Source organism: Niabella hirudinis (genome assembly GCF_051201075.1).
Lineage (GTDB): Bacteria > Bacteroidota > Bacteroidia > Chitinophagales > Chitinophagaceae > Niabella > Niabella hirudinis.
In genome coordinates this window covers 1-57,671 of sequence record NZ_JBPEHJ010000013.1, presented here as the reverse complement: position 1 = coordinate 57,671, position 57,671 = coordinate 1, and the positions used below count along the sequence as shown (strand labels likewise).

Genomic DNA, 57,671 nt, shown 5'->3' with positions numbered 1-57,671 from the left:
ATTTGTAAACCAGCACTCTCCCTGGGCATTGTGCAAAGCCGAGCCATCATTTACACGCGGGCTGCTGTTATCCGTTATCTGAACATTGACAGCTGTTACGGATGACCGATCAGTATTAAACATTGCGGCACCATACTGGGCCCTATTTTCCGTTATTAGTGTATTGCTAAAGGAAGGCGCAGCATTGCTATTACCTACCCCTCCGCCAAATCCGCCATTGTTATTTTTTATAACCAGGTTCCTATAGACAGGAGACACATTACGGTTGTATATTCCGCCTGCACTACTACTATGATAGCCGTTTGTTATGGTGAAGCCATCTAATATGGAAGCCGTTGTTAAACCATTATCATCGTTCCAGATAACGGGGCTCGAATTTCGCCCATCTAAAACAGACCCGTCAACAGAAGCCGATGGGAGAATGCGGTTATCCTCCAGTCTTTCGATCCCATTATTTGGATCAAACCCGCCATAAACCGCAACCTGGTTTCGCATCACAAAGCTATTGGCTCCAACGGGATAAGACCCAATAGCCACAAACACGTTTTTTACGTTGTTGCAATTGATAGCCGCCTGTAAATCGTTGGTTGCGTTGTCCCAACTGCTGCCATCAGCAGCACCGGAAGTTGCTGGCTTTACATACACCACACCATTGATGTCTGGCACCGGGTTAAACTCATACGCACCAATATCGATGGCCATACCTGTAAGCCGGGGATTGCCGGCTAAATCCTTACTCCGGGAATTTAGCCCGTTGTATAATGTGCCGTTGCCCGCATTAACGGCGGTTGACGTGAACTTTAGTGTATAAATTCCGTTGACGGGGTTGGTGAACACATCTGCCGGGGCCGGGCTATCCGTTCTGATCAACGATGCGTTTACTGCAAAATTCGCAAAATTACCACTCAGCGGCCCGCAAACCAGGGAATTATTTACCGTGACACCACCCGAAACCAGGGCGATTGCATTTGTATTACCTGCAATGGTTATATTGATGAGTACCGCGGTTCCTCCATTTTGAACAATGCCCACCGCATTGTTATTGGTAATACCAACATTGGTGAGCACCGGCGAAGCATTGGAATTGTAAATGCCACTGGTATTATTACACGTAATCAGTAAGTTGCTGAGCGTGGGCGAGGTGCCGGCATTGTAAATACTACCTTGGTTATTCCCGGCCGCATTGGTTATCGTAAAACCATCTAATATGGCCGATGCTGTTACGTCATTATTAACATTCCAAATTACAGGGCGGGTGTTTCCTCCATTTAACACAGAACCCAGATTACCTCCGACACCAGGCATAATGCGGTTATCCGTCAAATCGTCTATATAATTTTGGGGGTCAAAACCTCCGTAAATCGCTACATTGTTTTTCATCATATAGCTGTCATCTTTCACCGTGTAGACGCCTTTGGCCACAAATACCATTTTGGAGCCCAATGCATTAATAGCTCCCTGAAGATCGGCAGTGGCATCATTCCAACTACTTCCGTCACCGGATCCGGTGGCTGCCTCCTTTACATAAACAATATGGTTGCCGTCCGGCGTTTGGGCCTGCAGCAGGGTGACTGCCAATAACAGGAACGGAAGGATAATTTTTTTATACATCTTTTTAGTTAATCATTAATCGGTCATCTCTTCTGCAATCGCAGGCACTGCAGCAAACCGTAAGCTTACTCCTGCACCGCCCGGATCACTTTTGAAATCCGTTCCGTGCCGTTTTTATCTACCTGCACAATGCGTACGAACAGCTTTCCGTTGTCCATGTTTTTAAATACATCCCTTTTGCTGCAGGAGTAGGACAAGACGCACAGTACCCCCAGCGCCATTGCAAGGTTATACTGGCGGCGGCCGGCCATTACACTCAGCAAGAGCAAGCCGGCGCCCAGGCTTAATGCGGTAAGCGGTACAGTGCTATCATACTCCAATGCCCTATCGCTGTTGCCATAGGCCGCCTTGCTCTGTACCATCTGCACTGTTTTCCAGCTCCAGCCATCGGTGGAAAGCTGTACTAAAAAATGATCGTTATTCGTTTCCGTTTCGGTAGTCCAGCTTACCAGCAGCTGGCCGTCCTTTACCACAGCGCTAAAGGCGCCAAATGTCACCGGTAAGACGCTCCCCCCGAACTCGTAAGCGCCCATATCAATAGCCGAACCCATCACCCGGGAATTGCCGGCAAGGTCTTTGGTATCCTGGTCCAGGGGTCCAAATAAAGCATCGCTACCTTTATTAATAACCGGGGCAGTGGAAAGCAGGGTATAATCGCCCAGACCAGGAGCGTTAAACAATTGTGCCTGTCCAATGCCTCCCGGGTCTATATTACCGTTATCGGTATTGCTGCTGCCTTCTATGAACGAATTTTTGGCGGTATAAATACTTTTACCGTTAAATGCACCAAAAACAATTGAGTTAATAAAGTTTATATTGCCGTCTACAGAATAAAAAGACGTTTCCCCAAAAACCGTGTAATTACGTGCGATAGTGCAATTGATAAACGTGGGCGCATTGCTTCCTGATGCAATGATGCCCTGTGTATTGTCTGCTACAAGCGTATTGATAAAGGTGGTAGACGAGTTGATATTTTCAATACCTCCGCCGGCATTAGCAGCGATATTTTTTGTAATCACCAGGTTGGTAAATTTTTGCGAAACAGTGGCATAGTTGGTGATGCCCGCGCCATTATGTGCCGAATAGTTGTGGGTGATCAGCGCACCATTCATTGTGGTGGCTGCCGAGGAATAATTGAGGATTCCCCCACCCTGGTGCGTGGCCGAATCTTTTACAAAGGCCGTATTCGTGAGCACCGGCCCTGAAAAGAGATGATTCAGCATACCACCGCCGTTGTAAGCCGCATTGGCCCTGAAAACCACGTTGTTGATGGTTGGTGAAGCATGCTCATTGCGCATGCCACCGCCACCGTCATAAAGTCCCACAATGCCATTATAACCGCCTGTGATCGTAAAACCATCCAGCACTGCCGTACCGTTCATTGCAGTAGCAGCCGTAAACACATTCCAGATCACGGGTCGTTCATGCTTGCCATTTAATATGGAGCCCGTAACACCTGAAGTGTCCATCATGATCCTGTTATCCGCCAGTGTTCTGATATTGTGATCGGGATCAAACCCGCCGTAAACAGCCACGCCGTTTTTCATGATAAAACTTTTGGGAGAAGGCACATTGTAGTTACCAACCGCCACAAATACTTTTTGTGTACCCGCGGCATCGATGGCACCCTGTAAATCGCTGGTGGCATCATCCCAGCTGGTACCATCACCATTACCGGTGGCAACCGGTTTTACATATACAATAGCTGCCGCCCCAGGAGTATAGGCACTCTCGTACGAGCCCATATCGATGATGCCGGCGCTGGCATAGTGGTACACCCTTGCATTACCGGCAAGGTCTTTTGACCCCGCATTTAAACCGGCATACAAATCGTTATTGCCTTTATTGATGGCGGGAGAAGCGCTTAACAGCCGATAGTCTCCATTGGCCGGATTGGAAAACAACGGATCGGAACCCACTAAATTCGCAGGGTCTGCCGAATTATAAACCTGCGCAATACTATTCTTTAGCACCGCAGAGCCTCCATATATATCGGCGCCAGGCGTAGTTGCACTGCCGCCTGTGGTGTTGGCCCATATAATGCTGTTATTAATTTTTACAGAACCGGCCAATATATATACGCCCCCACCAGAAGCAGCCGCATTGTTACCAATGGTTACATTGGTCAGCAACGGCACAGCCGCACCGTAATTGGCTGTGTAAATACCACCGCCCCGACCCGATGCGGCGGTGGCGCTGTTGTTTACAATTAATGCATTCCTAAGCTGCACACTTGTGGTTGCCGATGGGCCGCTGCCGATGGTTATGCCGCCGCCAAAATAACTTTCGGCGCTGTTATTGCGAACGATGATCTCACTCATTTCGGAAGCTGCATTATAGGCGTACAGACCGCCGCCTTGCGAGGCGTTATTTCCTTCTATGATCACCCGGCTGATTTTTGGAGCGCCGTCGGATATATACAAACCGCCGCCCTCATACCGGCCTACTGCACTTCCGTTCACTATAATGACGCCGCCGGAGATGACATTCGCATTTCCACCGGTAACCGTAAATCCATCCAGCGCCGCCGTGCCCATATCCCCCACGGCCATCACAACATGGTAAGCATTATTGCCAATCGTGTTGTCGCCATCCACATCACCGTTTAATGTCGTAATGGCGGTAGCGGGGCTGGATGTTGTAGCTCCCCCGACCACATCGGGGTCAAAGCCCCCATAAACTTTTACATTTTTCACCAGTACAAACGCACTATACCTGTTGTCGGCCGCGGTTGTCCCGCTCAGGTCATCGGCCCGGTACAGCGGCTTGTAATTACCTTTGGCCACCCATATTTCCTTAATATTGGTATTGGTTTTAGCGGCTTTTAACGCATCGGCCAGTTCTGAGGTGGCAGACGACCAGCTGCTTCCGTTGCCTCCGGCATTCTTTTTTACGTACACGATACCATTGGCATCGGGGGTTTGTGCTGCTGCAGAAAAATGGGACAGGATAATTAACGCAATTAAGCATTTGCGAAAAATAAAAGTTCTGTTCATTTGAGGGGGTGCTGTTTTGTTGCCCTTCAAAGTAAATCAGTGCAGCCCATTAACAGTCCAAACGAAGCGTCACAAAAACGTCACAACAGAAAACAGTACTGATAACTAATAAGTTACGACAATCTCATTAAATAGTTGATGCAGGGGTTCTAAATTGTTGCCACCAGTTCTTCCGAATTAAAGGTTTCTGGAAGGTTCAGTTTTTTTCGGATACGGTACCAGTTGGTACGGATACTTTGGGTAGAAACCCCCAGGGCAGCCGCCATTTCCCGGGTTGAAAAGCGGAGTTTTGCCAGCGTAAGATAGCGGATCTCGGCGGGCGATATTTCGGGGTATTTTTCCCGCAGCCGGTGCAGGAAGCCGGAATGCACTTGCTCAAAAAGCATTTTGAACTGTACCCAGTCGCTATCGGTTAAAATAGTTGCCTGCTGCAATTGCTGTAGCAAACTGTTATCGGTTCCCGGATTTTTTTCGAGCTGCTCCTTTAAATCGGCAACCAGCTTCGATTTTTCCTGTACCTGCGCGGCAAAGTCGTTGAGCTTTAGCTCAGACAATTTCAGATGATGGGCTGCCCGCTCCAGCCGGGCACGCAGCAACACCTGCCGGTTCCGGAAGATAAGCGCCGACAGCAGGAAGAGCACCACCAGCGAAAGAATGATCATGTTGCGCATCCGCCGCTGTTGCTCATGCGCCAACTCCTTTTTTTGAAGCATCATCTTTGACTGCAGCAATGCCAGCTGACCCGATGCCATTTCTACCTGGAGTGTATTGTATTTCTGATCCCTGATCTTTTCGGCGTGGTGCAGGCTGTCGGCATACAATAATGACGTTCTATAATCGTTACGGGCAAGGTAATACCGGTAGCCTACTTCGTAATAATTTAGCCGGGCCAGTTCCAGCAATTGCTGGTTCCCAAAGGTGCTGGTCTTTGTCCGTGGCAACAGCTGCCGGGTAAGCTGCAGGTAATAAAACGCATTGTCCAGGGACCCCAGCCTGATATAGTTTTTTGAAAGATTCAAAGCAGCATTCTGCTGCAGATCCGGAAAATCGCTGTTACTGTTGATCCGGTAGTCTTCTAAAAAGTAACCAAGCGCTTTTTGATATTTGCCTTTCAGGTATAACACCTCCCCTATATTCCCGGCGCTCAGCCCCATCCACAGGCTGTCCCTGTACCCACCTGCTTTTTTATAGGCCATATCCAGGTACCGGTGCGCGCTGTCCAGCTCATTTAGCTTGAGGTACGACATTCCCAGTGTATTATAACGCTGTATATCCAGGTTATCGTTGTACTTAGGCAGCTTTATCGACTCCTTCATATACAGGATCGCCTTTTCATATTCCCGGAAAAAGAAATAATCCAGTGCAAAATCATGCAGGTACTTTCCTATTTTGGGCACCTGTGCATATCCTAACTTTTTAAAAATTTCCGCAGCGGCCAGCAGGTTTTCAAAAGCGGGTGCATATTGTTCACTGGCAAACTGGATCTGACCCATCGCCACCAGGCAATCTCCCACGTGAAGCAGGTCATTCTTCCGCTGGTAGGTCTCCTGCGATTTTTTAATCAGCTCTATTTTAGTATAGCTGTTCTGTTCTTTAAAAATGGGGATACCGTTTATTAAATATTCCGCTTCGCTGAGCAATAAAGCGTCCTTTTCTTTCTCGGCAAAGAATTTAACCTGGCGGAGGAAGGGTTCGAACCGGGGCGTATTTACGATATTTTTCAGTTCTATATACCCGCATACAAAGCGGACACGCCCGGGTGGAGAAAGAGGTGTCAGCAACGTTTCAAGATCCTGCGCCCGGCAGCACGCAAAAAGGAACAGGTGAAAGAAGAGGAAAGAAAAGAGGAACTTAAAAGTTATTGTTGGTTGCACGCGGGTGAAGATACATATTTATTATTGTGCATTACATCAATTACCTTGTACCGCTATACTGCTATCCCTCATCCTGATTTTGCGAAAAAATATACTGCGATAATGATCAAAACAGCAATAACAACAGCGGTGGCTATTTTTGATACTGATAAAGGCCTGGTACCACTGATTGCACCGGTTTGGCCGTTGATGATAAATTGGTAGGTTTTTCCCTTAAACAGGTACTGGCAAAGCCAAACCGGCAGCACAACCTGTTTAAACGTTTCTCCCGAATAATCGGTCTGTACCCGCAGATCACGATAAGTATCTTCGGCGAGCCGCGAAATGGCTTCCTGTTCTATTTTCCGGTCCATGATTGTTCGCGCCAGCCGGTAAGTTTCAGACAGGTCCTTATCATAAGCCCGGGCATTCCAGCCCAGCAGGTACTCCTCATCAAATACGATCACATCATCTAACCGGTAGGGGTATATATCATTGATCCGGTCCTGGGGAATGGCATTATTGCCACACACCAGCACATCATCAAACAAAAGCTCAAAAGTGCCGGTGCGCCAGGTCCAGTTGGTATGCCGCACCTGCTCCGTAACCTCTTCCCCATTGGCATTCCGTCTTCGCACGGTTTCATAATAATACCGGCCGGAGTAACCGCTCCAGTCATTACCGGTTTGGCAATCGAAGGTCCAGAAGGGTACATAATGTCCTTCCAGCTTGTCGGTCAGCGAAAGCTTTTTCAGATCACCATCGTTCCAGAAGCCTTTACCAATCCATTGCGCAAACCGGTCCAGCGCATCCTGTTTTGATATCTTAAACGGGATGATGCCCGCGGGGCTAATGCTACGGGTGGTGTAGGCCGTGGGGTTCACCACATTGTTACCACAATTGCGGCATTCAAAAAAAGCCACATCGCCGGGTTCCTGTGTTTCCTGCCCGCATTTGCTGCACCGGTATACTACCACCTGTACCGGTTCTATGGGGATTGTTTCCGCATCCTTAAAAATGCTGATATTGCGTTCTTCGATCACCTCCGTGCTTTTCTGGATGGCGAATACCGCACCGCAGTGCAGACATTTTAAACTGCTTTTTGCCGCATCATAATTCAGCTCTGATCCGCAGTTAGGACAGGGATATTCTTCAAACGCCTGCATAAAATAGTTTGATTACAGCCGGGCCAGGATTTCTTTTTTCTTTTCGGCAAACTCTTCTTCGGTGATGATCCCCTGTGTTTTCAGCTCTCCAAGCTGCTTTAAAACATCCATCAGGTTTGTTTTATTTTCAGCGGCAGGTTGTTGCGGCTGCGTTGCCTGGCTCATCAGGTTGGTGAGCACCACGCCAGCGCCCACGCCGCCCATATTACCGGCTGCGTCGTTATTGGAAAGATTTTCCAACGCAATCCCTCCCTGCATCTGGTTAAACTCGTTCAGGTTACCTTTCAGGATGTTGAGTTCGGTTTTCTTATCGAGGATCTTCTCTACTTCCTCCGGCAAGGAAATATTCTCAATAAAAAACTTCTCCAGTGAAAGGCCATAGCTATCAAGCTCTTTCTGAAACTCCGGCTTCAACTGCTCGCCCAGTGCCTGGTAATTGGCCGCCAGCTCCAGTATAGAGATCTTTGCCTTGGCCAATACTTCTGCAAAGCGGCTGGAAAGGATCCCCTGCAAAACCTCTTCCACTCCTTCTGCACGCACGAAAGGGTTGGTGCCGGCAAATTCGGTAATGAATTTCTTTGCATCCGCAATACGGATGGCAAAATTACCAAATGCCTTCAGGCGTACCTGCCCCAGCTCCGCATCACGGATCAGCACAGGGCCGGAAGTGCCCCATTTCAGATCTGCAAACTGGCGGGTATTAACAAAATAAATATCAACTTTGAACGGCGATTCAAACCCATACTTCCAGGATTTTAAGGTGGTGGTAATGGGCATGTTGCTGGTAGAGAGCGTATGCAGACCAGGCTGATACAGATCGCCAAACTCCCCTTCATTCATTAACACGACCAGCTGGCTTTCCCTGACGGTTAATTTTGCCCCATTCTTTATATTGTTTCCCTTATCCTGGAATTTCCAGATCAGGGTGTTATTGGAGGTGTCTACCCATTCAATAACTTCAATGAATTCATTTTTAATAAAGTCAAATAGTCCCATGAGGTTTGTGTTTTTATACATTGAAATTAAGGGAAAATGATGACAGAAATGCCGAACTTTTATTGGGGATACCATTTAAATTAAGGAGGTAAAGCTTTATAAGCCCGCCCCCCTACCGTTTTTGTTTGAACAGCCATGCCGGCAATGCATCATCGGAAAGAAAAGGACCGGAAATACCGTTGCCTTAGCGATTTTATGATTGCCACAGATGCACTGATTGCGCCTGCGGCGCCCGCCCTCTGCGCTATTTTGGGTATCTGTTAAAGCTGCCAGACCTGTGCATGTACGGCTTTAAGGAAGCGACTTTGATTTACAAATACCCTGTCAGGAGTTCTTCTTTTTTCTGCAGTAACGCCCCAAACATTGTGTCGGCCTTCAGTTCATACCCTTTCAGCACCTGCTGTTCTTTTACCTGCCATCCCTGCTGCTGCAGCCATGTTACCTGGTCTTCATTTTCGGCACGGAATACCGAGCAGGTTATATAAAGTAAAAAGCCACCGGGCTTTACCGACCTTGTTACATGGGTCAGGATCCTGCGCTGCAATGCCGCATAGGTTTTTATTTCATCCACATTAAAATAATGCAGCCGTTCCGGTGTACGGCTCCAGGTGCCGCTTCCCGAACAGGGCAGGTCTGCTATTACCAGATCAAAGCGTTCGCGGGAAAGCTGTCCATCCGGTTTTGCAGCATCCGCAACCAGGGCCCGGAAGTTTTTTATCCCGGCCTCATGAAACCGTTTTTTTAAATTGGCAATCATGGAGGGCCGTATATCGGAAACGGTTAGCGTTATGGTGCCCAGTACATCGGCCGCCAGGATCGATTTTCCACCGCTGGCCGCACAACAATCCCAAACCCTACTCACCGGTTGTAAGTCTCTTGCGGTCTTCAGTATTTTAAAGAGGCTGCTTATTTTTTGGGAACTCAGGTCCTGGATCACTACTTCCGAATTGACAGAAAGCGCCTCGCTGACCTTTGCAGTATTGGGCAGCCTCAATGCATCGCCCTCTTTTTCAAAAGGAAGAGCCGCCAGCGCCAGCTTTTTAACTACCTGCTCTTCATTCCCCGGGCGGATGCGCAGGAACAGGTCCGGCTGCACCCAAAAAGAATGTTCAAAAGCGACCGGATCCATCTGCAGGCTGAGCTGGTCTTTCCAGGGGAAAACGGTTCCGGAAAAGGTTTCCGGTACCTTGTAAATGGTAAACAAGGCATACCATGGAGCGGCAATCTCGTTTGAAGAAAGGCGCAATCCCAGTAAAACCCGTTGTTCAAAAGAGAGGTCTGCAAAATCCTTTCCCAGCCGGTAATAAGCATAGCATAGCTGCGCCACCTGCTTACGATCCTTGCCACCATATTTTTTCTCCCGCGAAAAATAATTTTTAAGAAAATGCGCCAGGGGCTCATTGCCTTTATAATCGCCAATGATCTTTACAGCGCTATTCAGGTAAGAGTAGAAGCGGCCGGGCACTTTTTCCGTACTACCAGGTATAGATGATTCTGCCGTCAATGCAACTGTTTAAAACCGGAGCGGCCTGTCTACATATCCGTAAACAGGCCGCTCCCGTATGGTGATGGATTATAATTCCAGTAAAGTTTTTATCGGATCCTGCTGTATCAGCAGCAGCGTTGGATTCTCCAGCAATTCTTTTACCCGTACCAGGAAGCTTACGGACTCCCGCCCATCCACGATCCGGTGGTCATAGCTTAAGGCGATGTACATCATAGGGCGGATCACTACCTGTCCGTTTTCGGCAATGGGGCGTTCCACGATATTGTGCATGCCGAGGATGGCGCTCTGCGGCAGGTTGATGATAGGGGTACTGATCAGTGAACCAAACACACCGCCGTTGGTAATGGTAAACGTGCCACCGGTCAGGTCTTCTGCGGTTAACTTGCTGTCGCGCGCTTTCTTGGCAAGGTCCAGCACAGCCTTTTCTACCCCGGCCATACTCAGGCTCTCTACGTTGCGGATCACCGGAACGGTGAGCCCGCGCGGTGTACTTACCGCAATGCTGATGTCGGCATAATCATGAAAAAGGATCTGATCGCCATCAATATAGGCATTTACAGACGGCCATTCTGCAAGTGCTACGGCGCAAGCCTTGGCAAAAAAGCTCATAAAGCCCAGCCCAACGCCATGTGCTTCTTTGAACTTGTCTTTGTATTTGGCGCGGATATCCATAACCGGCTTCATGTTCACTTCGTTAAATGTGGTGAGCATGGCCGTGGTATTCTTTGCTTCCACCAGGCGGCGGCTGATGGTTTTACGCAGACTCGTCATTTTTTGCGCCCGCTCATTGCGGCTATACAATTCCCCACCGGCCACAAAGGCCTTCCTGCCCGGGTTTGCGAGGGCCGCCAGCACATCTTCTTTTACGATTTTTCCGGAAAAGCCGGAAGGTGTTACATCTTTCGGATTTACACCTTTATCAGCAATAATAGCGGAAGCCACCGGGGTTGCTTTGACCGATGGATCTGCAACTGCGGCCGGTTTTGTCTTTTCAGGGTCCGGCGCCGGTTTTTTTGCCTCATCGGGCACTTTATCGGCAGGCGCCTGCTCCGGGGCTGCTTCCGGTTTAGCGGCGGTGTCATCGATGGAGGCAATCGTATCCCCGATGTTGAGGGTATCGCCTTCGGCTGCATTTGTGGTGAGCAGCCCTGCTTTTTCCGCGTTCACTTCAAATGTGGCTTTTTCACTCTCCAGCTCTGCAATCACCTCATCGCGTTCTACATATTCCCCGGTATTCTTTACCCATTTTAAAAGGGTTACTTCACTAATCGACTCGCCTACAGTGGGAACTTTTATATCAATTGCCATAAAAAAAATGCTTTTTAAAAAGGTACGGCAAAGTACGGTAAAAAAACGTAAACTTCTACGTTCTGACCAGAGATTTGAGATTTGAGCTCCTGGCTTTGGGCTGAAGGCGCAATGCTGAATGCTGAACGCCGGTCGCAAAAAAATCACACAAATTGGCTATAGGCAACGGTTTTTAATACCTTAATTTTATAATATGAATACGACAACGATACGTGTGGCTGTTTTTGATGATAATGCGTACCGGAGAGATAGTTTAAGTATGTTGATCAACGCATCGCCCCAGATGACCTGCACGGGAACTTTTTTTGATTGCAGCAATGTAATCACCGATGTACGAAAGGCCGATCCTGATGTGGTATTAATGGACATCGATATGCCCAATGTAAACGGGATTGAGGGCGTAAAGATTATCAAGGTCAACTTTCCGAATATCCAGGTACTGATGCAGACCGTTTATGAGGACGACAATAAGATCTTTGCCTCCATTTGCGCCGGCGCTTCTGGTTATATTCTAAAAAAATCGCCGCCCGTCCAGCTCCTGCAGGCTATTGAAGATGTATATAACGGAGATGCCGCCATGACGGCTTCGATTGCCAAAAAAGTGCTGACCGCTTTTCAGAAAAATGTCTTCTTTGAAGATAATGAAGAGCTGCAGCTAACGGCAAGGGAAAAGGAGATCCTTAACCTGCTGGTAAAAGGCTATACCCGCAAAATGGTGGCTTCTGCCTGCAACCTGAGCATCCATACCGTTAATACCCACATTAAAAATGTGTACGAAAAACTGCAGGTCAATTCCGTTTCAGAGGCGGTGGTAAAGGCCCTGAATCAGAAGCTCCTATAATCGCTCATGTTTAGTTTTGAATAGATAAAAAAGGGCGGAATTTCTATTTCGCCCGCTATTTCTGCTACATCGAAAATGCCGTGTTAATAATTTCTTCCTGTTCTGCTTTATGTACTTTCATAAACCCTGAAGCCGGCGCTGCGCTGGGCTTGCGGCCAATGATACCATAATTAATATCTTTCAGGTTCATTTGAAGGAATGAGGCGGCTCCCATGTTGAGCGGCTCTTCCTGAACCCAGTACCAAACGGCATTTTTATATTTTGCATACAGGGCATCCAATTGCTTTTTAGGAAGGGGGTACAATTGCTCCATCCGTACAACCGCCACATTCTTACGGTTGTCTTTCTGTTGTTTTTCCGCCAGGTCAAAATAGATTTTCCCGGAACAGAACAGTACGGTTTTCACGGCCACCGGGTCATCGGAATAAGTATCATCGATCAGTTCCCGGAACTTTCCGTTGGTAAATTCTTCTTTTAAAGAATAGCTGCCAGTATGCCGCAGGTTGGCCTTGGGTGCAAAATTCACCAGCGGTTTACGGAACGGCCATTTTAGTTGCCGGCGCAATGCATGAAAATAGTTGGCCGATGTGGTAATATTGGTCACTACAATATTCATCTCTGCGCAGGATTGTAAAAAGCGCTCAATCCGCGCACTGCTATGCTCAGGACCTTGTCCCTCAAAACCGTGAGGCAACAGCATTACCAGCCCGTTCATCCGGTTCCATTTCTGTTCTGCGCTGGTGATGAACTGGTCGATCATCGTTTGGGCGCCGTTTACAAAATCACCAAACTGTGCTTCCCAAAGCACCAGCACGTTGGGCGAGGCCAGGCCAAAGCCATATTCAAAGCCCAATACCGCATATTCGCTCAGCAGGGAGTTAAAGATGCGGAATTTTTTATCGGTGGGCAGGTCGCTCAACCGGTTGTATGCGGCATCTGTAACCTCATCTCTTAGTATTGCGTGGCGGGAGCTGAAGGTGCCGCGGCCTACATCCTGGCCGGTCATGCGCACATCAAACCCATCCATAAGCAGGCTTCCAAAGGCCATCAGTTCCCCGGTAGCCCAATCTACTTTTTGCTCCGTTTCGAGTAATTTCACTTTATCCTGCAGCAACTTGGCTACTTTTCTCAAGGGAGTAAATCCTCCGGGAATCGTCATCAGTCCATCAAATACGGTTTTAAACAATTCGGGGTTGATGGCGGTATCGGGGCTTTCATCAAAATCTGCAACGGTAGCCTTACGCAGACTTTTCCATTGCAGCTCAGGCTCCTGGTACTTATAGGGCAGGGGTTTTTGCTTCACTTCATCCAGGCGATCCTGGAGATCGGCCCAGAACTGTTTTTCCATATCCTTGGCCAGTTCCTTTGCATCTTCCTCGCCGTTATCCAGCAAATATTTTACATATACTTCACGGGGATTGGCATGCTTATCGATCAGCGCATACATAGCGGGCTGGGTAAATTTGGGGTCATCGCCTTCATTATGCCCATGGCGGCGGTAACACACCATATCAATAAATACATCGGCGTGAAACTCGTTGCGGTACCGGGTCGCAATCTCCGCACATTTTACCACGGCTTCGGGATCATCGCCATTTACATGCAATACCGGCGACTGCACCATCGCAGCAAGGGAGGTGCAATAATCGGCGCTGCGCGCATCGGAAAAATCGGTAGTAAACCCGATCTGGTTATTGATCACAAAATGGATAGTACCACCGGTATAAAAGCCATTCAGCTTCGACATCTGCAACAACTCGTATACCACGCCCTGTCCTGCCAGCGCCGCATCGCCATGTATTAGTATCGGCAGCACACTTTCATAACGTTCATCATGCAGTATATTGGCGCTGCTTCTTGCAAAGCCCAGTACCACCGGGTCCACTGCCTCCAGGTGCGAGGGATTGGGCATTAATTTCAGATGTACGGTTTCGCCATTGGTAGCCTGGATCACACTTCCAAAACCAAGGTGGTATTTTACATCCCCGCTTCCCATGGTCTGGGTAATTTCACCCGTACCTTCAAATTCGCTGAAAATCTGCTCGTAGGTCTTGCCCAGAATATTAGCCAGGATATTCAGGCGGCCGCGGTGCGCCATGCCGATCACTACTTCTTTTACTTCGAGAGTTGCCGCTTTATTGATGATGGCATCCAGCGCTGCAATAGTGGTTTCGCCCCCTTCGAGCGAAAAGCGTTTCTGCCCTACATATTTGGTATGCAGGAATTTTTCAAACATGACCCCTTCATTCAGTTTTTGGAGAATGCGTTTCTTTTGCTCCAATGGCAGGGGACTGGTAAACTTCTTTTCCATTTCATTGGTCAGCCAGTCTACCTTTTTCTGATCGCTGATATATTTAAATTCGATGCCTACATGGCTGGCGTAGCACTTTTTGAGGTGCGACAGGATGTTTTTGAGGGTGGTGGTACCCAGCCCGATCAGGTTGCCGGCCTCATACTCTGTATCCAGGTCCGCCTCCGACAGGCCAAAAAAAGGAAGGTCCAGGTTGGCTCCCCGGTCTTTCCGCTGTTTGATCGGGTTGGTATCGGCCAGCAGGTGACCTTTATTCCGGTACCCGAGGATGAGCCGGTATACGGCAATCTCCTTTCTCCAGTCGGACCCTCCGGACCCCGCAACTGCGGCCGGCGCGCCATTTTTTTGCGCTAACCCATTTCCCACTGCAAAATCAAAACCCTCAAAAAATTTCTTCAATTCTGTATCTACGCTATCAGGGTTGGTTACAAACTCCCGGTACATGTTTTCAATAAATTCGGGCGAGGAGCTTGTAATGTACGAAAAATCCTTCATTGTGAATGAACCGTTAATATATTATAAAAAATTCAATTTTAAATGCATTTAAAAATTGCAAATCAATGATTGCAACTTTCTTTTGCGAAAGTAACACTTAATTTGAATCCCGCCCAACAAGGAAGCCAGAGAAAGGTTAAAATAGTTAATAAGCTGTGATCCCGGGTTTGGGAAACGGGCTTTAGCGAAAGCAGCGCGCGCCTCAGGCAAGGTTACAATAGTTAATAGGCTGCGGTACCGGATTTGGAAGCCCATATAGCCGCAACGGGAAGAGACGGTTTTATCCTGCGAAAAATCATCCTGTTGGATGAATAATGCGCCTCCCATTGCTCCTCCTTGTTAATGGTCAGCGTGGCAATCCGGCTAAGCAAGTCTATAGTAGTGGCGCTGCCTTCCCGGGTGCTCAACCCTTCCAGCACAAAAGTTTTGGTGCCGGACCGGGTGTGCCAGGAGGCCGTTCCGGTTTGTGGCAAGCCTGCGTTGTTTTCAATAATAACTTTACCGTCATTGGTAAAGGCAAGGTACAGCTTCCCGTCTTTATTATAATGCCGGCCTTCTTCCAGTTCCAGGATATCAATATTCCAGATGCCGTAAAACTCACCGCCAGTCAGCAGGTATGCGGGAATATCTTTGACCGCGCTATATGGAACTTCGTTTTTTTCTTTGGTACAGCCCGGCGCCATCGCAAAAAGGAACAACAAAACCGTTATTCGTAATAAGTAACCTCTTTTTATAAATGTTGATTCCGAAATAAGCTTTTTCATAATAGTTGGTTTTCAGTGTTTCAGAAATTATACCGGTCAAATATATAAAAAGTTTTATGCAACATCTATACCCCGTTAATAATAGAGAAAGTCTTGGCGGAACGGGCACGCCCCGGGTTTAAAAACGGAGCGCATTCAAAAAAACTTGTTCATTAAAAAATAAACTGTTACTTTTGCCGTCCAAAAAAAGAGATCAATGGCGAATCATAAAGCTACAAAGAAACATGCACGTCAGGCCTTAAAGCGTCGCGACAGAAACCGGTATTATGGTAAAACAACCCGTAACGCCATTAAAACCCTGAGAGCGGCCGAAGGTAGCGCAGCAAAGGAACAATTATCCTCTGTTGAGAGCATGATCGACAAATTGGCTAAGAAAGGCGTTATTCACCGTAATAAAGCAGCCAATCTGAAAAGCAAGCTGGCTAAAAAAGTAAACGCGGCCGCAGCAGCAGCCTAATTAAGATATTTTCCGTTACCAGGGGAATAATAAAGGAAGAGCATCCACTCTTCCTTTTGTTGTTATTGCAATATTTTCCGTTTTATTCCTGCCTGGGTTTTTAAAGGGCGCTTAATGTGCCTGGTTATAGGCCATTACAGCACTCTTTACGCTTTTGTTATCCAGCAACAGTTGTTTTGCCCGTTCATAATCCTGCAAGCCTGTTTTTTCCATCACCATTTTAGTGCCGCGGTCTACCAGCTTATCGTTGGTCAGTTGCATATTCACCATCCGGTTGCCCTCTACCCTTCCCAACTGAATCATTACGGTTGTTGAAATCATGTTCAACACCAGTTTTTGTGCGGTACCGCTTTTCATGCGGGTACTTCCGGTAACGAACTCCGGCCCCACAATTACCTCCACCGGGTAATCCGCAACAGCGCTTACCAGTGCGTTGGGGTTGGAGCTGATGCTGCCGGTAATAATGCCTCTTTTCTGGCACTCGCGCAAAGCGCCAATCACATAGGGCGTTGAGCCGCTGGCAGCAACTCCTACCACTACGTCTTTTTCGTTGACCCCGTGTGTCTCCAGGTCTTTCCAGCCCTGCGCTTCATCGTCTTCCGCATTTTCAACCGGTGTTGTTATGGCTTTCCAGCCGCCGGCAATAATGCCAATAACCACGCCTTCCGGCAACCCGTAAGTGGGTGGTATTTCACTGGCGTCTAAAATACCCAAACGCCCGCTGGTGCCGGCCCCGATGTAAAACAGGCGCCCGCCGGCAATCATATTTTCCACAATGGCCTCCACCAGTTTTTCTATATTGGGAATAACCTTCTGAACGGCCAGAGGCACCGCCTGATCTTCTCTGTTCATAGACGTCAGTAGCTCCTGTACCGACATTTTTTCGAGGTGATCATATCTGCTGGTCTGCTCCGTAATCTTTTCTCCTGCCATAAAGCCGATTCATTTCTTTTTAAATAGTTCCCGAATGATACGCGATCAATCCTTTCATAGGCTTCTGCAATACCTTGCCCAGTTCAAAACTGTAGCTGCTGCAAAGGTCCTTTAATACATCCTTAAAACCAAATGCAATACTGCCCACAAAGCTGATTGGGTGTTTCCAGGCTTCCTGGAATTTGCAAAGGTGCGTAAAAAAGAAATCATTTAAGCCATCTTCAATAATATTCTCAACCATATAATGTCCCCGGTTATCTGCCAGAAACTTTGCAAACCCGGCCAGGTAGCGGTTGGGCAACGGCTGCTTGTACACCCGCTCCAGTATTTCAGTGGCATTGGTTACATAGGCCGCATCAAAGCGGGCACGCAGATCTTCATCAAAGGTATTGTAAAGAAAATACTGGATCACCTTGCGGCCCAGGTAGGCCCCGCTGCCTTCATCGCCCAACACATAGCCCAGACCAGGGCTGTTCTTCTGAATTTTGCGTCCATCATAATAGCAGGCGCTGGCGCCGGTGCCCAGGATGCAGGCAATGCCTTTGGTGCGGCCGCAAAGCCCGCGGGCCGCTCCTTCCACATCATGCGTTACCTGTATTTTGGCTTCCCTGAACAATCGGCGCAAACTTTTTTGCACCATCTTCCGGTTATCAGGATTCAGGCAGCCGGTTCCATAATAAAAAACTTCGTCCACGGCTGCGTTTTTCAGCTTTGGCAGCAACTCCGCTTCCAGCAACCCTACAATCTGGTCGCCATTTAAGAAATAGGGGCTCACCCCGCTGGTTAAAACTGTTTTTGTTTTTCCTTCGTTTAGAAGACACCATTCCACTTTTGTAGATCCCGCGTCTGCGATCAATTGCACTTTTGACATTTGGACAGGAGTTGATTACCGATAGATACACCCGATACAAGTATCAAAATTAGCTTATTTATAAAATAATCAGAAAATGATTTGATTTCTAAAATAAACAGCAAAGATTGGCTATTTTGCACACCTGGTATAAATCACACGAATGAAAAAGAAATTTGAGGTCTGGCTGCCCTTACTGTTTTCCCTGGTCATGATTATTGGAATGTTTATCGGTTATAAACTTCGGGGCGCACAACCTAATGGGGGATTTGCAAAAACCGGCCGCAGCACGGCACTGGAAGAGGCGCTTGAAATCATCCGGCAGAAATATGTGGATTCTGTAAAGATCGATACGCTGGAGACCAATGCCATCCGGGAAATGATGAACGAGCTGGATCCGCACTCCATATACCTCCCGCCCATTGATCTGAAGGAAGCCAACGAAGAACTTTCCGGGAAATTTGAAGGCATTGGGGTCGAGTACAACCAGATCCGCGATACAGTGAATATCACTTACGTATTAAAGGACGGCCCCAGCGAAAAGGCCGGGCTCAGAATAGGCGACCAGATCATCCGGGTAAACGACTCGCTGCTTGCGGGTAAAAAAACAACCAGCGCCACAGTCCGCAATCTGATCCGGGGCGAAAAAGGCACAACCGTAAATCTCCAGATCCTACGCAATAAAGCCCTGCTTACCGTTCGGGTGGTCCGCAACAATATTCCCACACCTACGCTGGTTGCCTCCTATATGATTGACCCAAAAGCGGGCTACATAAAACTGGATAAATTTGGCTCCAATACCTACCGTGAGTTTATGGAAGCGATGGAGCAGTTGAAAAAGCAGGGACTTACAGAGCTGGTGCTGGACCTGCGGGGCAATGGCGGCGGCTATATGGACCAGGCCATTCAGGTGGCAGATGAATTCCTGAGCGGTGATAAACTGGTGGTCTTTACCCAAGGCACCAACAGCCCCAAAAAAGAATACCGCTGCAAAAGGCCGGGTATTTTTGAAACCGGCAAACTGACGGTACTTGTAGACGAACTGTCGGCAAGCGCCAGTGAAATCCTTACCGGTGCGCTGCAGGATTGGGACCGCGCCACCATCATCGGGCGCAGAACCTTTGGTAAAGGACTGGTGCAGGAGATCTTTCCGCTGAGCGATGGCGCTGCATTAAAGCTGACCGTATCCCGCTATTATACCCCTCTGGGCCGAAGCATTCAGCGCCCTTATAACAAAGGGAAAAAAGTGTATATGGATGATATCTGGGAGCGGTATGCCAACGGGCAGGCCTACTTTGCAGACAGCAATAAGGTGAACAATGGCAAACAATACAAAACCCCGTCAGGACGTATTCTTTATGGTGGCGGAGGCATTATGCCCGATATTTTTGTAGGGCTCGACACGTCCAAAACCTCAAAGGAAATCAACCGCCTGTTTTTTAATGGTGCTATTACCGATTTTGTTTTTCACTACTACCTCGAGCATCAAAAAGTGATGGATCCCTATGCATCGCCCCGCTCTTTTTCCCAGGACTTTGACCCCGAAAAAACCATGTGGCCGCTGTTTGTAACCCGGGCTCAAAAAGATACCGTAAATTTAACCCATATTCCCGAGGCCGAGAAGCTGCGGGTATCCAACCGGATGGAAGCGTATCTTGCCCGTTTTAAATGGAGGGATTCCGGGTATTACCAGATCCTCAACCTGACCGACTCCGTGGTGCTGAAAGCCGTTGATCATTTAAAAACAAACGAAGATGGAGATCAAAAATAATATACTGGAAACCATTGGCAATACGCCTTTGATCCGCCTGAACCGGATCACCAGCGCACTACCGTGCACGGTGGTGGCCAAAGTAGATTATTTTAACCCCGGCAATAGCATCAAGGACCGTATGGCTATTAAGATGATCGAAGTGGCCGAAGCAGAAGGTCATTTAAAACCCGGTGGTACCATTATTGAGGGCACCAGCGGCAATACGGGAATGGGACTGGCCCTGGGCGCCATCGTAAAAGGGTACAAATGCATTTTTGTTACCACCGACAAGCAATCCAAAGAAAAGGCCGATGTGCTGAAAGCCATGGGTGCCGAAGTGATTGTGTGCCCCACCAATGTGGAACCGGAAGATCCCCAAAGTTATTATAGTGTGGCGGCCCGGCTGGCAAAGGAAACCCCTAATGCCTATCATATGAACCAGTATGATAACCTGGCCAACCGCCTGGCGCATTATGAAACCACAGGCCCTGAAATATGGCGGCAGACAGATGGCAAAATAACCCACCTCGTATGTACGGCAGGCACCGGCGGCACCATAACCGGCACGGCAAAATACCTGAAGGAGCAAAACCCCAACATTAAGGTATGGGCCGTGGATGCCTACGGATCGCTCCTCACCAAATACTTCAATACCGGGGAAGAGGATATGAATGAAGTGTATCCCTACTTCAGCGAAGGGTTTGGCGAAGACTTTGTACCGAAGAACTATGACATGAGCGTTATTGACGCCTTTACACAGGTTTCCGATAAAGAGGGTGCTGTAATGGCCCGCAAACTGGCTAAAGAAGAGGGATTATTTTGCGGGTACAGCGCCGGAAGCTGTGTTAAAGGATTGCTGCAGTTAAAAGACAGTTTGACCCCCAACGATCTTGTGGTTTGCATCTTCCACGATCATGGCAGCCGGTACGTGGCCAAGATCTATAACGACCAATGGATGATGGAGCGCGGCTTCCTGGAAGTAAAAACATTTAAAGACATTATCAGCAGCCGCAAAAACCGGCCGCTGGTTACCATACCTTCAAACGCGCCCGTATCAGAAGCCGTTGAGCTGATGCGCAAATATGATATTGAGCATATACCTGTTATGGACAACGGCGCTATTGTGGGCGCAGTAAGCGAAGGCGGCCTGTTTCAGCAAATCTTTTCGGACCCGAACATAAAAAACGAAAACCTGAGGAATATCCTGGAGCCCTCTTACCCTATCGTAGCATTTGATACTCCGGTAGAACGCATCGGGTCGCTCATCAGCAAGGCCAACGGGGCCGTGCTGGCGCAGGACGAAGCGGGGAATTATCATATTGTGACCAAGTACGACATTGTGCAGAGCGTAGCCAAATAAAAGTTGTATCTCTCCCAGATAGTATATGCAAAAAACAGGGGGCCATTATACCTATGATGACTGGGTGCACTGGGAAGGCCGGTGGGAGCTGATCGATGGTATTCCTATTGCCATGAGCCCGATGCCGCAGCCAAAGCACCAGCGGGTAGCTGCTAACTTAATCGTAGAAACGGAAATTGCCTTAAGGAAAAGTAATTGCCGCAAATGCAAGGTATATCAGCCCCTTGATTACAAAATCTCTCCGGATATTATCCTGGTTCCGGATGTGCTGGTCGTTTGTGGCGAAATATCTAAACGTTATCTGGATTTTACACCGGCACTGGTGGCAGAAGTATTATCCCCATCTACTGCATTGCGCGACCGTAATACCAAGTACGAGCTATATGAACAGCAAGGCGTGCGCTATTACCTGATTGCGGACCCGGACAAAAATACCCTCGAAATTTACCGGCTGATCAATGGCCGGTACGAACAGCAACCGGACCACGATACCGTTTCCTTTGATTTCGAAGATGATTGCAGCATTGATGTGAATTTTACTGAAATCCGGAGCTAACCGGCAGGAGATTTGAGCTATCAAACTAAAACAGGCTTTTAGCTTCTAACATCGGTCATCACGTAGTCAACAGGATCTGAAGTGAAACTTTATCCCGATTCCCGGGAAAACCTGGAACCCCCGAAAAACCCTACCTTTGGCATCAAAATTAAAAATCGCATTATATGATAATTGCCAATCCTACAGGAAAAACGCTGGAAGTGCTGCTTGACCACCTCCTACCCTATTATCCCAATGCTAAAATCAAAAAAGCGGTCTTTAACCTTTTTGGCCCGCAAAGCCTGGTTCTCCCATCCGGTAGCATGAAGCACATTGTACGCCCGGTAAAAAACAATACCCTGATCATCACCGATTTCATTCCTCCGGTTCTGATTACCATTGCAGCCCTTGTGGCAAGCATTCTTATTATTTCATTAATCTTTGCAATTCTGGGAGTGCCGGTAATAGGGGGTGTTGGAGGACTGGGATTTATCCTGATGTTCCTGCTGATAAAGGCCCTTTATAAATCGGTCAATAAACAAAAGTTTGAAAAATTCCATACCAATCTGAACCTGGCCATGGCCGGTTCCAGTCAGCCGGGGTCTGTCTTTTAACCCGCATCAGCGGTATCCCGAAAGTATATAATCCCTGGCTGCGTAAGGCTCCAGCGCTTTCAGCCTCCGGGCAATAAGCGCATTCCATTGTTCCTGCTTTTTTTTATTGCGGCCATTATTGGTGTCGGCATCATATTTTTTTTGAAAAGCATGAAGCTCCGCAAACAGCCGCTTTGCTTCCCTGGTAATGTGTTCCATTGTTGTACTGCCCCGTGGCTGTGTTTGCAAAAAGCGCGATAATTCCCGGGCATAGATCTCCGAAATATCAAAGTGCTTTTGTTCATGATTCAGCAGGTAAGCAAGATCCACCGCCGGGCCTTTTGCCACTTTTTCCAGGATATAGGAATGTGCAGGATCCATCTGCGCATAAACGCGGATCAATACCTTCCCTTTTTGGGCGCCGGAAGCAATGGAGCTCAGCGAGTAAATAAATCCCGTACGGGTTACCGCCATATTGGCCCCAAGACTGGCCGGGGTTGTTTGTCCTCTTTTTACTACCCTGAAATCTGTTGTGCGAAGCGCACGTGAAGGCAACCAACGGACTACGGTTGATTGCCCCATCAACGCCTGTGCCAGCATCAACCCGGCAACCAGCAAAACAATCTTCATAAAGTTAAAACACAAAATCGCGCCTTGCCATATTCCAGCGCAACCCAACGGCAAGCCATTTGGTGGTTTGGTCCGGCACGGTGGCTACCTGGTATTTGCGGTACATTCCGGTTACGTCAAAAAACAGGTTTTGAATAATCTCGTAAGAAACCATCAGCGAGCCGATCATGGCCTTATTGCTGACGCCGCCGCCAATATAATATCCATCTTCCCGCTCACGGCCATCAACATAGTTCCGGAAGAGGTCGCCTCCGTAACTCGGGGAGGCCCAGGCCGTATTATAATTGGTGGTATCGAGTCCTTTATTATACATAACAAGCATGGCTTTTAAATAAAGGCGCGGCAGCGGCTGGTAGTTGGCAATACCCACAAACTCCTTAAAATTGGCGCCCAGCGGGTGTGCCAGCGGCTGGTTGTAGTGGATGAAATTATTTTGCGCCCATTTATCAGTATAGGTAAACGGACGTACAAAATTGCCTTCTACCTGCAGATCCAGATTCCTGATGGTAAAGGCATCGGCATATTTAGCACCGATCTGGTACCCAAATTTATTGACCCAGGGGCCGCCTGATTTAAAAGCTTTACTTACCACAAATTCATTGATGAGCCATTGCCCGTATGCCTGGAAATGTTTGGCAAAATTAGCTTTTACATCCAGCCCGATGCTGGACTTGGCGCTGTTGCCGGTATAGGACGAATAGGCCCGGTTAAACATCGATGGATTGAAGTAGCCCACCTGCAATCCTCCGTTCTTTTTGCTGTTGTAGGTAGTGCTTTCAAAAAAACCCAGCTTCAGCCAGTTGGTTGGCTGCCAGGTGAGGTAATGAAACATCATATAGTTGCGCGGACGGGTAGAATCTTTTCCAAAATATACGTTCTCAAAGGGGGCAATGGTTTGGGCAGCCACGGATGTCAGCTGGAACTTTCCTGCCTGGACCCCCAATTTTAAGAAGGGGTAGGGTGCGCTGAAATCACTGATATAAAGCGTGCGGTAGCCATCCCCAATAAAAAATTTATCGTGCCCAATCTGGAAATCGATATACTTCCCGGCATGGAAAGTAACGCCACCGCGTACATCCCAATAATCGAACCCATCTCCTTTAAATCCTTTGTAGTAGCCGATCCCCGGTACACTTACATGTGCCTTGTTATAATCCTGCACATATAGCGGATCCCGTTCCTGGTTCTCGGAAAAATACAGGTAATACCCTACCCGTTGATCAATTTGCCCGCGAAAGCGGACCCCGCGCGTATTCACAAAGGTTTTGGTGCCTGTAGCTTTTCCCAGTTCAAAATTGATTACCGGATCAATGATCAGGCTGTACTGATCGCGCTTATCAACCGAGTATAAATGCGCCGGGTTCTTGAAAAAAGCCCCCAGGATGGGTTTCCGCTGAAAAGAATCGGCGTAGTTAGTTGTCCAGTCCGAATTATTCATCATCATGCTCCGGATATTATACCGGTCGATGGGAGTCAATACGCCTTCCAGCGCCCCGGCCTTATCCAGCGAATCGATCCGCTCTACCCGCTCGGTAGCCCGTTTGCGGCCGTAGGGTTTTACCGTAGTGAACTGCAACACAGAGTCGCCCCGGAGTTTGATATCCAGCCGGTCTATCAGCCGGTTTTGTTTATCGCTCAACTCAATATTATCGGTTTGTGCATTGCCATAAAAAGGCAGCAGGATCAACGCAAGCTTCAGGACATTTTTGATTTGCATAAAAATCAGATAATGGTTTAATGATTTTTTTCCGGCCTCATCGTAACAAAGATAAGACCATCCATAAGTTTATTATAACAGGATTGCCACCAAATGATTAATTTCGAAAAATTTTAGGCGGGATTTGCCCACTATATTGTTGCACTCAATTACAAAAACCATGCAAACATTCCTGATCCGGAACATAAACATCGTAAATGAAGGTAAAACAGCAACCGCGGATGTGCTGATCCGGGATGAAAAAATAGAAAAGATCGGCGGCACAATTGCTGTAGGCGGTAGCGTAACCGAAATAAACGGGGAAGGAAAATACCTGTTGCCGGGAGCGATCGATGACCAGGTCCACTTTCGTGAACCGGGGCTTACGCATAAAGCCACCATCTATACCGAAAGCAAGGCCGCGGTGGCCGGAGGCGTTACCAGCTTTATGGAAATGCCCAATACCGTTCCCCCCGCCTTTACCCTGGAGCTGCTGGAAGAAAAATATGAAACAGCACGTAAGACCTCACTGGCTAATTATTCTTTTTTCATTGGTACCAATAATCAGAATGCGGCCGATGCCCTGACCGCTAACGCCCATAAAGACCGCATTTGCGGTATTAAAGCTTTTATGGGATCCAGCACCGGCAACCTGCTGGTAGATAACCCACTGGTGTTGGAAAAACTGTTTGCCGAAAGTGAGATGCTGATTGCCACGCATTGTGAAGACGAGCGCATCATCAAAGCCAACATGCAGGCGGCTTTAGAATCCGGCAGGGCGCTTACCACTGCCGACCACCCGGTGATCCGGAATGAGGAGGCCTGCTTCGAGTCGTCTTTCTATGCCGTGCAGCTGGCCAAAAAACATGGGTCCCGGCTTCATATCCTGCACATCAGCACTGAAAAAGAGCTGCAGCTGTTTACCAATATGCTTCCGCTTAAAGACAAGCGGATCACCGCCGAAGTATGTGTGCATCACCTGCACTTTACGGCAGATGACTACCCCGTGCAGGGCAACCTGATTAAATGCAACCCCGCCATTAAGGCCTCCCATAACCGGGAAGCGCTCTGGAAAGCCTTGCTGGACGACCGGCTCGATGTAATAGCCACCGATCATGCGCCACATACCCTTGCGGAAAAACAGGAGTCCTACCTAAAGGCCCATGCCGGTGTACCCCTGGTACAGCACTCCCTGTCACTGATGCTTTACTATGTAAAACAAGGCAAGATCAGCCTGGAAAAAGTAGTAGAAAAAATGAGCCATGCCGTAGCCGACTGCTTCCAGGTTAAAAACCGCGGTTATATCCGTGAAGGCTATCAGGCCGACCTGGTGATTGCCGATATGAACGCCCCTTTTGCAGTAACAAAGGAAAATATTTTATACAAATGCGGCTGGAGCCCTTTTGAAAATGTGGATGGCCAGGGCACCCCTTTTGAATTTCCGGCAAGCATTACCCATACTTTCATAAACGGGAATTTAGTTTATGGAAACGGACAATGGAATGAGTCTTTAAAAGGACAACGATTATTATTTGACCGGTAACGGGCGAAGCCTGTGGGTTCAAGGTTTAATGTTTAAGGTTTGACGTTAAGCTTTTGAACATTGAACATTAAACTTTAAACGGGATCTATGCAGATCGATGATATCTCTTTTAACGACATCGCTATCTTTCACCCGGAGGAGGATTACTCCATCTTTCACAAACTTAATTTTACCCGCACTTTTGGCGGAAAGGAATGGCTCCGGCATTTTTTTTCTCATCCCTTTGCCGATATTGATAAGATCCGGGGGACTCAAACCATTCTCCGGAAGCTGATCCGCCATGTAGACGAATGGCCCGAAGACATTACCAATGGAACGATACTGGTGATGGACCGTTTCCTGGATTATGCCCTGGACCGCGTAGGCAATAGCCCCAATGTGGTGGATGCCGCCATTTACCGGGTATTGCACCATGCCGATTACTCCATGGTGCGGTTCTCCATCAATCATTTTGCCGATTTTTTCAGGAGCATCCGGCAGATCGCCCTGCTATTGAAGGAAGTGGAGCTTCCGGCTGGCTTTGCCATTTATGTGGACCGGATAGAGCAGCTGCTGCGTATTGAAGCATTTGATCAGCTATCCGAAATAGTAAAAGACCAGCCCATCTCCATGAGCAAGAACCTGTATTTTGCAGGTCAGCTACGCGAAATGCACAAGCATGCCGTACAGGAGCTGATCGATATTTACAGCCGGCTGGATGCCTGGTATTCGATGGCCATGGCGGTTAAGCATTACAACCTGGCGTTCCCTGAGTTTACCGAAGGAGCTACACCGGTTATAGAAGCCAATGGCCTTTACCATATTTTATTGCAAAAGCCCGTCCCCTACGATCTCCGGATCAACCAGGAAAACAATTTCCTATTCCTCACCGGGGCCAATATGGCCGGCAAAAGTACGCTCATCAAGTCCGTAGGGGCCGCCGTGTTCCTGGCACATATCGGCATGGGCGTACCGGCTGCCTCCATGAAGCTGACGCTGTTTGACGGTCTGATCAGCAATATTAACGTGATGGACAATATCGTAAGAGGCGAAAGCTTTTTCTTTAACGAAGTACAGCGTATCCGGAACACGGTAGAAAAAGTAAGCAACGGTCAAAAATGGCTGGTACTGATCGATGAACTGTTCAAGGGCACCAATGTACAGGATGCCATGCGTTGTTCGCTGGCCGTAATTAAAGGATTGCTAAAAGTAAAGTCTTCGCTCTTTGTTCTGTCCACCCACCTCTATGAAATAGGTGAAGATCTTGCCGGTGAAAAAAGCATCGCCTTTAAACATTTTGAAACAACCGTTAACGGCGAAACGCTTTCCTTTAGCTACCAGCTAAAAGAGGGCATCAGCAGGGATCGTCTTGGGTATTTTATTTTGAAGAAGGAAAAGGTGATCGATTTGCTGGATCGGTTGTAGCCGGCCCCGCTGTTTATACTGAGTAAAGACGAAATAGAGGAAGCTTCGATATCCCCGGGTTTATAATTTCCGGACAACCCCGATGCCGATCCTCACATTACGGTTGGTGATAGCAGGCGATGATCCGCCTGTTAAAAAGTGCTTTTGCGAAAGCCGCCCTCAACACCTGCGTCCGCAAAGGGTTGTGTTTTCCGCATCCTGTTCACCAAAAAACGGGCGAACACCGGCACTTTTATATAATAAGCATTTTCTGTTCTGCGGGTGGAATACCCTCCATTTTTTTCCGATGCCCCTTCCTTATTAAAAGCCACACCGGCTCCCAATCCTACAGGACCTCCTCCCATTTTTACCAGATTGACACCTCCTCTGTTGCCATTTCCGACCGACAGATCGGGGAACCACAAGAAGTGTAGCGCTTCTTAATACAATCTGTATTGATGACAAAGAGCCATTTCTTTAGTTTTCTTCCTGCTTTTTCTCCTGATCAATCGCATGCGCGTCAGGTTAAGAACAGATCATGTTGCCATGAAATGTAGTAAGGGTAAGCCTTTCACGCCAAAAAGATCGCATCTTTTAATGGCAAACAGGCGCAGCGCGGCGGTAATTTTCTGTGCACCGCTTGTACAAACCGCAATGATTACCGGTGCGCTGCACCTTTATTACCCGTATTGGCGGTTACTAACAGGATCAGCGCTGCGCTGCAGCTTTCAGTGACAAAAATCAAACTGACGCGCATGCGATCAATCGGAAATAAAAAAGCAGGCAAAAAATCTTGTCTGCAAAGAAGGCAAATCCCGCCTGATGTTCTTTGCCCGCAATTGCCTTTCCAGCTTCCGGCGGGACCGCAAAAATGTGCGTTACAGGCTTTGGTGTTTCCGCCCGCGTGCTTTGGAGCAATTTGAAAATATGACAATGCTGCATCCGGTATAAAACCAGTCTCAGGTTAAACAGGGAACAGGGAGTTCATTGAGTAACAAAACAGGACCTAACGTGAAACATGGGACGTTAAACCTGAAACTACCTCTTCAAGAAACAACATCGCCTTAACCTTGCACCTCTCCGTTGAGCGTTTGAATATACCCCAGCACTTCATCCCGACCCAACTGGTCGATAGCGGAGGTAACAAAATGCGGAGGCAGCTCCTCCCAGCTTTCCTTCAGTGCATCAAGAAAAGCATTTACATTCCGCACAGTGGCTCCCGGTTTATTTTTATCGGCTTTCGTAAACACCAGGGCAAAGGGAATGCCCCACTCCCCCAGCTGGCTGATAAATTCAAGATCGATCTTCTGCGGCTCATGGCGGCTGTCGATCAGTACAAATAAACTGACCAGGTTCTCCCGTTTCAGGATATACCGTTCAATCATCATCGACCAGCTTTTGCGCTGTTTTTGCGAAACTTTTGCATAGCCATAGCCGGGAAGGTCTACCAGGTACCAGGGAGATTTAATCATTTTCCCCGCTTTATCGCGCATACCGGATACAATTTCAAAATGATTGATCAGCTGCGTTTTGCCTGGTGCGGCCGATGTTTTGGCCAGCGCTTTTTTATGGCACAGCATATTGATGAGGGACGATTTGCCTACATTACTCCGGCCGATAAAGGCAAATTCCGGCCGGTCGGCCTTTGGGCATTGCGTATATTCAGCACTGCTCTTTATATACGCCGCAGATACAATTTCCATAACTGCAAATTTACAGGGAAGGGCGCAATCGCAGGTGAAAAGGCACCGGTACCTGTTGTTTTTCGCCGCTGAGCACCAGCTTTGCCGCCTCCTCGCCCATCGCCGCAAAATCGGTAGAAAAAGTGGTGATGCCCTGCAGGATCAGTCGCTTCAGGGGTGTTTCGTTATAGCTGATGACGCCTACCTCCCGGCCAATATCGAGTTTTGCCGCCATGATATTATCCACCAGGGTTACCAGATCATCCTCCATCAGGCAGATATATACTTCTTTGGGAGCCACCGCCTCTTTTTGAATATGGTGTACGATCTTACCATTAAAGGCATACTGCTGGCAAAAACGCTTAAACCCCTTGGTGATCTCCACCGGAAAATAGGAATACTCGGGTACAATGATCTTCAATGTTTCGTAGTGTTTCAGGCGATCCAGTGCTTTTTCGAGCGACTGGTAGATGTCTTCTTCAAAATTTTCATATACGGCGCTGAAGTCGCCGGTGACCCCGGGCACCAGCTTATCCAGCAGGATCAGCTTTTCTTTGGGCAGGGCGTTTATGATTTCGGGCGCAGCCTCCCCTCCCTCCAGGAAATGGGTAATGATTACAAAATGGGTATACTGCTGCTCAATACCCGATATCAGTTTTTTGAATAAGTTGAAATCATTGTTATAAATATAAAAATCAATCAGTGCCGTTGGCCCCAGCGTTTTTACAAAAGCATCATAAATAATTTTTTTATGCGTGCTTAGCTTGTTAAACATCAGAAATATTTTCATTGAGCTTTGCAATTCGCCCGCTTTCACAAAATACCCCTTGCCGGGCACAGACCCCAGCACGCCCATCCGCTTAAGATGCTTATAGGCTTTTTCGGCCGTGTCCCGGGAAATTTCGAACTCATAGCTCAATTCATTAATAGATGGCAGCACCTCGTCCTTCCGGATGCTGCCATCGGCGATAGCATTAATAATGGATTGAGCCAGCTGTTGGTATTTGGGCGTAGCCGATAAAACGTCCAGTTCAATATGCTTTAAAATGCTCATGTCAATAACAAATAATACGTGCCTCTAAAAATAGGAAAAATAAAGAGTAGCTTTGCGGTTTATGACAGAATTTTCGCATGACCATATCATCCCGTATAAAGAATCGGGGAAGTCAAAAAAAGAGCAGGTAGCCGAAATGTTCGATCGTATTGCACCGCGGTACGATCTTACCAACCGGGTGCTTTCCGGCCGCAGCGATGTGGCCTGGCGCAAAAAAGCCATCGGAATGCTCAAAAAATACCAGCCTCTGCAGATCCTCGATATTGCTACAGGAACCGGCGATATGGCGCTGCGGGCCTTTAAAATGCTTGCTCCCCGGCATATTACGGGCGTTGACATCTCTGCCCAGATGCTGGAAGTGGGCCGCCAAAAGATCGCCAAAGAAGGGCTGAGCGACCAGATAACACTGGAACAGGGCGATTCTGAAAACCTCAGGTTCCCGGATCAGCAGTTCGATGCTGCTATGGCCGCCTTCGGCGTCCGCAATTTCGAGAACCTGGAAAAAGGGTTATCGGAGATGTACCGGGTATTAAAACCTGGCGGACAATTGCTGATCATCGAATTTTCGCGGCCCCAACCGGGGATCTTCAAGGGGCTGTACCAGCTTTATATGAATGTGCTGGCACCGCAGATCGCCTCCCTTCTGAAGCAAAATAAGGAGGCTTATCAATACCTCAATCAATCGGCCCGCGCCTTTCCCGAGCGCAAAAACTTTACTTCGATCCTTGAAAAAGTAGGTTTTTCCAACGCCCGGTATAAGGCGCTTACTTTTGGCATTTGCTGCATTTATACGGCGGAGAAATAACCTGTTTCATGTTTGAGGTTTAAAGTTCCAGGTTTCACGTTTTCTCCGGAACAGGGCTGATGGCTGAATGCAAGTGCGGCGTTCGATTTTTAGTACTCCCGGATCCCGATCGGAAGAAAGATTACGTAGCTATGCCGGAATCTTCACTTCTGCATTCTATATTTCGTATTCAATATTTTACATTCCCCGCAGGGGCACGAACACATTTCCACAACCTGTCCCGCTCTGCGGGATTCTCGAATTTTCAAATTCCCACAATCATGAAACTCATATCGCTTGTTCCCTCCATAACCGAGCTTTTATACACCCTGGGGTTGGAACAGGAGGTGGCAGGCATTACCAGGTTTTGCGTTCATCCGCAAAACTGGTTCCGGACCAAAACAAGGGTAGGCGGCACCAAAACCCTCAACATCGAAAAAATCAGGGCGCTCCGGCCAGAACTGATCATTGCCAATAGAGAAGAAAATGTAAAAGAGCAGGTAGCCGCATTGCAGGAATTATTTCCCGTGCTGGTTACCGATGTCAACAATTACCCCGAGGCACTCAATATGATCTCCGCCATTGGCGCCGCTACCCAACGTACATCCGAAGCTGCAGCATTGGTATCAGCTATTGAAAAAGAATTTGCAGGCCTTCATATCCCCGTACAAAAAAAAGCAGTCTATTTCATCTGGAAAGACCCCTGGATGACGGTGGGCGGCGATACCTTCATCAGCGATATGATGCATCGGGCAGGCTTCACAAACCTGTACGCCACAAAGAACCGTTATCCGGTCGTTAGCATGGAGGAGGTTCAGGCATTGGCTCCTGAATACCTTCTGCTGGCTTCGGAACCCTACCCGTTTAAAGAAGAGCACCGGGAAACGCTACAGCAGCTTTTTCCCGGTTGCCGGGTTCTGCTGGTGGATGGCGAACTGTTTAGCTGGTACGGCAGCCGGATGCTGAAGGCGCCAACTTATTTTCAGGTATTACAAAAAAGCTGAACTTCTTATTTTACACAAGATCTGAAGGGCCTGTTTACAGAACCGGAGCACTCCAATGAAACCCGTTAAAAATTCCGCAGGCAGGGCCCACCCTACCTGCGGATAAACATCAATTAATGGAGGGTAGGATCAAACGTTCCTCCCCAGTCTTTGTTCTGCTCCAGTTTCGTGGTTTTATTGATAATACTTTGTGCAATCGGGTAAAAATAATATTTATCCGGAACGATGTTCTTTTGCACACCCGTTTGCGGTACCTGCACCACAGAATACTTAAAATTATTTTCCGAAAGGCTGAATGTAGCAGCCTGCTGCTGTGCCTGCAGTATGGGCATTTCTGAGCCATTGGTATTAACGGCGATGGCCTCCACTCCGTTCTTGGTCTTCTCGTTCAGCAGGCTGAACATCCTCCAGCGGCGCAGGTCGTTGAAGCGATGACCTTCAAAACAAAGTTCAATATTCCGTTCATCCATAATGGCCAGCCGCACCTGTTCTCTTGTGGCAGCTGTAATACCATAGGTACTCCCCGCACCCGGTTCAATGCCCGCCCGTTTGCGTATTTCCCGCAGCAGCACCAGCGCATCGGCTGAATGACCGGCTTCGTTGGCAGCTTCTGCATAATTCAGCATCACTTCTGCAAAACGCATCAGCACAAAATCAATATCGTATTGCTGTACATTTGGCTGCGTCAGGTTCAGGTTACAGTTCTTAAGAATAAAGAAACCGGTATAGGTATTGTTGTTGGTCGATTTATCGCCCACATTGGGATTCACTCCAAAGTTATCATTGGCCGATGCAATGCCCACACTGGTATATTGTTTATACCCTTTGGGGGTACCTGCAACCGGGAATAACCGCGCATTCCAGAGAATGGATTTTTCAAAACGCGGGTCCCGGTTCTTCCAGTACGCCTGCAGGAAGCCGGCATCCGACTGGTGATAAATACTTGAGGGGTCATTATACAACCTGCCGTCCTTCATCGGGAAGGCTTTTACAAACTCCCAGGTAGGACACACGGAAGCATTGCCCCTGCTCAGCGAGCCGGGTCTTGCGCCAAAATCCCAGCCGGCCGTTTTACCGGGAAACTTATTGATGACCGGGAACACGATCTCCGGGTTCTTCTCCGACAAGGCAATCTTCCCGTAGTCCTCAATCAGGCCATAGCCCTGGCTCTTCAGGCTGTCGTAGGCTTTTTTGTTTTCGGCGTAAGCATCGGCCCAATACGCATTGTCCCAGGGATTGGCGGGATTAAATTGTGGCGAGGCTTTATACAAAAGCACTTTGGCTTTGAATGCCTGTGCAAAGTTTCCATCGATATGCCCCCAGTCGGTAGATGTAACATCAATCTTGGCCGGCAATAACGCAAGGGCCTTATCCAGGTCTTCGATAATAAAATCAAAACATTCCTTTGTAGAATTACGCGGCAGGTCAAGGTCGTCTTCATAGCGGTCCAGCGGAGCTTTAACAATGGGCACACCGCCATATTCCTTCACCATGGAGAAATACGTGTACGCCCGCATAAAATAAGCCTGGGCCAGGATGCCATCCTTTTCTGCCTGGCTTAGGGTTCCGGCCTGCACATCGCGGATCGCCAGGTTGGCCAGCCGTACATTGGCAAAGTCCCAAAAAGCGGTAGAAGCACCGGTTACCGTAATGGCATCTTCACCAAAGGGGATACCCGAAAGCTGCTCACTGTTACGATCGGCTCCTACATTCCAGTTACCAAATTTATTATAGAGGTTGGCCACAAAAGCATTGGCCTGCTGCGGGTCGTTCCAGACCTGTTCCGGCTGGTAGTTGTTCACATCTTCTATATCCAGCACTTTGGAGCAACGGGCACCCAGGATGACCATACATAAAAATATAAATAGCTGTTTCATTGAAATACTGGTTTAAATTAAAAGGTCAGGTTCAGTCCGGCGGTAAGGGTCCGCATTACCGGGTAGGAGTCGTAGTTTTTCTGCTCCGGGTCCTGGAACTCCTTCAGCTTTGAAATAGCAAAGAGGTTGGTTCCGTTTACAAATACCTGGGCATTCGTCAGCTTCAGCCCGTTGATCCAGCGGGCCGGAAGCGCATAGGCAATGTTCAGATTTTTCAAACGCATATAAGCGCCGTTGCGGATCCAGAAGGTAGAGCCATCGCTGCCGGACTCCAGCCAGTTTTGCCCCACCACACGCGGGTACCTGGCATCCGGGTTTTCCGGCGTCCACACATCGCTGGCCCAAATGGGATAATACACACGGAAGTTGCCGCCCCACTGGCGGATGCCGGGTCCATCCTGGTTGCTGATCATCACATCATAGGAGGTTACCCCCTGGAAGTGTGCATCCAGCGAAAGCCCCTTCCAGGACACATTGAAACCATAACCATAATTGATCCGCGGTTTTCCGTTCTTGCTCAGCAGTTGTACATCATTACCATCAATTCTTCCATCGGCACCGGGGGTATATCCATCGCCTCTTATATCCTCATAAATAATGGCGCCCATATAAGGTTTACGGCCATAATAATTATAACCTTTCCCCGTAAGTTCGTCCAGCTGTGCTTTTGTGCGTACAATACCCAATGCTTTAAAGCCATAGATGCGATCCTCCGGCTGTCCAATGCGGGTACGAAAATGCTCCACACCATCCGGGCCGTAAGCCACCGGTTCATCCAGTACATCCCACCGGTCCCGGGCGTAACCCATATTGGCATACACGGAGTAAGCAACATCCTTTCCTGCCTTGTCGTTCCACTGTACATCAAACTCTGCCCCTTTAAATGAGCGCACCGCGTAATTTTCCGGCGCCGGGGTAGTGCCATAAACATCGGGGATGGCCACCACCCGCGAAGCCAGGATATCCTTCATCCGGTTGGTAAAGAAATCGAGGCGTCCGGAAAGCCGGTTATTCAGCGTGGCAAAATCCAGACCAATATTCTTATTTTCTACCGTAGCCCAGGTCAAACCAGGCACCGGCACCGGGCTGGGTCGGATTGTCTTGTATAAACGGTCGCCAAAAACATAGGGTGTGCTGTTCTGATAGGTTTCATTATACAAAAAGCCATCAATTACCTGCGGGTTTGCAATGTTGGAATAGTTCAGATCATTTCCCGTAGTACCATAAGATGCCCTTATCTTCAGATCGTTCATAAATGCTGCGTGATCTTTAAAGAACGACTCCTGCGAAAGCCGCCATGCCAGCGACACAGAGGGGTAAGCTCCCCACTTGTGCCCTTTGGCAAAGGCGCTGTTGCCGTCATAGCGGAGCGATGCTTCCACGATGTACCGATTGCCATAATTATAGTTCAGCCGCCCGATCCAGGACTGTGCAGCGCCCAGCCCTTCCAGTCCGTCTGCAAACCGGTCTGCAGGATCCGCAGAATAGGGAAAGAACTGGTCAATATTGGCAATGGGATTATACGCCGTGGAGATCGACCGGTAAAAACGATTCTGCCGTTGTTCAAACACTGCAAGGGCATCGATGGCGTGTTTGCCAAAACTGCGGTTATAGGTCAGGAAGGCATTGAACTGATACTTCCACCCATTATCCTGCTGGTAGCGCAAAAAGGGCGCCTGCTGACTGAAATTAAAAATATTGACCTTACCAGGATCCGGTGGCCCCGGTACAAACCGGTTGTTGGGATCGCCCTGGATGAACACATAATTTTTCTGAAAGGTCATATACCACTTGCGTAAAAAATCGTTGGCCTCATAATTGCCTACGATCTTGGCCGCCAGCCCGCGGGTGATCTTATGTAAGTTGATGTCCAGCGTTGCAATGGTATTGAGCTGGCGTTTTCTTGTTTTGATATACCGGTCGCCCATCACCTGGTCGATCACGCTCCAGGCTTGCCAGCTGCCCATCGGCGTTTGAACGGGATAATCCGTTATATGATCCGCCGGCGTTCCGTCTGCATTGGTATAAAACGGGTATAGCTTGGGCCAGTTAAAGGTTACCCGGTAAAAATCCGACACATCATAGTCATCATCCGGCGAGAAGGGCCAGTAAAATTTATCCGAATTTTGCTGCGCTGCCGCAATGTTCATGTTCAGTTTGATATCATCCGTGATCTTAGCGGTGATATTGGAGCGCAGGTTAAATTTTTTATACCCCAGGTTCTCATAAGAACCATTTTCGCCGGTATAGCTGATCATGTTATAATAATTCAGCTTTTCGCTTCCCCCCGATATATCAAGCAGGTATTTTTGTACGGTGGGGTTGCGCCATACCCAATCGTTTACATTATAGTTCTTATCCTTAAAATAATTAAACTCTGTTTCGCCATTGGGCAGGGGATCGTTTTTCTTGTTGTATTCGTTATTAAATTCCACTACCCGGTTCTGATAGATCAGCTCATCCGTAGCGGTGGTACGATCGCTTAGCAGTGTTCTTGTGGGCGTGGAATTTGAATAGGAGGTTTGAAAATGCAGGGCAGGTTTTTGCGCGGTCCCTTTTTTTGTGGTCACCACCACTACCCCGTTGCCGGCTCTTGAGCCATATATGGAGGCTGTGGCCGCATCCTTCAGCACGTTCATCTGGTCTATTTCATTGGGGTCCAGCGCATCAAACTCGGCCTTGCCCTTGATCACCCCGTCAATCACATACAATGGCTCACCATTGGCCCCGCGGATACGGATGCTGGAGCTGGCACCGGAGAGCCCCGAAGAATTCGTAACCGTTACCCCGGGAGCACGGCCTGCCAGTGTATTGGACATATTGGTTGCGGGTATATCTGTAAGCTTTTTCGTACTGATGCTCGTAACAGCACCGGTTAAATTGGAACGCTTCTGCGCCCCGTAGCCCACCACCACTACTTCATCCAGTGCCGCAGTAGCTGCATAAAGCTTTATTTGCAGGGAGGTTTCATTACCAACGGCTACCTCCTGCGGCTGGTACCCGATGGCGGTTATTTCCAATACCTCACCTGCAGCCGCACTAATCCGGAACGAGCCATCCGCAGCCGTGGCGGTGGCCGTAGCTTTTCCTCTGATCTTAATGGTAGCCCCCGCCACAGGATTACCGGCAGAGTCCGTTACCTTTCCCTCAACAGGCGCTGCCCGGGTTAGTAGCGGCAGGTAATGGTTTGAAACTGGCGTTGCGGCCTGTAATGTGCCTAATTTTAACAACAGGCAACACAGCAGCAGCGGGAAGCCTGTACAACACTTCTGTAATCTTGTTTGCATAAGCGATCATGATTTTAAGGTTTAAAGAATGTGATCCATTTTAAACAGGTAAAAAAGAAGGACAATGGCAATAGAATAACCGTACCGTTTCAACAGCGCTGCATTTACATACCCAGCTATTTTTTCGTACATACCCGTGCATGCCCTTTATTACCACGAAACAGGGAAGTGCTAAGTTTGATTTTTGGAAGTCATAGTAGGTTTGAGGGGGTTTAATAAAAAATAATGAATAGCAGAACAAATGTTACTGAAAAAAATATAAACAAAAATTTTACCGCTTTCAAGATAAAAACGATGAAAGCGCACTATTTATGCAACAAATGGGGTGTCTTTATTTTTCCTGCCGGAAAAACGAGACACAGCATAAAAAATTCTGTGTTTCCGCGCTTCTCTGGCATTACCGGGGAGCGCGGAGGCCCAGTGACTTTAATGATGTCCAAAGCCCTTCTTTAGATTATATTTGTACCTCCTCTTTGTTTAAAACAGATAAAAGATGAATAAATCAGCCATCACCCCTATGCCGGAATACTTTGACCGTTACATTAACCAGGTACCGGATGACCTGGAACTGGTGCCGGCCATCCAAAAAAGCATCCTTGATATTTACCAGCTCGACAAAGAAAAAATCAGCAGCCTGGGCGATGCAGTTTATGCACCCGGTAAATGGACCATAAAGCAGATACTCTTACATATAGCAGATACAGAACGGGTATTTATTTACCGGGCATTGCGTTTTGCAAGAAAAGACAGCACGCCGGTACAATCCTTTGATGAGAATTTATTTGCCGAAAATTCAGCTGTCGGTGAACGCACGCTTGAGTCCCTGTTAGATGAGCTGGTGGCGCTGCGTCAAAGCAGCCTTGCTTTTTATAAGAACCTGAGCAATGAGCAACTACTCGCCACCGGGCATAGCCATAACTCGGAAATGTCGGTGCTGGCACTCGGCTTTACGATCGTGGGACACCAGCTGCATCATTTCAAACTCATTGAAGACCTGTATTTCCCGCTGTTGAATGCACAATAAATGAACTTTTATTTTCGCTTACAATTCCGGCTGCTCAACCGGCATATAAAGGATTTTGGCCTGCAGCCCCTATGGGGATGGCTTTGGGGAGTTACAGGGTTCATCCTTTTTTCCTGGCTGCTGTTTTCAAAAACGAGCTATGCACCTTACCTGTACCTGCTGCTGACCGCATCCTGGCTATTGCAGCTCAGCAACAAAAAAAGAGCCGATTTCCTGAAGATCATTTTCCCGGAACGCACCCTGCGCAGCATACGAATGGTCGAAAATATGCTTGTAGCTTTGCCATTTGCATTATTCCTGTTAGTCCGGCAATATTTCCTGGCGGCGCTTATGCTGTTGCCGGCCTCCCTGGTGCTTAGCTTTTTCAACCATGCAGCCGTTATCCGCCGCACCGTCCCTACCCCCTTTGGCAAAAGACCTTTTGAGTTTGTTAGCGGGTTCCGGCAATCCCTGCTCTTTTTTATGGGCGCTTACCTGCTTGCGGGCATTGGTATTTTTGTAAACAACTTCAATCTATGCCTGTTTGCCTGCGGTATCAACTTCCTGCTTATCCTTTCCTTTTATACAAAGCCGGAGCCGCTGTTTTATCTTTGGAATTATGCCTTTACACCTGCCGGCTTCATGAAAGAAAAAGTCAAAACGGCTATTGGTCATACCACTATTCTCACCATCATTCCCCTGGCGGCGCTGTTGATCATCTATCCGGAAAAATGGTGGTTGATCACCGGTATCCAACTACTGGGATACCTGTATATTATACAGATCATACTCGTCAAATACGTTGCCTATCCCGGTGAAATTCCGTTGGTATCTGCACTTATTTTCCTGAGCAGTATTTTCTTTCCGCCCCTGCTCCTGGGTTTGATCCCTTTTTTTTATTCAAGAGCCGTTAACCGGTTAGCAACTTATCTTACATGATCACTATCGAATCGCTGTCCAAAAGTTTTGGCAGCCACCCTGTGTTAAAAAATATATCGATCTGTTTTCAGGCCGGAAATGTATATGGCATTGTAGGAGAAAATGGCGCAGGCAAAACCACGCTGTTCAATTGCCTTGCGGGGATGGAGGAATACGAGGGTCATATTACGGCAGATCGGGCACCTTTGAAAAACCACCTGGGCTTTCTGCAAACGGAGCCTTTCTTTTTTTCAAAAATCACCGGTGAAGAATACCTCCGCCTCCTTTGCCAGGCGCGTCACCAATCTGCGGAGCATATAGAACAAAAAAACATCTTTGAGCTTCCGTTAAAACAATATGCCGCTACTTATTCCACCGGGATGAAAAAGAAACTGGCCCTGATGGCGCTCCTGATGCAGAAGAACGATTATTTTATTTTAGACGAGCCTTTTAACGGAGTAGATATCCAAAGCAACCTGCTGATCACCGGCATCATTCATAAGCTTCGCGAGCTGGGTAAAACCATCCTGATCTCCTCCCATATTTTCTCAACCCTTCATGAAACCTGCGATGAAATCCATTTGCTTCAAAACGGGGTTTTTACCAAAAAAGTAACCCGGTCCGAATTCGACTTGCTGGAACAGGAAATGAAACAGGTGTCCATCGGGAACAAAATTGAGCAGATGGGTCTCCAATAACCATTAAATAGACAACTTAACTACTTGCTCTAAAAACCCGGAGAAGCGTATTAATTAACCTGAGTTAAGTATTTTCTGATAAAAAAACAAGAGTTTTGCCCTGTCAACAAAAACACAACTGGCTGCTTTAAAAAGGATTGAATATACCATTATTCCAATATAAAAGATTGTGAATCTATCAAAGACAGCCAGAGTGTTCTACAGAACACTCTTTTTTTATACATTCCCAACTGCCGGCTTTAGGTACAAACGCAGATTTAAAGTAGGCATTTCTGCGGCCCGATAGCGATCGCATAGTCAGCGGGAAATATTAAACATGGAATCCTCCCCGGCATCGCAAGAACCGGGTTTATTTTTCAATCTATTGCCGTCATCTTTGCAATATCAAAAATCGGTTATGCAAAATTTATTGCCCTTCGATGGTATTGTACATTACCACGGCACGATCCTGGATCAGGAGGCCGCAGATGCTTATTTCGAAAACCTGCTCCGCTCCATCGAATGGCGCAATGACGAAGCCATTATTTTTGGCAAAAGAATCATTACAAAACGAAAGGTAGCCTGGTACGGCAACCGGGGCTTTGAATACACCTATTCCAAAACCACCAAAACAGCGCTCCCCTGGACCGAAACGCTATTGCAGTTAAAAAAAATATGCGAGAAGAAAACAGGCGAAGCCTACAATTCCTGTCTGCTCAATCTTTATCACACCGGTGAAGAAGGTATGGCCTGGCATTGCGATGAAGAACGTGAGCTTAAAAAAAACGGCGCCATCGGTTCCTTAAGTCTGGGCGCCGAAAGAAAATTTGCATTCAAACATAAGAACAGCGGCGAACGGGTAGATTGCGTGCTGGAGCATGGAAGCCTGCTGGTGATGAAGGGCACTACCCAAACCCACTGGCTACATCGCCTTCCCCCTACAAAAAAAGTGCATACCGCGCGCATCAATCTTACATTCCGGAGCATACATGGAGGCGTGTGAAATGTAAAATAAAAAATATCCAATTTAAAATAAAGAAGTAGTCAACAGCTCCGAACAAAAAAATATCGAAGCCAAAGGATGTCTCTATTGGGTACATTCCAAATTGTCGCACCCCCATAAACGTAATGTCACCCAAGATGTCATCCCGGGCTTGTCCCGGGATCTATTCCTGTCTCAGGGTCTATTGAACGACAAAATGCATAGATGCTGAAATAAATTCAGCATGACAGCGACAACCTGGAATGCCCCCATCTCTATTTTACATTTCATCAAAAAAGCCATCCCAACAAAATCAGGACGGCTTTCTTAAACAAAATAAACAAAAACAAATCACCAAATCTTTGCACGTTCGTTTTCAGGCTTATACATTTTATCGCCCGGCTGCACATTGAACGCTTTATACCAGGGCTCAAAATTTGTGAGGGGCCCCATTGCCCTCCATTCCGCGGGAGAATGCGGATCGATCTTTATCAGCTGCCTGGCACGCTCCGGCGTAGCCTTCCCCCTCCATACCTGGCCCCAGCTCAGGAAAAAACGCTGATCCGGGGTAAACCCGTCAATCAGCTCATTACCCTGTCCCTGCTTTGTCTTTTTAAAGGCATCGTAGGCAATGGTAATACCGCCCAGGTCAGCAATATTCTCTCCCAACGTAAGCGCCCCGTTGATGTGTACGGAATCGAGTACGGTATACTTATTAAACTGCTCCTCAACCATCTTTGTTTTAGCCTTGAACTTTTTTTCATCCTCCGGTGTCCACCAGTTTTTCAGGTTACCATCGGCGGCATACTGTGCACCCTGGTCGTCAAAGCCATGCGTCATCTCGTGACCAATCACCGCGCCAATGCCGCCATAGTTCACTGCATCATCTGCCCCAAAATCAAAGAAAGGAAACTGAAGGATTGCCGCAGGAAAAACGATCTCGTTGAAGGCGGGGTTGTAATAAGCATTTACGGTATTGGGAGTCATACCCCATTCTGTACGATCGACCGGTTTACCCAGCTTCGCCAATTCCCGTTTATATTCAAAAGCGGCGGCATTCAACACATTCTGTGCATAATTATCCGGCGTAATTCCCAAACCGGAATAATCTTTCCATTTATCCGGGTAACCAATCTTTTTCATAAAGGAAGCCAGCTTGGCCTCAGCTTTCTGTTTGGTAGCATCGCTCATCCAATCAAGATTCCGGATCCGGTTTTTGAACGCATCCTGCAGGTTCTGCACCAGCTCCATCATCTTTTGTTTTGCTTCCGGTTTAAAATACCGGTCTACATAGAGCTTGCCCAGCTGCTCCCCAATGGAGCCATTGATGATCTGCATCACCCGCTCCCAGCGGGGCTTCTGTTCTTTTTGTCCGCTTAGCGTTTTATCGTAAAAATCAAAATGTGCGGCATCAAACTCCTTTCCCAGATAGGGCGCCATACGAGACAACAGGTTATAGGTAAGGTAAGCTTTCCAGGTAGCTACCGGCATTGATGTAAGCAAGCCGGAAAGAGTTTTATAATATTGCGGCACGGTCACCAGCAGGGTATCCTGGCCACTGATGCCCATTTTGTCAAAAACCGCTTTCCAGTCAATGCCCGGTGTCTGTTTTGTAAAGGCCTCCAGGCTGAATTTGTTATACATTTTCTGCGGGTCGCGCATTTCCCTGGGGTACAGGGAAGCCGCTGCCAGCTGCTGCTCCAGGTCAAAGATCGCCAAAGCATCTTTTCCGGCTGTTGCGGTATCTGCGCCGCCGAGGCTCAGCATCTTTTTGATGTAGGCTTTATATGCTTCCCTGTTTTTTTCGGCCCCTGCATCTTTGTCTGTATAATAATCTTTCGATGGCAGCCCCAGTCCGCCCTGCGTAAATTGAATGATATTTTGAGTTACGTTCTTATCATCCGGCCCGATATAATTGGGCAATACCGTTGACAGTCCCGTTTTCCCATTCTCAATGATCACATCCATCAACTGCTGCGGGGTGCTGATAGCCTTAATAGCATTCAGCTGTTTTTGAAGTACCGTGCTACCAGCCTTGTCGATAGCAGCCGTATCCATGCCGCTTTTATAAAAAGCCGCTACATTAAACTGCGGGGAACCGGCGGTTGCATTTTCCTTGACCACTTCTTCAAGCAGCGTATGTACAGATTTGTTGGTTTTATCCCGCAGTTCATCAAAACTTCCCCACCGCGTTTTGTCTCCGGGGATGGGTGTATTCTTTACCCAGGCGCCATTGACATAGAGAAAAAAATCATCCCCGGGCTTCACGGTCGTATCCATATTAGCGCGATCCAGGTAGGTAGTGCGCTCCGCAGCAGCCTGTTCTCCCGGTTTGCCGGGGGCCGTGCCACAGCCGATTATTCCTGTTGCCAGTGCAGCGGCAACGATTGTTTTATATTGCATTTTTATCTTAATTGTTTGCCAAAGGTAACCATCCAAACTGTTGCCTGTAAAAGATTTATATGAGCGGCTGTTTTCCCTGTGCCCCCAATTATTGGTTCAATATTAACTTAATCCGGATTAAGTTATGTTTAAACCGCCCCAAACTCCCTGTTTGGGGTGCATATTGGTATAAACTTTGTGTAATAAATATGCTTTTACCTGTTGGATAAGAAATACCATTTTTATCTGATATGAAGCCCCCGCTGCAGGTTGACCCTCTAAAAAACCCGGCGAAGCCCTTGTTACTTGACCCATATATTCATTCCATAAACCGACAAAAAACTTATTTATGGCTCAGCTTACCCATCCCGTTTTCAGTATTAACGGGAAACCCATTGGACAGTTCACCACCTTCTCTTTAAACCAGGCAATCTTTGAACACCACCGCTTTACACTTGTATGCCCTGCCCAAACCATTGATGGTAAGGCGGGGATCTTTTCTACATCCAAAGATATGATTGGCGCCAGTTTTGGAGCTCGCATTGCCGGCACCGGTGCCAGGGGCGACCTGTTATTCAACGGCATCGTAACGGGGGTTGAAACGGCGCGTTTTGCAGGTCATCATGGCGATGTCATTATTACGGGCTACAGCCCGACCATTATCCTTGATAGCGGGCCCCACTGTAAAAGCTGGGAAAAAAAAGCCATTAAAAACATAGCCCAGGATGTATTGAAGTTTTTTCCCCAGAATTTGCTGGAGCCCCGGGTACACCCGCAGTACGGTGAAACCCTGGCCTATACCGTTCAGTATAAAGAAACCGCCTGGCAGTTTCTGCAACGGCTTACCGGCACCTATGGCGAATGGCTTTTTTGGGATGGCAGAAGCCTGCAGATAGGCCAGCCTGCAGATAACAAAAAAGCCGGCTTGGTTTACGGTAGTCATCTCAGCAGTTTTAATGTAGCCCTTCAGGCCCGGCCCACCCAAATGCAAATGATGGCCTGGGATTATATGAACAGTCAGGTGTATACCAGCCAGCCGGTTGATATTGAACAGAAAGCCGGATTAAACCCCTGGGGTACGCAGGTCTATAAATCGGGGCAGGCTGTATACGGCAGCCAGCCAAAGCTTTGGAATAACCAGTTCCTGACCAACAAAAAACAGCAGGACGATGTATTGAATATGCGAAGCGCCATGGAAAGCAGCCGTATGGTACGCTTTAATGGGCAAAGCGGTCACCCCGGAGTGCATATTGGAGGTAAAATAGAGGTGAAGGGTAATAATGTGTTCAGCAGTCAGACCGAAGGCTATGGCGATTACCTGGTCGTGGCTGTACATCACCAGGTAGATGCCCGCGGCCATTATGAAAACAATTTTGAAGCCGTGCCTGCAAGCATTAAAGTACCGCCGGTTGCCGCCATTGGCGAGCCAAATTGCGAAACTCAGAGCGCCCTGGTTACCGATAATAACGACTTTAATGGTCTCGGACGTATCCGTGTAAAATTCCACTGGATGAATGGTTCGGAAAAAAGCCCCTGGATCCGCGTTACCACCCCTCATGCCGGTGGCGGCAAAGGGATGTTCCTGATCCCCGAGGTTGGCGAGGAAGTGATCGTGGGTTTTGAAGGCGATAGCGCTACCAAGCCCTATGTCATTGGCGCCGTTTATCACGGGCAGGCAAAAAACAGCTTTGGAAACTCCGGCAATGATGTGAAAACATTCCAGAGCCGCAGCGGCAGCAAAATGGTATTTAACGACAAGGACGGCAGCGCGCTGATATCTGACCAGGCGGGCAATATCACCATGCTGGATGGCGCCGGCAATATATCCACCAAAAGCAGCCAGAGCATCCGGCTCGAATGCGGCAACGCCAGTATTACCCTGAAAAAGGATGGAACCATCATCATCAACGGAAAAGAGATCACCACCAAAGGTGTTAACATCCAACAGATGGCCAATGAGAAGATCACCCATACGGCAACAGACATCAGGGTACTTGCAGATTCCCAGCTGGTGGGCAAGGGAAAGGTTACCGAGATCTCCGGAGGTGATTCGCTGGACCTGCGTTCTACCGCGCTTACCGCACATGGAACAGCAAAATCGGATATTACCACCGATGGAGAAATGGTGGTAAGTGCCGCCGGCAATGTGGGTGTTACAGCAGGAGCTATCATCAAACTAAACGCCTGACCTATGAGTACTGCTGCACCTTCTATTGCACATGAGTTTTACAAGGTTCGCGAAGAATGGGCCCGGATCGACCGGTTAAAAAGCTGGAAACTGGCCATCTGGATTGCCCAATACCAGGATATTGATATCATTGATAAATTTATGGAAACCGAGCGGCTGGCCATCGGCGTATTCGATGATATTTTTTTTCGCTTTGATACGGTTTATACCGGCGACCCTGAATTATTTGAAAGGGAGCTATGGCTGGAGTATCAGGAATGGTTTGCTCCCTGCCCCGATCCCAAATATGATATTTACAGCGCCCTAAAAAAAGACGGGATCCTGGATGCCGGTTTTAAACCCGATATCCGGCCGCTTTCCGGTTTTGGAGCCCTGATGCAGGAGCTCCTGCGCCTAAAGGCCAGTCTGGATAACTGTGAACTGCCTCATTTTCTCCTCTATTTTCCTTCCGGAAGCCCGGACGCAGTGAGTCTTAAACCCTGGCTGAAAGAACATTTAAAAAAAGGCATTCCCCAACAGATCCGCCTGGCCACTATGGATTATGGGCCCAAACGGAAGATCTATATCCCGGACCCCGACCTGCGCCCCCTCGTAGTGGAGCTGGTGCCCCAGCTGGATATGACGGCGGCCGTTAATAACGAACTGGATAAGAGCGGGGGCACCAGCGATACGGTAAGTATAGAAAACCGGCTGCGCAAACAGATCCGCGTAGTAATGGATACCACGCTGGAGCATAAGCCTTCATTAACCGCCCGGGAGGTTGGCAAACTGATGGTACTGGCCAAAGAGGCTCAAAACAATACCACCTATATTTCTTCCCTGCTGGTGGCCTCGCAGGCACACTATGCCATCAAGGACAGCGGGCCCAGTGAAGCCTATGCCATTGAAGCCATTCAGCAGGCACGCAAGGCCATGGACGATAATGACCCCGCCGGGTACCCCGTATGGCGTTCCTGTATGATGCTGCGCGGCGGGTTGTTTGCCGCCAAACGCAAATGGGAAGATGCTATAAAAATTTACGATGAAATGGCAGCAGAAGCCACCCGGCGGGCCGATGCTTTTTTCATTATGGAAGGGCACCGTATCAGCGGGCACCTGTATTTCATCCGGGGGCGCCATCAGCAGGCTTTTGAAAAGTGCCTGCTGGCGATGGCGGGCGGTGCTTATATGGACCAGCTGGTCATCCGGCAATCCACTTTTTTACATGCGGCATTTATGGCCGTGCACCTGGGCAAAAAATTAAAAGCCCCGGATGAGCTGGTGCACCTTTATGATCAGCTCCGCGCCTGGATTGGCGATGATTGGGAAGAGCTGTTGACCGAAATAGAAATGCACAATATACTGGTGAAGCCCAAAGGTAAATTTTCGATCCCGATCGGTTAAGCTACTTGTGCCGGAAATAAATTATTGAAACAAAAAAAATCGGAATGAGCAGTGCTAACACAGCCGCCAGTAAAAGTTTTGGAGAAACGTTTGCGGAAGTAAAAGGCGGCATCGATAACATCCAGAAATCGATGGCCGGTATCCTCCCCTCCTTCCCCGGGATGTCCGGTGGTAAATACCTGGATATGGCCATCGGGCTGGATTTTGACCAAACCATCCTTCCGCCCTGCCCGGTTTTTCCGGTACCGCATATCGGCCTCGTATTCGACATTTTTGCAGCCATCATGAACGCTGTGGCTTCCGCATTGCCCGCGCCTCCGCCCTCCATTACAAAGGACTCCGATGGGGGCAGCCCTTCTGTGGCCAGCGTAGCCAGCTTCCTGGTCAATATGCTGAAGCCATCCGTAAAAGTGCACGGTCAATGGGTCAGCAATGCCGGTACACCCATTATGCACCTGCCGGGCATTGTCTTGCACCTGATCCCTCTTACCAAGCCTTTTACTACTTCGGAAATGTGGATGGGCAGCAGCACCGTACTTGCCGATGGCGGCCCTTACTCCACCCAGTTTCACCCCTCTCTTTCCTGTAACCTGGTAGGCTTTCCCTCCCTGCCCCGCAAGAATAAAGTGCCTCGGCTGAAGTTTCCCCTCATGCTGCCCACCTCCATCCTCCTTTGCATCTTCGCCGGTAACGGCAGGGTGCTGGCAGGCGGACCTCCTACCATCGACCTTTTTCAGCTGATGATCAAATTGGGCCTGAAGGGACTCAGTAAGGCAAAAAAGAAAAAGCCCAAAACACCCGATACCAAAAACCCCGAACTTAGTAACACAAAGCCCGCAAAAAAATGTGACGGGGTGAGTGAACCCGTGGATATGGCCACAGGAAAAGTATTTCATACCAATACCGACTTTGAATTACCCGGCCCGCTACCTTTAAAATGGGAACGTACTTATTATAGCAACGCGGAGGTAACCGGCCCTCTTGGATACAACTGGCACCACAGCTATAATATGGGCCTGTACGATATGAACAACGGTTATTTCACCCTGCGGCTAAAAGACGGTAGAGAAGTGCCCCTGCCCAAAGTGCATCCAGGGGAAGTACACTTCAACCGGAAAGAACAGCTCTTCTTCCACCACGACAAAGAGGGCTACCTGCTTATTGACGAGGACCAGCTTGAATACCGGTTCAACGGCCCGTTGAATACAGAAGGCTTCCACACCCTCTCCTCGATATCGAACGCACCGGGATTCAATATCCGGTTCATCTATGATCGCAAGGGCTGCCTGAAGCGGATCATCGACAGCCGCAACCAGGTGCTACAGGTAGAAAATGATGCGCTGGGCCATATTACCCGCATCTTTAGAACCGTGAACGAACGGGAAATCAATTGCATCTGTTATGAATATGATGCAGCTGGAAATATTGCAAAGGTCCTGGATACAGCCGGCGCAGAAAAACATTTTTATTACGACGGGCACCTGCTCACAAAGCTCACTAATCAAACCGGCCTGAGCTTTTACTGGGAATATGAAGGCAAGGGCAACCATGCAAAATGCATTCATGTTTGGGGCGATGAAGGACTGCTGGAGTACTGGACCGAGTACCAGGAAGGGCTTAGTATCACCCGCAACAGCCTGGGTTATACCAGCGCCTATTTTCATGATGACCGCTTGCTCAATTACAAAATTGTGGACGAAAACGGCGGTATCACCCGCCGGTCCTACAACGAATACGAAGAGCTGGAAGTTGTTGTAAATCCCCAGGGAGGCACCGTCCAATACCGGTACAACGCCTACGGCAAACTCATCCGCATCACCAATGAGAACGGCGATGATACAGGGTTTTCTTATAACGACCGGCAGCAGCTGAAAAGCAGGGTGCAGTATGGCGGAGCCACCGATATCTTCACCTACGATGAAAAAGGCCGGCTTACCGGCAGAAGAAATGCGGAGGGGCTTACCATAAAATACGAATATGAAGGTTTACATTTAAAACGGATCATTGACCATAAACAACGGCCTGTTGAGCTTTTCTACGATGCGCAGCACAACCTTACGGCCCTTCATTATGCCAATGGGTTAAAGCTTCAATGGAGCTACGATGCGCTGGGCTATGTTACCCGGCATACAGATGCCCGGGGCAATACAACAGAATACCTGAATGATGATGCCGGCAACATCCTTTATTTAAAAGAACCCGATGGCAACGAGCATCATTTTAACTACGATACCAGTGGTAACCTTGTTGACGCCAGCGACAGGGTACACCAGGTGCAGTTTGAATACGGCCCATTGGGGGTCCTGCGAAAACGTATCCAGCACAACCGCACCGTCCAGTTTAATTACGACTCAGAGCTCCAACTCAAAAGCATTGCCAATGAGGGCGGGGAACTATACAAATTTGGGTTGGACGGGTTGGGTAATGTGGTGAGCGAATGGGGGTTTGACGGGCTGCACCGCCGCTACCTGCGCGATGCCAGCGGCCGTGTAACAAAAGTGCTGCGGCCGGATGAGCGCTGGACGGCCTACGACTATGATGGCCTGGGTAATATCGTAAAAGAAGAGCATAGCGATGGAAGCATGGCGGCATATAAATACAACCGCGATAGTCTGTTAACGGAAGCGTTTAACGAGCACAGCCATCTGCAATTGCAGCGTAACAAAACAGGCGCAGTCATTAAGGAAATACAGGACGGCTACAGCGTTGCAAAAACTTATGACCGTTATGGCAATTGCACCCATACCGGCAGCAGTCTTGGCGCCGATATCCGGGTGGAATACAATGAAGAAGACGCCATCACGCGAATGCAGGCAAACCATCCCGACAACGACCAGGACGCCAGCTGGGCCGCCTCTTTCCACCGCGATGATACCGGCCTTGAGCTGCACCGGGAGCTCAGTGGCGGAATATCCGTAAAAACGGAGCACGACCGGCTGGGGCGCGTTATCCGATGCAGCATTGGTGCCCAAAATATAGAACAAAGCCGCACCCGCTACAACTGGGGTACCGGCAACAGGCTCAACCGTATAGTAAACGAACTCGCCCATACCAGTGCGCTATTCGATTATGATGCTTTTGACAACCTCATCAGTGCCGCCTATGAGGGCAAGGACGGAACCATGCAAACCATTTACCGCATCCCCGATAAAATAGGCAACCTGTTTAAGACCCGCAACCGCAGCGACCGCAAATACAGCAAGGGCGGGCGTTTGCAGGAAGATGACCAATATGCTTATCATTACGATGGCGAGGGTAATATTATTTTTAAGGAGTTTAAGAAAAACGAAAACACGGCCGCCATTGCACATACGGACTACGCAAAGGCGCACCACATCAACTTCAAACGCAGCGGTACGGGCTGGATCTATGAATGGTCCGGCAACGGCATGCTGCGGAAAGTGATCAATCCCGGCGGCCGGGAAATCCTGTTTTATTATGACCCGCTGGGGAGAAGGATCGCTAAAATTTTGCTGGATAAAAACACCCGTTTTTTTGAGGAAGACAGCGGCTCCGTTACCCGGTGGGTATGGGATGGCAATGTACCCTTGCACGAATGGAGCTATAACGGCAGCTATCCGACCAAAAGATCCATAGAAGCCAGCGGGGAAATCAACGAAGAAAAAGAGCCGGTCGAAAACATCGTTACCTGGGTGTATGAAGCGGATAGTTTTGTACCTTGTGCCAAGATCCTTGACAATGAACAGTATAGCATTGTGGCAGACTATTTGGGCACACCAACACATGCCTATAACAGTTCTGGCGAAAAAGTTTGGGAGCGGGAGCTGGATATCTACGGCACAATACGGAATGAAAAAGGCCAAAAAGGACTGGTACCGCAATTGTACCAGGGGCAGTATGTAGATGAGGAGACCGGTTTAGCCTACAACCGTTTCAGGTATTACGATAATGAAAGCGGGAATTATATAAGCCAGGATCCGATAGGATTGTGGGGCGGCTTACATCAATACAAATATATCATTGATCCTAATACATGGATCGATATCTTTGGCCAGAATGGAGCACAACAGCACAATATTGCACCCCATGGTCAGCAGCCTTCCCCAAGAAGCCCTTATCAATCTCACCATATTGTACAAGATGAATGGGCGAAGACCCAGGGCTATTCAGATTACAGCTCAAAAAAAGCTCCAAGCATTTTACTTGATGCCACTCCCGGTTCAAACCAACATGCAATAATTACGGCAAGACAAAATGCAAGAAGGGATGCCCGGATTGCAGCAGGTAAAGGAAAATGGTCAACAAGTTTAAAAACTGAATTAAGAAATGCAAGAGCAGATCTAACGGCCGCCGGTGTTCCAAAAGCAGAAATCAATAAGGCAATGAAAGCAGCCCGGGAATATTTTAAAGGACTTCACTAAAACAAAATACAATGGATCAAACAATTAAAAAAATAGCATCTGGCTGGGATAAGAACCCGGGAGCAACTGCAGCATCGGTTAAGCAAACAGAGGATCAGTTAAACATTCGCTTCCCGGAAGATTACGTAACTTTTTTACTATGGAGTAACGGAGGCGAAGGCAACATTGGAGAAAACTATATCTCACTGTGGAAACAGGAAGACATCGCCATATTAAACCGGGAGTATAAAATACCGGAATATCTTTCTAACCTGCGAATAGCCATTGGAACCGATGGAGGAGGTATCTGTTTTGGTTTTGACTTTACTAAAGACGCCGCCATCTTCACTTGTCCATTAGGCGATTTGGATCCGGATGTTGCAAACCAGGTCAGCGCTTCCTTTAAAGATTTTATAGAACGATGTTTAAAAGAAGAAGTATTTGATTGATCCATCTTCTCCACGGAGCGCTACGCCCCTAAAGGTCTGCTGGCGCATACTGCCTTGCTACAAACCTGCGCCAGACCGGCGGGAAGGAGGGTAACAAAAATTCCAGGGGCATTAATACTATGGCAGCACTGATTCCGATTGCTTCCAGGATTTATATAAAAAAGACCGAAGGCAGGTCCCTCCATCGAAATAGTTGCACAAGGCTCATCATTATTAATTTTCTATCCGTCCTTGTGGTGTTGTGGATGACATTTGTAATCCTGCATGACCGGGTGCTTCACGACTGCTGCTGATAGAACCTGGATACAAAAGAATTTGCACCGAGGATCTTTAATTTCAGCGCCTTCTCAAACAGCCTCTTTTGCGATCCGCTTCCAGTTGTTGAAAACATACCGGTGGATGCTTTTTAAGCCAATCCACATCGGCAAGGAAACCCAAAATCGGGCTCCGGGTTTCAGGGTAACCTCGGTGATACGCGTGATCATCGTTTCCTTTTCATGAACAGGATGCAAGACAAAGGTTTCCACAATGGCATCCACGCAGGGACCAAAATAAATGTCGGTTTCACGCAGTGCGAACCGGAGCTTTTGTTCCGGCACCCAATCCAGGATCGTCTGCCGGATCACCCCTTTATCGGAAATGCATTCCCGGGTAGCACCAACGCCTTCACCATTATCAGCCAGCCGGCATTCAACCGGCTTGGGAAGTCCAAAAAGAAAATAGCAGGGCCTCCGGTCATCCATTTTTGAATGAAACAGCAGTGGCCATAACTGAGCCGGGGCAGCGCTGAATGTATAACTCGTCTGTAGTTTCATTTTATTTCAAATTTAAACGAGCTCATTTACTCCGCATCAAATACTAAGCCTTAAATGTTAAACTCCAAACCTGAAACAACAATTAGTAGTCGGCCTTCAGCAATCAGCTCTCAGCCAATAAAACACTGTATTCGCTGCGTGAAATGGGCATTTTGAGTATCAAACGGGAACCCAACCTTAAACATTAAACTTGAAACCTGAAACAGCAATTAGCCTACGCCTTCACTTCTTTCTCTTTCACCACCACCAGGTCCGCCAGTTCCACCTGCATGGGCAACAAACCGATTTTTACCACCGCACGTTTACTTTTTATTTCCAGTACTTCACCCACCTGGTGGTTGCGTTTCATCTTCACCTGATCGCCCACTTTTATAGCTCCGCCCACCTCCTGGTATTTGGATTCGATCTTTTTCTGCATCTTCCCAACGGCCTTCTTTTCATTCTTATTAAAAAGAAGATTGTGAATCTGTTTGATCAGCTTCTGCTTATCCTCCTCCTTTCTCCATTCAACGGTGATCTGCTTGAGTTTGCGTTCCATGTCTTTAAGATAGGTGATCCGCTCTTCCGATATTTTGTTCTGCTCCCGAAGTACATTCATTTGCTGCTGGTGTTTTTCCCGGTCCATCACCCGTTCCATTTCCTTTTTCAGGCGTTCATTTTCCTTGATCAGCCGCTCCAGTTCTTTGTCTTTTTTGGTAAGGTCGCGCAGGTTCTGCTCCGTTTTATTCAGTAGCTTATCCAGGCGGTACTGGTCATCGTCTACCATCTGGCGCGCCTGGTTAATCAGCCTTTTGTCCAGCCCGATCCGCTCGGCAATCGAAAAAGTATAGGAACTTCCCGGGCGCCCCACCACCAGCTGAAACAGGGGCAGCAGGTTCTTTTCATCAAAAGCCATGGCGCCGTTCACAATACCATGCGTTTTACCAGCCATCACTTTCAGGTTAAGGTAATGGGTGGTTACAATGCCATAGGAATGCTTCTTCAGCAACTCCAGCAGGATCACTTCCGCAAAAGCGCCGCCCAGGTTGGGGTCGCTGCCGCTGCCCAGCTCATCAATAAAGAACAGCGTTTTTCCATTGGCCTGTTCCATCAGGTATTTCATGTGAATGAGGTGGCTGCTGTAGGTACTCAGCTCAAATTCCAGGCTTTGGGTATCGCCTATATGGATCATCAGCTGTTTAAACACGCCAAACTCGCTGTTAGGGTGCACCGGCACCAACAGGCCGCTTTGAACCATCATTTGCAGCAGCCCCACCGTTTTCATAGTAACAGTCTTTCCCCCCGCATTGGGCCCGCTCACCACCAGTATGCGCCGGCTCTCGTCCAGCGTAATGGATACGGGAAAGGTTGATTTACCGGACCGTTTATTATATAAATAAAGCAGCGGGTGATATGCATTTACCAGGCGCACCTGGGCCTTATCGGCTACCACCGGAAACTCGCCGTTGATATCCCCGGCAAACTTGGCTTTTGCCCGTATAAAATCATACTCACCCAGCACCGTATGCCAGGTTTGCAGCAAGGATGCGTAAGCGGATAAAGAGGCCGTTAGCTTGCGCAGGATGCGGTCTACCTCTTTCCGTTCCTCATGCTCCAGGTCGGCCACTTCATTATTGAGGTGCATGGTTTCTTCGGGCTCTATGAATGCCGTTTTCCGGCTGTCGCTCTCGCCGTGCAGAATGCCTTTTATGGTTCGTTTTTGTTCGGCAAATACCGCAATCACCCGGCGGCCATTCATAAAGCTTTCTTCAATCTCCGCCAGGTAGCCCTGCTTATTGAGCTTGGCAACAATCTTATCAAAGATGCGCCTTAACTCGATCCGTTTTCGATACAGGCTCAGCCGGATATCCTTCAATGCGGGAGAAGCACTGTCCTTTACTTGCCCTGCTTCATCCACAACCTCATCAATCAGGCTGATGATGGCCTTTTCATAATAAGTATTTTTTATTACATGATACAGGCTTTCATAAGCCAGCTTCCGCTCCGCATCAAACCAGCGAAAGACCTTCTCAATGCTTTCGGCCAGTTTCCGTATCTGTAGGAGCTGTTCTCCCGTAAGCAGCGCACCGGGAATAGACAATAGCTTTAACTCCTTCGAAAGGTTGAGGATGTAATCATTGGGAAAATATACAGCGTTCTGCAGTAGTTGCTTAAACTCATGCGACTGTTTCAGCTCTTCATCAATAAACCGCTTATGGGTATGAATACGCAACTCCTCCGCCTTGCGCTGTGCATAGTCTGTTTCACAATACTTTACCAGCAGGCCCTTGATTTTATCAAATTCCAGTTGTATATATGCCGATTCCGGGTATAATTTCATAAATGCCTTCTATCATTTTCAAGCCTGCAAAGATACGAAGAGGAAATCCTAAAACCGTTATGCACAACTTGCAGTCGCGCATAAGAATAATTTTTCGCGCATAAACTTAAACCTTCTCCCGCCCCTCAGTGTTATTAAATTGTATTTTTACAGTTTGAATTTGTAATTTACAGTCCGTAATTGAAAACAATTGTCCCCATATTATTCCTGATAACGCTGGCGGCAACAGCCTGTGCGCAGAAAAAAAAGGAGCCCGTGGTTTTTGCAGGGCCGGCAGCAAAATCTTCTACAATGAGTCAACAAACAGATACGGCCACCTTTGCCAATGGATGTTTCTGGTGCACGGAAGCTATTTTCCAGGACGTAAAAGGTGTGTCCTCCGTTACCAGTGGCTATACAGACGGGCATACCAGAAATCCCACTTATAAAGAAGTATGTACCGGGAATACCGGTCACGCGGAGGCCTTGCAAATTGTGTATGACCCCTCCATTATTTCTTTTGATGAATTACTGGAAATTTTCTGGAAAACACACGACCCTACCACCCTCAACCGGCAGGGAGGCGATGTAGGCACCCAGTACCGTAGCGGCGTTTACTACCATAATGAAGCCCAGAAGGAAAAAGCCGTCTATTATAAAACTGAGCTGGATAAAAGCGGAGCCTTCGACAATCCGATTGTTACCGAAATAAAACCCTTCACGGTTTTTTATCCGGCCGAAGATTACCACCAGTCTTATTTTAACAATAATGAAGACAAAAATCCTTACTGCACCATGGTAATCCGCCCGAAGGTGGACAAATTCCGTAAAGTATTCAAAGACAAGCTGAAATAACAATCAGTTTTTGGCAATTAGCTCCCCGTTTGTTGAAAGCCAAAGGCCGGCTGCTGATGACTGATGGCCAACAGCCTAAAACAAACGTTCATTGTTGTACATTGCAATAAAAACCATATAACTTTGCGCCTTCCAAAAAAAGGAGACAATAATGTTGGACCTAACAAATTTTGATCAGAACTGTGTAGCCAACCCTAATAACAACATCTTTGGGTTGCCCAGTACTGAAGAAAACGCTGACCTGATCATCATCAATGTTCCCTGGGAAGTAACCGTAAGTTACGGCGCAGGAACCGCGAGGGCAACGGAAAGCATCCTGAAAGCCAGTATGCAGGTAGACCTCTACGATCCGGACTTCCCGGATGCCTGGAAACGGGGATATTACCTGAAGCCAACCGACCGTACCGTATTGCTGAAAAGTGATTTTTTACGCAAAGAGGCCGAATTATACATCGACTATATCTCCAAAGGCGAGGAACTGGGGAAAAACCAGTTTATGTGCCGTACCATCAAAGAAGTGAATGAGGGTGGTGTCTTTCTGAACAATTGGGTGTACGAGCAGGCCAGGGCGTTGCTTGCCGACAACAAGCTGGTAGGGTTACTGGGTGGAGACCATAGTACGCCGCTTGGCCTTTTTAAGGCCCTTGCAGAAAAACATGGTGAATTCGGAATCCTGCAGGTGGATGCACATTGCGACCTGCGCAAGGCTTACGAAGGGTTTGTATACTCCCACGCCAGCATTATGTATAATGCGCTCAATGAAATTCCGCAGATCAAAAATATTGTGCAGGTAGGTGTGCGGGATCTGGGGCAGGACGAATGGGAATATATTAAAGACAGCAATTACCGGGTTATTACCTATTTTGACCAGGAGATCAAAGAGCGTCAGTTTGAAGGCGATACGTTTAAGAATATTGCCGATGAAATCATCAGTAAACTGCCCCAGAAAGTTCATATCAGCTTCGATATTGACGGACTGGATCCCAAACTTTGCCCGGATACCGGCACCCCTGTTCCGGGAGGATTTGAGCTGGACCGGATGTTCTACCTCTTTAAAAAGATCGTGGAAAGCGGCCGCCAGCTGATCGGGTTCGACCTGGTGGAAGTGGGTACCGGCGAAACCGACTGGAATGCCAATGTAGGTGCACGGGCGCTCTACAAGTTATGTAATATCCTTGCGGGAAGCAATCAATAATCTATTTATCATTGACGGATCCGAAACAAAATAGAGCCCCGGCTGCAGCACCTTCAGGAGCAGATCAGGGTTACCGGTTTGTCATTCCCAATGCGCGCACGCTTATTTACCAGGTTTTTGCCTATGGCATCATTTTTCTAAATCTGCTGGGACAGCTGTTGATGGATTACCAACGCAACAGCCCCAACCTGACGATCAGTATCCTGGTATGTACTGCGCTCTTTATCCTGTTTATTCTCTGGGATGTTTATCTTTTAAAAAAGAAGAACACCTTACAATCCCTGGGCATCATCATCCTTATCCTCGGGTTCCGCTGGTACCAGTATGCTATGGGCTGGGGCTTCGCCATTAATGTAGTGCTCTGGTTTTTGTACCTTGTATCCAGGCGGCAGCTGGTGATCCTGGTTTCTTCAGCGGAGATCCGTTATCCGTCCTTCCCCGTTAAGAAAATCTCGTGGAGCGAGGTCAGCAACCTGGTTTTAAAAGACGATATCCTGACTATCGATCTTAAGAACAATAAAATTTACCAGCACTTCGTAAAAAATGCGGATGAAATTGTTTCAGAAGCTGTGTTTAACGAATTTTGCAGGGAACAGATTGGTAATTTGAAGATGTGATCCCGATTAGCTATCGGGAGAAAACGAGATCCGGGTATTGCCGGAGTATTCGGTTTTTTGTTTCAAGTTTCAGGTTTAAAGTTTCAAGGTTAGATCCGGGTTTATACTCCATGAACTATTGACCATTGACTATTGACCATTGACCATTGATACTAACCGGTTCTTTCGTACCTTAGAAGGTTCACATCAGACATCAGACATCAGACATCAGACATCAGACATCAGACATCAGACATCAGACATCAGACATCAGACATCAGACATCAGACATCAGACAT

Annotated in this window: 43 protein-coding genes (1 of these 43 running past the window's edge); 22 read left to right on the top strand and 21 right to left on the bottom strand. The window is 48.0% G+C overall.

The window, feature by feature from the left end:
• The 7 genes from GGU45_RS18890 to odhB all read right to left on the bottom strand — a co-directional run.
• On the bottom strand, positions 1-1,611 hold the 5' portion of the coding sequence (locus tag GGU45_RS18890; RefSeq protein WP_435227405.1) for a choice-of-anchor Q domain-containing protein. 837 nt of this gene lie to the left of the window's left edge; the window shows 1,611 of its 2,448 coding nt (coding positions 1-1,611); it begins with the start codon at positions 1,609-1,611; the stop codon falls past the left edge of the window.
• A 65-nt stretch (positions 1,612-1,676) separates the two neighbouring features.
• On the bottom strand, positions 1,677-4,607 hold the full coding sequence (locus tag GGU45_RS18885; RefSeq protein WP_435227403.1) for a choice-of-anchor Q domain-containing protein: 2,931 nt from the start codon (positions 4,605-4,607) through the stop codon (positions 1,677-1,679).
• A gap of 149 nt (positions 4,608-4,756) precedes the next feature.
• Positions 4,757-6,481, bottom strand: coding sequence for a tetratricopeptide repeat protein (locus tag GGU45_RS18880; protein WP_435227401.1), 1,725 nt, complete (start codon positions 6,479-6,481; stop codon positions 4,757-4,759).
• Between the two features lie 68 nt (positions 6,482-6,549).
• On the bottom strand, positions 6,550-7,626 hold the full coding sequence (locus GGU45_RS18875; RefSeq protein ID WP_435227400.1) for a hypothetical protein: 1,077 nt from the start codon (positions 7,624-7,626) through the stop codon (positions 6,550-6,552).
• Between the two features lie 12 nt (positions 7,627-7,638).
• Positions 7,639-8,622, bottom strand: coding sequence for an SPFH domain-containing protein (locus tag GGU45_RS18870; protein ID WP_435227398.1), 984 nt, complete (start codon positions 8,620-8,622; stop codon positions 7,639-7,641).
• 310 nt (positions 8,623-8,932) lie between these two features.
• The gene (locus tag GGU45_RS18865; protein WP_435227397.1) at positions 8,933-10,126 is read right to left on the bottom strand and encodes a methyltransferase domain-containing protein; all 1,194 of its coding nucleotides are present in this window, start codon (positions 10,124-10,126) and stop codon (positions 8,933-8,935) included.
• A gap of 69 nt (positions 10,127-10,195) precedes the next feature.
• Positions 10,196-11,437 carry a 2-oxoglutarate dehydrogenase complex dihydrolipoyllysine-residue succinyltransferase gene (gene odhB / locus GGU45_RS18860; RefSeq protein ID WP_435227395.1) on the bottom strand — a complete coding sequence of 414 codons (1,242 nt, stop codon included), beginning with the start codon at positions 11,435-11,437 and terminating at the stop codon, positions 10,196-10,198.
• Positions 11,438-11,630: 193 nt separating this feature from the next.
• On the opposite strand from odhB, the gene GGU45_RS18855 reads away from it, so the two are divergent.
• Positions 11,631-12,278, top strand: a complete 648-nt coding sequence (locus tag GGU45_RS18855; protein WP_435227393.1) for a response regulator — start codon at positions 11,631-11,633, stop codon at positions 12,276-12,278.
• A gap of 64 nt (positions 12,279-12,342) precedes the next feature.
• Here GGU45_RS18855 and GGU45_RS18850 read toward each other — a convergent pair whose 3' ends face one another.
• On the bottom strand, positions 12,343-15,084 hold the full coding sequence (locus GGU45_RS18850; protein ID WP_435227391.1) for a 2-oxoglutarate dehydrogenase E1 component: 2,742 nt from the start codon (positions 15,082-15,084) through the stop codon (positions 12,343-12,345).
• Positions 15,085-15,305: 221 nt separating this feature from the next.
• The gene (locus GGU45_RS18845; RefSeq protein WP_435227389.1) at positions 15,306-15,848 is read right to left on the bottom strand and encodes a hypothetical protein; all 543 of its coding nucleotides are present in this window, start codon (positions 15,846-15,848) and stop codon (positions 15,306-15,308) included.
• A 196-nt stretch (positions 15,849-16,044) separates the two neighbouring features.
• Here GGU45_RS18845 and rpsT point away from each other — a divergent pair, with 196 nt between their 5' ends.
• Positions 16,045-16,305 carry a 30S ribosomal protein S20 gene (rpsT, locus tag GGU45_RS18840; RefSeq protein WP_435227387.1) on the top strand — a complete coding sequence of 87 codons (261 nt, stop codon included), beginning with the start codon at positions 16,045-16,047 and terminating at the stop codon, positions 16,303-16,305.
• Positions 16,306-16,416: 111 nt separating this feature from the next.
• Here the strand turns inward: rpsT and murQ are convergent, their stop codons facing one another.
• On the bottom strand, positions 16,417-17,238 hold the full coding sequence (gene murQ, locus GGU45_RS18835; protein ID WP_435227385.1) for an N-acetylmuramic acid 6-phosphate etherase: 822 nt from the start codon (positions 17,236-17,238) through the stop codon (positions 16,417-16,419).
• Positions 17,239-17,257: 19 nt separating this feature from the next.
• Positions 17,258-18,109 (bottom strand): N-acetylglucosamine kinase, encoded by an 852-nt coding sequence (locus GGU45_RS18830; RefSeq protein WP_435227383.1) that lies wholly within the window; start codon positions 18,107-18,109, stop codon positions 17,258-17,260.
• 142 nt (positions 18,110-18,251) lie between these two features.
• On the opposite strand from GGU45_RS18830, the gene GGU45_RS18825 reads away from it, so the two are divergent.
• The 4 genes from GGU45_RS18825 to GGU45_RS18810 all read left to right on the top strand — a co-directional run bounded on the left by GGU45_RS18825 (position 18,252) and on the right by GGU45_RS18810 (position 22,350).
• Positions 18,252-19,859 carry a S41 family peptidase gene (locus tag GGU45_RS18825; RefSeq protein WP_435227381.1) on the top strand — a complete coding sequence of 536 codons (1,608 nt, stop codon included), beginning with the start codon at positions 18,252-18,254 and terminating at the stop codon, positions 19,857-19,859.
• Complete coding sequence (locus GGU45_RS18820) at positions 19,843-21,201, top strand: pyridoxal-phosphate dependent enzyme (protein ID WP_435227380.1); 1,359 nt, start codon at positions 19,843-19,845, stop codon at positions 21,199-21,201. Before GGU45_RS18825 ends, GGU45_RS18820 begins: the two co-directional genes overlap by 17 nt.
• A gap of 25 nt (positions 21,202-21,226) precedes the next feature.
• Complete coding sequence (locus GGU45_RS18815; RefSeq protein ID WP_435227378.1) at positions 21,227-21,757, top strand: Uma2 family endonuclease; 531 nt, start codon at positions 21,227-21,229, stop codon at positions 21,755-21,757.
• 164 nt (positions 21,758-21,921) lie between these two features.
• Positions 21,922-22,350 (top strand): hypothetical protein, encoded by a 429-nt coding sequence (locus GGU45_RS18810; RefSeq protein WP_435227376.1) that lies wholly within the window; start codon positions 21,922-21,924, stop codon positions 22,348-22,350.
• Positions 22,351-22,356: 6 nt separating this feature from the next.
• Here GGU45_RS18810 and GGU45_RS18805 read toward each other — a convergent pair whose 3' ends face one another.
• Both GGU45_RS18805 and GGU45_RS18800 read right to left on the bottom strand, forming a co-directional pair.
• The gene (locus tag GGU45_RS18805) at positions 22,357-22,959 is read right to left on the bottom strand and encodes a DUF922 domain-containing protein (RefSeq protein ID WP_435227374.1); all 603 of its coding nucleotides are present in this window, start codon (positions 22,957-22,959) and stop codon (positions 22,357-22,359) included.
• A 4-nt stretch (positions 22,960-22,963) separates the two neighbouring features.
• The gene (locus GGU45_RS18800; protein WP_435227372.1) at positions 22,964-24,676 is read right to left on the bottom strand and encodes a hypothetical protein; all 1,713 of its coding nucleotides are present in this window, start codon (positions 24,674-24,676) and stop codon (positions 22,964-22,966) included.
• Positions 24,677-24,836: 160 nt separating this feature from the next.
• Between GGU45_RS18800 and GGU45_RS18795 the strand changes: the two genes are divergently transcribed.
• Together GGU45_RS18795 and GGU45_RS18790 are read left to right on the top strand one after the other, a co-directional pair.
• Positions 24,837-26,198 carry a dihydroorotase gene (locus GGU45_RS18795; protein ID WP_435227370.1) on the top strand — a complete coding sequence of 454 codons (1,362 nt, stop codon included), beginning with the start codon at positions 24,837-24,839 and terminating at the stop codon, positions 26,196-26,198.
• 87 nt (positions 26,199-26,285) lie between these two features.
• Complete coding sequence (locus GGU45_RS18790; RefSeq protein WP_435227368.1) at positions 26,286-27,602, top strand: MutS-related protein; 1,317 nt, start codon at positions 26,286-26,288, stop codon at positions 27,600-27,602.
• Between the two features lie 131 nt (positions 27,603-27,733).
• Here the strand turns inward: GGU45_RS18790 and GGU45_RS18785 are convergent, their stop codons facing one another.
• From GGU45_RS18785 to GGU45_RS18775, 3 genes are all read right to left on the bottom strand, one after another.
• Positions 27,734-27,946, bottom strand: a complete 213-nt coding sequence (locus GGU45_RS18785; protein WP_435227366.1) for a hypothetical protein — start codon at positions 27,944-27,946, stop codon at positions 27,734-27,736.
• A gap of 699 nt (positions 27,947-28,645) precedes the next feature.
• A complete protein-coding gene (gene yihA, locus GGU45_RS18780; protein ID WP_435227364.1) occupies positions 28,646-29,284 on the bottom strand; it encodes a ribosome biogenesis GTP-binding protein YihA/YsxC in 639 nt (212 codons plus the stop codon).
• Between the two features lie 10 nt (positions 29,285-29,294).
• The gene (locus GGU45_RS18775) at positions 29,295-30,317 is read right to left on the bottom strand and encodes a GntR family transcriptional regulator (protein WP_435227362.1); all 1,023 of its coding nucleotides are present in this window, start codon (positions 30,315-30,317) and stop codon (positions 29,295-29,297) included.
• A 61-nt stretch (positions 30,318-30,378) separates the two neighbouring features.
• On the opposite strand from GGU45_RS18775, the gene ubiE reads away from it, so the two are divergent.
• Positions 30,379-31,122 (top strand): bifunctional demethylmenaquinone methyltransferase/2-methoxy-6-polyprenyl-1,4-benzoquinol methylase UbiE, encoded by a 744-nt coding sequence (ubiE, locus tag GGU45_RS18770; protein ID WP_435227360.1) that lies wholly within the window; start codon positions 30,379-30,381, stop codon positions 31,120-31,122.
• A 260-nt stretch (positions 31,123-31,382) separates the two neighbouring features.
• On the top strand, positions 31,383-32,105 hold the full coding sequence (locus GGU45_RS18765; protein ID WP_435227358.1) for an ABC transporter substrate-binding protein: 723 nt from the start codon (positions 31,383-31,385) through the stop codon (positions 32,103-32,105).
• Between the two features lie 113 nt (positions 32,106-32,218).
• Here GGU45_RS18765 and GGU45_RS18760 read toward each other — a convergent pair whose 3' ends face one another.
• Both GGU45_RS18760 and GGU45_RS18755 read right to left on the bottom strand, forming a co-directional pair.
• Positions 32,219-33,982 carry a RagB/SusD family nutrient uptake outer membrane protein gene (locus GGU45_RS18760; protein ID WP_435227356.1) on the bottom strand — a complete coding sequence of 588 codons (1,764 nt, stop codon included), beginning with the start codon at positions 33,980-33,982 and terminating at the stop codon, positions 32,219-32,221.
• Positions 33,983-33,999: 17 nt separating this feature from the next.
• A complete protein-coding gene (locus tag GGU45_RS18755) occupies positions 34,000-37,269 on the bottom strand; it encodes a SusC/RagA family TonB-linked outer membrane protein (protein ID WP_435227354.1) in 3,270 nt (1,089 codons plus the stop codon).
• Between the two features lie 225 nt (positions 37,270-37,494).
• Here GGU45_RS18755 and GGU45_RS18750 point away from each other — a divergent pair, with 225 nt between their 5' ends.
• The 5 genes from GGU45_RS18750 (at position 37,495) to GGU45_RS18730 (ending at position 40,870) form a co-directional block, all read left to right on the top strand.
• Entirely contained in the window at positions 37,495-37,722 is a 228-nt protein-coding gene (locus GGU45_RS18750; RefSeq protein ID WP_435227352.1) for a hypothetical protein, read from the top strand.
• Between the two features lie 40 nt (positions 37,723-37,762).
• Positions 37,763-38,293: a DinB family protein gene (locus tag GGU45_RS18745; protein WP_435227350.1), complete on the top strand. Its 531-nt coding sequence runs from the start codon at positions 37,763-37,765 to the stop codon at positions 38,291-38,293.
• A complete protein-coding gene (locus GGU45_RS18740; protein ID WP_435227348.1) occupies positions 38,294-39,211 on the top strand; it encodes a hypothetical protein in 918 nt (305 codons plus the stop codon).
• On the top strand, positions 39,208-39,888 hold the full coding sequence (locus GGU45_RS18735; protein ID WP_435227346.1) for an ABC transporter ATP-binding protein: 681 nt from the start codon (positions 39,208-39,210) through the stop codon (positions 39,886-39,888). The genes GGU45_RS18740 and GGU45_RS18735 overlap by 4 nt, the downstream gene beginning before the upstream one ends.
• A gap of 397 nt (positions 39,889-40,285) precedes the next feature.
• Positions 40,286-40,870, top strand: a complete 585-nt coding sequence (locus GGU45_RS18730) for an alpha-ketoglutarate-dependent dioxygenase AlkB family protein (protein WP_435227344.1) — start codon at positions 40,286-40,288, stop codon at positions 40,868-40,870.
• A gap of 330 nt (positions 40,871-41,200) precedes the next feature.
• Here the strand turns inward: GGU45_RS18730 and GGU45_RS18725 are convergent, their stop codons facing one another.
• A complete protein-coding gene (locus GGU45_RS18725; protein ID WP_435227342.1) occupies positions 41,201-43,252 on the bottom strand; it encodes a M13 family metallopeptidase in 2,052 nt (683 codons plus the stop codon).
• 328 nt (positions 43,253-43,580) lie between these two features.
• On the opposite strand from GGU45_RS18725, the gene GGU45_RS18720 reads away from it, so the two are divergent.
• From GGU45_RS18720 to GGU45_RS18705, 4 genes are read left to right on the top strand one after another with little or no spacing between them, the layout of a single operon-like run.
• A complete protein-coding gene (locus GGU45_RS18720) occupies positions 43,581-45,419 on the top strand; it encodes a type VI secretion system Vgr family protein (RefSeq protein ID WP_435227340.1) in 1,839 nt (612 codons plus the stop codon).
• Positions 45,420-45,422: 3 nt separating this feature from the next.
• On the top strand, positions 45,423-46,802 hold the full coding sequence (locus tag GGU45_RS18715; RefSeq protein ID WP_435227338.1) for a hypothetical protein: 1,380 nt from the start codon (positions 45,423-45,425) through the stop codon (positions 46,800-46,802).
• A gap of 44 nt (positions 46,803-46,846) precedes the next feature.
• Entirely contained in the window at positions 46,847-51,184 is a 4,338-nt protein-coding gene (locus tag GGU45_RS18710; protein WP_435227337.1) for a DUF6531 domain-containing protein, read from the top strand.
• 11 nt (positions 51,185-51,195) lie between these two features.
• Positions 51,196-51,612 carry an SMI1/KNR4 family protein gene (locus GGU45_RS18705; protein ID WP_435227335.1) on the top strand — a complete coding sequence of 139 codons (417 nt, stop codon included), beginning with the start codon at positions 51,196-51,198 and terminating at the stop codon, positions 51,610-51,612.
• Between the two features lie 347 nt (positions 51,613-51,959).
• On the opposite strand, the gene GGU45_RS18700 is transcribed toward GGU45_RS18705, so the two are convergent.
• Together GGU45_RS18700 and GGU45_RS18695 are read right to left on the bottom strand one after the other, a co-directional pair.
• Positions 51,960-52,427 (bottom strand): SRPBCC family protein, encoded by a 468-nt coding sequence (locus GGU45_RS18700; protein ID WP_435227333.1) that lies wholly within the window; start codon positions 52,425-52,427, stop codon positions 51,960-51,962.
• Positions 52,428-52,641: 214 nt separating this feature from the next.
• Positions 52,642-54,747, bottom strand: coding sequence for an endonuclease MutS2 (locus GGU45_RS18695; RefSeq protein WP_435227331.1), 2,106 nt, complete (start codon positions 54,745-54,747; stop codon positions 52,642-52,644).
• Positions 54,748-55,038: 291 nt separating this feature from the next.
• On the opposite strand from GGU45_RS18695, the gene msrA reads away from it, so the two are divergent.
• The 3 genes from msrA (at position 55,039) to GGU45_RS18680 (ending at position 57,393) form a co-directional block, all read left to right on the top strand.
• Complete coding sequence (gene msrA, locus GGU45_RS18690; protein WP_435227330.1) at positions 55,039-55,581, top strand: peptide-methionine (S)-S-oxide reductase MsrA; 543 nt, start codon at positions 55,039-55,041, stop codon at positions 55,579-55,581.
• Between the two features lie 151 nt (positions 55,582-55,732).
• Positions 55,733-56,776 carry an agmatinase family protein gene (locus GGU45_RS18685; protein ID WP_435227328.1) on the top strand — a complete coding sequence of 348 codons (1,044 nt, stop codon included), beginning with the start codon at positions 55,733-55,735 and terminating at the stop codon, positions 56,774-56,776.
• Between the two features lie 11 nt (positions 56,777-56,787).
• On the top strand, positions 56,788-57,393 hold the full coding sequence (locus GGU45_RS18680) for a hypothetical protein (RefSeq protein WP_435227326.1): 606 nt from the start codon (positions 56,788-56,790) through the stop codon (positions 57,391-57,393).
• Positions 57,394-57,671: the final 278 nt, after the last annotated feature.

Bases quoted from the DNA above. Each gene is read 5' to 3' on its own strand.
- GGU45_RS18885 (WP_435227403.1), bottom strand. From the start codon at position 4,607: ATGAACAGAACTTTTATTTTTCGCAAATGCTTAATTGCGTTAATTATC.
- GGU45_RS18875 (WP_435227400.1), bottom strand. From the start codon at position 7,626: ATGCAGGCGTTTGAAGAATATCCCTGTCCTAACTGCGGATCAGAGCTG.
- GGU45_RS18870 (WP_435227398.1), bottom strand. From the start codon at position 8,622: ATGGGACTATTTGACTTTATTAAAAATGAATTCATTGAAGTTATTGAA.
- odhB (WP_435227395.1), bottom strand. From the start codon at position 11,437: ATGGCAATTGATATAAAAGTTCCCACTGTAGGCGAGTCGATTAGTGAA.
- GGU45_RS18855 (WP_435227393.1), top strand. From the start codon at position 11,631: ATGAATACGACAACGATACGTGTGGCTGTTTTTGATGATAATGCGTAC.
- GGU45_RS18850 (WP_435227391.1), bottom strand. From the start codon at position 15,084: ATGAAGGATTTTTCGTACATTACAAGCTCCTCGCCCGAATTTATTGAA.
- GGU45_RS18845 (WP_435227389.1), bottom strand. From the start codon at position 15,848: ATGAAAAAGCTTATTTCGGAATCAACATTTATAAAAAGAGGTTACTTA.
- rpsT (WP_435227387.1), top strand. From the start codon at position 16,045: ATGGCGAATCATAAAGCTACAAAGAAACATGCACGTCAGGCCTTAAAG.
- murQ (WP_435227385.1), bottom strand. From the start codon at position 17,238: ATGGCAGGAGAAAAGATTACGGAGCAGACCAGCAGATATGATCACCTC.
- GGU45_RS18830 (WP_435227383.1), bottom strand. From the start codon at position 18,109: ATGTCAAAAGTGCAATTGATCGCAGACGCGGGATCTACAAAAGTGGAA.
- GGU45_RS18825 (WP_435227381.1), top strand. From the start codon at position 18,252: ATGAAAAAGAAATTTGAGGTCTGGCTGCCCTTACTGTTTTCCCTGGTC.
- GGU45_RS18820 (WP_435227380.1), top strand. From the start codon at position 19,843: ATGGAGATCAAAAATAATATACTGGAAACCATTGGCAATACGCCTTTG.
- GGU45_RS18815 (WP_435227378.1), top strand. From the start codon at position 21,227: ATGCAAAAAACAGGGGGCCATTATACCTATGATGACTGGGTGCACTGG.
- GGU45_RS18810 (WP_435227376.1), top strand. From the start codon at position 21,922: ATGATAATTGCCAATCCTACAGGAAAAACGCTGGAAGTGCTGCTTGAC.
- GGU45_RS18805 (WP_435227374.1), bottom strand. From the start codon at position 22,959: ATGAAGATTGTTTTGCTGGTTGCCGGGTTGATGCTGGCACAGGCGTTG.
- GGU45_RS18800 (WP_435227372.1), bottom strand. From the start codon at position 24,676: ATGCAAATCAAAAATGTCCTGAAGCTTGCGTTGATCCTGCTGCCTTTT.
- GGU45_RS18795 (WP_435227370.1), top strand. From the start codon at position 24,837: ATGCAAACATTCCTGATCCGGAACATAAACATCGTAAATGAAGGTAAA.
- GGU45_RS18790 (WP_435227368.1), top strand. From the start codon at position 26,286: ATGCAGATCGATGATATCTCTTTTAACGACATCGCTATCTTTCACCCG.
- GGU45_RS18785 (WP_435227366.1), bottom strand. From the start codon at position 27,946: ATGGGAGGAGGTCCTGTAGGATTGGGAGCCGGTGTGGCTTTTAATAAG.
- yihA (WP_435227364.1), bottom strand. From the start codon at position 29,284: ATGGAAATTGTATCTGCGGCGTATATAAAGAGCAGTGCTGAATATACG.
- GGU45_RS18775 (WP_435227362.1), bottom strand. From the start codon at position 30,317: ATGAGCATTTTAAAGCATATTGAACTGGACGTTTTATCGGCTACGCCC.
- ubiE (WP_435227360.1), top strand. From the start codon at position 30,379: ATGACAGAATTTTCGCATGACCATATCATCCCGTATAAAGAATCGGGG.
- GGU45_RS18765 (WP_435227358.1), top strand. From the start codon at position 31,383: ATGAAACTCATATCGCTTGTTCCCTCCATAACCGAGCTTTTATACACC.
- GGU45_RS18760 (WP_435227356.1), bottom strand. From the start codon at position 33,982: ATGAAACAGCTATTTATATTTTTATGTATGGTCATCCTGGGTGCCCGT.
- GGU45_RS18755 (WP_435227354.1), bottom strand. From the start codon at position 37,269: ATGCAAACAAGATTACAGAAGTGTTGTACAGGCTTCCCGCTGCTGCTG.
- GGU45_RS18750 (WP_435227352.1), top strand. From the start codon at position 37,495: ATGAATAGCAGAACAAATGTTACTGAAAAAAATATAAACAAAAATTTT.
- GGU45_RS18745 (WP_435227350.1), top strand. From the start codon at position 37,763: ATGAATAAATCAGCCATCACCCCTATGCCGGAATACTTTGACCGTTAC.
- GGU45_RS18740 (WP_435227348.1), top strand. From the start codon at position 38,294: ATGAACTTTTATTTTCGCTTACAATTCCGGCTGCTCAACCGGCATATA.
- GGU45_RS18735 (WP_435227346.1), top strand. From the start codon at position 39,208: ATGATCACTATCGAATCGCTGTCCAAAAGTTTTGGCAGCCACCCTGTG.
- GGU45_RS18730 (WP_435227344.1), top strand. From the start codon at position 40,286: ATGCAAAATTTATTGCCCTTCGATGGTATTGTACATTACCACGGCACG.
- GGU45_RS18725 (WP_435227342.1), bottom strand. From the start codon at position 43,252: ATGCAATATAAAACAATCGTTGCCGCTGCACTGGCAACAGGAATAATC.
- GGU45_RS18720 (WP_435227340.1), top strand. From the start codon at position 43,581: ATGGCTCAGCTTACCCATCCCGTTTTCAGTATTAACGGGAAACCCATT.
- GGU45_RS18715 (WP_435227338.1), top strand. From the start codon at position 45,423: ATGAGTACTGCTGCACCTTCTATTGCACATGAGTTTTACAAGGTTCGC.
- GGU45_RS18710 (WP_435227337.1), top strand. From the start codon at position 46,847: ATGAGCAGTGCTAACACAGCCGCCAGTAAAAGTTTTGGAGAAACGTTT.
- GGU45_RS18705 (WP_435227335.1), top strand. From the start codon at position 51,196: ATGGATCAAACAATTAAAAAAATAGCATCTGGCTGGGATAAGAACCCG.
- GGU45_RS18700 (WP_435227333.1), bottom strand. From the start codon at position 52,427: ATGAAACTACAGACGAGTTATACATTCAGCGCTGCCCCGGCTCAGTTA.
- GGU45_RS18695 (WP_435227331.1), bottom strand. From the start codon at position 54,747: ATGAAATTATACCCGGAATCGGCATATATACAACTGGAATTTGATAAA.
- msrA (WP_435227330.1), top strand. From the start codon at position 55,039: ATGAGTCAACAAACAGATACGGCCACCTTTGCCAATGGATGTTTCTGG.
- GGU45_RS18685 (WP_435227328.1), top strand. From the start codon at position 55,733: ATGTTGGACCTAACAAATTTTGATCAGAACTGTGTAGCCAACCCTAAT.